The organism is Burkholderia sp. Bp9031, assembly GCF_003857965.1.
Taxonomy (GTDB): domain Bacteria; phylum Pseudomonadota; class Gammaproteobacteria; order Burkholderiales; family Burkholderiaceae; genus Burkholderia; species Burkholderia ambifaria_A.
Genome location: NZ_QTPW01000009.1, coordinates 1 through 56,249, shown reverse-complemented (window position 1 = coordinate 56,249; position 56,249 = coordinate 1). Strand labels below are relative to the sequence as shown.

At 68.1% G+C, this 56,249-nt stretch carries 54 protein-coding genes (1 of these 54 running past the window's edge); 19 read left to right on the top strand and 35 right to left on the bottom strand.

All coding sequences use genetic code 11. The features are described 5' to 3' along the window. The 15 genes from DIE15_RS14365 to DIE15_RS14295 all read right to left on the bottom strand — a co-directional run. Nucleotides 1-430 carry the 5' portion of an acyl-CoA dehydrogenase C-terminal domain-containing protein gene (locus DIE15_RS14365; RefSeq protein WP_057926590.1) on the bottom strand. Its footprint begins 1,358 nt before the window's first position, so the window shows 430 of its 1,788 coding nt (coding positions 1-430); its start codon is at nt 428-430; the stop codon falls past the left edge of the window. Nucleotides 431-488: 58 nt separating this feature from the next. Next, a complete protein-coding gene (locus DIE15_RS14360) occupies nt 489-1,088 on the bottom strand; it encodes a TetR/AcrR family transcriptional regulator (RefSeq protein ID WP_006751498.1) in 600 nt (199 codons plus the stop codon). A 199-nt stretch (nt 1,089-1,287) separates the two neighbouring features. Continuing rightward, the gene (clsB, locus tag DIE15_RS14355; protein ID WP_057926589.1) at nt 1,288-2,562 is read right to left on the bottom strand and encodes a cardiolipin synthase ClsB; all 1,275 of its coding nucleotides are present in this window, start codon (nt 2,560-2,562) and stop codon (nt 1,288-1,290) included. Further along, nucleotides 2,559-3,053, bottom strand: coding sequence for a dihydroneopterin triphosphate diphosphatase (gene nudB / locus DIE15_RS14350; protein WP_057926588.1), 495 nt, complete (start codon nt 3,051-3,053; stop codon nt 2,559-2,561). Before nudB ends, clsB begins: the two co-directional genes overlap by 4 nt. Nucleotides 3,054-3,209: 156 nt before the next feature. Beyond that, a complete protein-coding gene (gene aspS / locus DIE15_RS14345; protein ID WP_057926587.1) occupies nt 3,210-5,012 on the bottom strand; it encodes an aspartate--tRNA ligase in 1,803 nt (600 codons plus the stop codon). 67 nt (nt 5,013-5,079) lie between these two features. Next, a complete protein-coding gene (locus DIE15_RS14340; protein ID WP_175825015.1) occupies nt 5,080-5,730 on the bottom strand; it encodes a DUF502 domain-containing protein in 651 nt (216 codons plus the stop codon). 61 nt (nt 5,731-5,791) lie between these two features. Continuing rightward, entirely contained in the window at nt 5,792-6,133 is a 342-nt protein-coding gene (locus DIE15_RS14335) for an FmdB family zinc ribbon protein (protein WP_057926585.1), read from the bottom strand. A 96-nt stretch (nt 6,134-6,229) separates the two neighbouring features. Next, nucleotides 6,230-6,856, bottom strand: coding sequence for an SAM-dependent methyltransferase (locus DIE15_RS14330; protein WP_057926584.1), 627 nt, complete (start codon nt 6,854-6,856; stop codon nt 6,230-6,232). 17 nt (nt 6,857-6,873) lie between these two features. Then, the gene (gene ubiB, locus DIE15_RS14325) at nt 6,874-8,451 is read right to left on the bottom strand and encodes a ubiquinone biosynthesis regulatory protein kinase UbiB (protein WP_124833625.1); all 1,578 of its coding nucleotides are present in this window, start codon (nt 8,449-8,451) and stop codon (nt 6,874-6,876) included. Nucleotides 8,452-8,463: 12 nt separating this feature from the next. After that, nucleotides 8,464-9,090 (bottom strand): SCP2 domain-containing protein, encoded by a 627-nt coding sequence (locus DIE15_RS14320; RefSeq protein WP_057926582.1) that lies wholly within the window; start codon nt 9,088-9,090, stop codon nt 8,464-8,466. 162 nt (nt 9,091-9,252) lie between these two features. Continuing rightward, on the bottom strand, nt 9,253-10,296 hold the full coding sequence (locus tag DIE15_RS14315; RefSeq protein ID WP_124833623.1) for a Tim44 domain-containing protein: 1,044 nt from the start codon (nt 10,294-10,296) through the stop codon (nt 9,253-9,255). Between the two features lie 41 nt (nt 10,297-10,337). Further along, entirely contained in the window at nt 10,338-11,069 is a 732-nt protein-coding gene (ubiE, locus tag DIE15_RS14310) for a bifunctional demethylmenaquinone methyltransferase/2-methoxy-6-polyprenyl-1,4-benzoquinol methylase UbiE (RefSeq protein ID WP_124833622.1), read from the bottom strand. 52 nt (nt 11,070-11,121) lie between these two features. Further along, nucleotides 11,122-11,535 (bottom strand): gamma-butyrobetaine hydroxylase-like domain-containing protein, encoded by a 414-nt coding sequence (locus tag DIE15_RS14305; protein ID WP_014896073.1) that lies wholly within the window; start codon nt 11,533-11,535, stop codon nt 11,122-11,124. Continuing rightward, nucleotides 11,532-11,975 carry an HIT family protein gene (locus DIE15_RS14300; protein WP_057926678.1) on the bottom strand — a complete coding sequence of 148 codons (444 nt, stop codon included), beginning with the start codon at nt 11,973-11,975 and terminating at the stop codon, nt 11,532-11,534. The genes DIE15_RS14305 and DIE15_RS14300 overlap by 4 nt, the downstream gene beginning before the upstream one ends. 85 nt (nt 11,976-12,060) lie before the next feature. Continuing rightward, nucleotides 12,061-16,089 carry a DUF3683 domain-containing protein gene (locus DIE15_RS14295; protein ID WP_124833621.1) on the bottom strand — a complete coding sequence of 1,343 codons (4,029 nt, stop codon included), beginning with the start codon at nt 16,087-16,089 and terminating at the stop codon, nt 12,061-12,063. Nucleotides 16,090-16,665: 576 nt separating this feature from the next. On the opposite strand from DIE15_RS14295, the gene ilvA reads away from it, so the two are divergent. Both ilvA and queF read left to right on the top strand, forming a co-directional pair. Further along, entirely contained in the window at nt 16,666-18,189 is a 1,524-nt protein-coding gene (ilvA, locus tag DIE15_RS14285) for a threonine ammonia-lyase, biosynthetic (RefSeq protein WP_124833620.1), read from the top strand. 12 nt (nt 18,190-18,201) lie between these two features. Continuing rightward, nucleotides 18,202-19,026, top strand: coding sequence for an NADPH-dependent 7-cyano-7-deazaguanine reductase QueF (queF, locus tag DIE15_RS14280; protein ID WP_124833619.1), 825 nt, complete (start codon nt 18,202-18,204; stop codon nt 19,024-19,026). A gap of 502 nt (nt 19,027-19,528) precedes the next feature. Here queF and DIE15_RS14275 read toward each other — a convergent pair. From DIE15_RS14275 to DIE15_RS14250, 6 genes are all read right to left on the bottom strand, one after another. Beyond that, a complete protein-coding gene (locus DIE15_RS14275) occupies nt 19,529-19,753 on the bottom strand; it encodes a hypothetical protein (RefSeq protein ID WP_124833618.1) in 225 nt (74 codons plus the stop codon). A gap of 18 nt (nt 19,754-19,771) precedes the next feature. Further along, a complete protein-coding gene (locus DIE15_RS14270; protein ID WP_124833617.1) occupies nt 19,772-20,125 on the bottom strand; it encodes a DUF1493 family protein in 354 nt (117 codons plus the stop codon). Further along, the gene (locus DIE15_RS14265; RefSeq protein WP_124833616.1) at nt 20,125-20,559 is read right to left on the bottom strand and encodes an STM2901 family protein; all 435 of its coding nucleotides are present in this window, start codon (nt 20,557-20,559) and stop codon (nt 20,125-20,127) included. Before DIE15_RS14265 ends, DIE15_RS14270 begins: the two co-directional genes overlap by 1 nt. 354 nt (nt 20,560-20,913) lie before the next feature. Then, nucleotides 20,914-21,300: a RidA family protein gene (locus DIE15_RS14260; RefSeq protein ID WP_057926573.1), complete on the bottom strand. Its 387-nt coding sequence runs from the start codon at nt 21,298-21,300 to the stop codon at nt 20,914-20,916. 123 nt (nt 21,301-21,423) lie between these two features. Beyond that, the gene (locus tag DIE15_RS14255) at nt 21,424-22,905 is read right to left on the bottom strand and encodes an amidohydrolase family protein (protein ID WP_057926572.1); all 1,482 of its coding nucleotides are present in this window, start codon (nt 22,903-22,905) and stop codon (nt 21,424-21,426) included. Between the two features lie 2 nt (nt 22,906-22,907). Continuing rightward, nucleotides 22,908-23,843, bottom strand: coding sequence for a MurR/RpiR family transcriptional regulator (locus DIE15_RS14250; RefSeq protein WP_057926571.1), 936 nt, complete (start codon nt 23,841-23,843; stop codon nt 22,908-22,910). A 119-nt stretch (nt 23,844-23,962) separates the two neighbouring features. Here DIE15_RS14250 and DIE15_RS14245 point away from each other — a divergent pair, with 119 nt between their 5' ends. Both DIE15_RS14245 and DIE15_RS14240 read left to right on the top strand, forming a co-directional pair. Continuing rightward, nucleotides 23,963-25,243 (top strand): amino acid deaminase, encoded by a 1,281-nt coding sequence (locus tag DIE15_RS14245; protein WP_124833615.1) that lies wholly within the window; start codon nt 23,963-23,965, stop codon nt 25,241-25,243. Between the two features lie 163 nt (nt 25,244-25,406). Further along, nucleotides 25,407-25,988, top strand: a complete 582-nt coding sequence (locus DIE15_RS14240) for a DJ-1/PfpI family protein (RefSeq protein WP_057926569.1) — start codon at nt 25,407-25,409, stop codon at nt 25,986-25,988. Between the two features lie 112 nt (nt 25,989-26,100). Here the strand turns inward: DIE15_RS14240 and DIE15_RS14235 are convergent, their stop codons facing one another. Both DIE15_RS14235 and DIE15_RS14230 read right to left on the bottom strand, forming a co-directional pair. Further along, complete coding sequence (locus DIE15_RS14235) at nt 26,101-26,547, bottom strand: MarR family winged helix-turn-helix transcriptional regulator (protein ID WP_124833614.1); 447 nt, start codon at nt 26,545-26,547, stop codon at nt 26,101-26,103. A 34-nt stretch (nt 26,548-26,581) separates the two neighbouring features. Continuing rightward, the gene (locus DIE15_RS14230; RefSeq protein WP_057926567.1) at nt 26,582-28,177 is read right to left on the bottom strand and encodes an MDR family MFS transporter; all 1,596 of its coding nucleotides are present in this window, start codon (nt 28,175-28,177) and stop codon (nt 26,582-26,584) included. A gap of 107 nt (nt 28,178-28,284) precedes the next feature. On the opposite strand from DIE15_RS14230, the gene DIE15_RS14225 reads away from it, so the two are divergent. Then, nucleotides 28,285-29,127, top strand: a complete 843-nt coding sequence (locus tag DIE15_RS14225) for an EcsC family protein (protein WP_124833613.1) — start codon at nt 28,285-28,287, stop codon at nt 29,125-29,127. Here DIE15_RS14225 and DIE15_RS14220 read toward each other — a convergent pair. From DIE15_RS14220 to DIE15_RS14200, 5 genes are all read right to left on the bottom strand, one after another. Then, nucleotides 29,097-30,059, bottom strand: coding sequence for an alpha/beta hydrolase (locus DIE15_RS14220; RefSeq protein ID WP_124833612.1), 963 nt, complete (start codon nt 30,057-30,059; stop codon nt 29,097-29,099). The genes DIE15_RS14225 and DIE15_RS14220 overlap by 31 nt on opposite strands. Before the next feature lie 103 nt (nt 30,060-30,162). Next, a complete protein-coding gene (locus DIE15_RS14215) occupies nt 30,163-30,597 on the bottom strand; it encodes a CHRD domain-containing protein (protein ID WP_057926677.1) in 435 nt (144 codons plus the stop codon). A 257-nt stretch (nt 30,598-30,854) separates the two neighbouring features. Next, nucleotides 30,855-31,628, bottom strand: a complete 774-nt coding sequence (locus DIE15_RS14210; RefSeq protein ID WP_124833611.1) for a class II aldolase/adducin family protein — start codon at nt 31,626-31,628, stop codon at nt 30,855-30,857. 265 nt (nt 31,629-31,893) lie between these two features. Then, a complete protein-coding gene (locus tag DIE15_RS14205; RefSeq protein ID WP_124833610.1) occupies nt 31,894-33,516 on the bottom strand; it encodes a phospholipase D family protein in 1,623 nt (540 codons plus the stop codon). Between the two features lie 225 nt (nt 33,517-33,741). Continuing rightward, complete coding sequence (locus DIE15_RS14200; protein WP_057926562.1) at nt 33,742-34,458, bottom strand: FadR/GntR family transcriptional regulator; 717 nt, start codon at nt 34,456-34,458, stop codon at nt 33,742-33,744. 134 nt (nt 34,459-34,592) lie between these two features. On the opposite strand from DIE15_RS14200, the gene DIE15_RS14195 reads away from it, so the two are divergent. The 4 genes from DIE15_RS14195 to DIE15_RS14180 are packed head-to-tail and all read left to right on the top strand — an operon-like array spanning nt 34,593 to nt 39,294. Further along, nucleotides 34,593-35,393 carry a (Fe-S)-binding protein gene (locus tag DIE15_RS14195; protein WP_124833609.1) on the top strand — a complete coding sequence of 267 codons (801 nt, stop codon included), beginning with the start codon at nt 34,593-34,595 and terminating at the stop codon, nt 35,391-35,393. Next, on the top strand, nt 35,390-36,100 hold the full coding sequence (locus DIE15_RS14190) for a lactate utilization protein C (protein ID WP_124833608.1): 711 nt from the start codon (nt 35,390-35,392) through the stop codon (nt 36,098-36,100). The genes DIE15_RS14195 and DIE15_RS14190 overlap by 4 nt, the downstream gene beginning before the upstream one ends. Further along, entirely contained in the window at nt 36,097-37,542 is a 1,446-nt protein-coding gene (locus tag DIE15_RS14185; protein WP_124833607.1) for a LutB/LldF family L-lactate oxidation iron-sulfur protein, read from the top strand. Before DIE15_RS14190 ends, DIE15_RS14185 begins: the two co-directional genes overlap by 4 nt. Nucleotides 37,543-37,593: 51 nt before the next feature. Further along, nucleotides 37,594-39,294, top strand: a complete 1,701-nt coding sequence (locus DIE15_RS14180) for a lactate permease LctP family transporter (protein ID WP_057926558.1) — start codon at nt 37,594-37,596, stop codon at nt 39,292-39,294. Between the two features lie 109 nt (nt 39,295-39,403). Here the strand turns inward: DIE15_RS14180 and DIE15_RS14175 are convergent, their stop codons facing one another. From DIE15_RS14175 to DIE15_RS14155, 5 genes are all read right to left on the bottom strand, one after another. Next, nucleotides 39,404-40,165 carry a M48 family metalloprotease gene (locus DIE15_RS14175; protein WP_057926557.1) on the bottom strand — a complete coding sequence of 254 codons (762 nt, stop codon included), beginning with the start codon at nt 40,163-40,165 and terminating at the stop codon, nt 39,404-39,406. 150 nt (nt 40,166-40,315) lie between these two features. Further along, a complete protein-coding gene (locus DIE15_RS14170; RefSeq protein ID WP_124833606.1) occupies nt 40,316-41,122 on the bottom strand; it encodes a glycosyltransferase family 2 protein in 807 nt (268 codons plus the stop codon). A 125-nt stretch (nt 41,123-41,247) separates the two neighbouring features. Next, entirely contained in the window at nt 41,248-42,537 is a 1,290-nt protein-coding gene (locus DIE15_RS14165) for an endoribonuclease L-PSP (protein ID WP_124833605.1), read from the bottom strand. 97 nt (nt 42,538-42,634) lie between these two features. Then, complete coding sequence (fabG, locus tag DIE15_RS14160; RefSeq protein ID WP_124833604.1) at nt 42,635-43,351, bottom strand: 3-oxoacyl-ACP reductase FabG; 717 nt, start codon at nt 43,349-43,351, stop codon at nt 42,635-42,637. A 115-nt stretch (nt 43,352-43,466) separates the two neighbouring features. Next, a complete protein-coding gene (locus DIE15_RS14155) occupies nt 43,467-43,751 on the bottom strand; it encodes a phosphopantetheine-binding protein (RefSeq protein ID WP_124833603.1) in 285 nt (94 codons plus the stop codon). 566 nt (nt 43,752-44,317) lie between these two features. Here DIE15_RS14155 and DIE15_RS14150 point away from each other — a divergent pair. The 10 genes from DIE15_RS14150 (at nt 44,318) to DIE15_RS14105 (ending at nt 54,728) form a co-directional block, all read left to right on the top strand. Further along, complete coding sequence (locus DIE15_RS14150; RefSeq protein ID WP_124833602.1) at nt 44,318-44,962, top strand: hypothetical protein; 645 nt, start codon at nt 44,318-44,320, stop codon at nt 44,960-44,962. Between the two features lie 65 nt (nt 44,963-45,027). Continuing rightward, nucleotides 45,028-46,788 carry an AMP-binding protein gene (locus tag DIE15_RS14145; RefSeq protein WP_124833601.1) on the top strand — a complete coding sequence of 587 codons (1,761 nt, stop codon included), beginning with the start codon at nt 45,028-45,030 and terminating at the stop codon, nt 46,786-46,788. Further along, nucleotides 46,785-47,759: an acyl-CoA synthetase gene (locus tag DIE15_RS14140; RefSeq protein ID WP_124833600.1), complete on the top strand. Its 975-nt coding sequence runs from the start codon at nt 46,785-46,787 to the stop codon at nt 47,757-47,759. Before DIE15_RS14145 ends, DIE15_RS14140 begins: the two co-directional genes overlap by 4 nt. Beyond that, nucleotides 47,756-48,412 carry an outer membrane lipoprotein carrier protein LolA gene (locus DIE15_RS14135; protein WP_124833599.1) on the top strand — a complete coding sequence of 219 codons (657 nt, stop codon included), beginning with the start codon at nt 47,756-47,758 and terminating at the stop codon, nt 48,410-48,412. The genes DIE15_RS14140 and DIE15_RS14135 overlap by 4 nt, the downstream gene beginning before the upstream one ends. After that, nucleotides 48,412-50,892: an MMPL family transporter gene (locus DIE15_RS14130; protein ID WP_124833598.1), complete on the top strand. Its 2,481-nt coding sequence runs from the start codon at nt 48,412-48,414 to the stop codon at nt 50,890-50,892. Before DIE15_RS14135 ends, DIE15_RS14130 begins: the two co-directional genes overlap by 1 nt. Then, on the top strand, nt 50,889-51,782 hold the full coding sequence (locus DIE15_RS14125; protein WP_057926550.1) for a polysaccharide deacetylase family protein: 894 nt from the start codon (nt 50,889-50,891) through the stop codon (nt 51,780-51,782). The genes DIE15_RS14130 and DIE15_RS14125 overlap by 4 nt, the downstream gene beginning before the upstream one ends. A gap of 63 nt (nt 51,783-51,845) precedes the next feature. Further along, nucleotides 51,846-53,066: a beta-ketoacyl-[acyl-carrier-protein] synthase family protein gene (locus tag DIE15_RS14120; RefSeq protein ID WP_124833597.1), complete on the top strand. Its 1,221-nt coding sequence runs from the start codon at nt 51,846-51,848 to the stop codon at nt 53,064-53,066. Then, nucleotides 53,063-53,881, top strand: coding sequence for a beta-ketoacyl synthase chain length factor (locus DIE15_RS14115; RefSeq protein ID WP_057926548.1), 819 nt, complete (start codon nt 53,063-53,065; stop codon nt 53,879-53,881). Before DIE15_RS14120 ends, DIE15_RS14115 begins: the two co-directional genes overlap by 4 nt. Next, nucleotides 53,878-54,411, top strand: a complete 534-nt coding sequence (locus DIE15_RS14110; protein WP_057926547.1) for a hotdog family protein — start codon at nt 53,878-53,880, stop codon at nt 54,409-54,411. The genes DIE15_RS14115 and DIE15_RS14110 overlap by 4 nt, the downstream gene beginning before the upstream one ends. Next, the gene (locus DIE15_RS14105; RefSeq protein WP_057926546.1) at nt 54,408-54,728 is read left to right on the top strand and encodes a hypothetical protein; all 321 of its coding nucleotides are present in this window, start codon (nt 54,408-54,410) and stop codon (nt 54,726-54,728) included. The genes DIE15_RS14110 and DIE15_RS14105 overlap by 4 nt, the downstream gene beginning before the upstream one ends. 81 nt (nt 54,729-54,809) lie before the next feature. Here the strand turns inward: DIE15_RS14105 and DIE15_RS14100 are convergent, their stop codons facing one another. Beyond that, nucleotides 54,810-55,010 carry a hypothetical protein gene (locus DIE15_RS14100; protein ID WP_124833596.1) on the bottom strand — a complete coding sequence of 67 codons (201 nt, stop codon included), beginning with the start codon at nt 55,008-55,010 and terminating at the stop codon, nt 54,810-54,812. 195 nt (nt 55,011-55,205) lie between these two features. Then, nucleotides 55,206-55,949 carry an acetoacetyl-CoA reductase gene (gene phbB / locus DIE15_RS14095; protein WP_124833595.1) on the bottom strand — a complete coding sequence of 248 codons (744 nt, stop codon included), beginning with the start codon at nt 55,947-55,949 and terminating at the stop codon, nt 55,206-55,208. Between the last annotated feature and the right edge of the window lie 300 nt (nt 55,950-56,249).

Here is a 56,249-nt window from a genome sequence, read left to right as displayed (position 1 = left end):
TGCCGTGCGCGTGCAGGCACTCGTAGGCGCCGTGCGACAGGCCCGGATACATCGTCCATGCCTGGTTCGCCGAGTTCAGCATTTCGAAGAGCGCGTTGTTCACGAACGCGGGCAGGCCCTGGCCGCCGTAGTCCGGATCGCAGCCGAGCGCCGGCCAGCCGGCCTCGACGTACTGCTGATACGCTTCCTTGAAGCCGGTCGGGGTCTTCACGACGCCGTCGCCTTCATACGTGCAGCCTTCGCGGTCGCCGACCTGGTTCAGCGGGAACAGTACCTCGGAGCAGAACTTGCCCGCTTCCTCGAGGACCTGGTTGATCGTGTCGGCGTCGAGGTCCGCATGCTTGGGCATTTGCTTGACTTCGGCTTCGACGTTCAGAAGCTCGTGCAACACGAATTGCATGTCGCGCAGCGGCGCGGCGTACTGTCCCATGACTCTCTCCAAAGGTGGGCAAAACGGCTCGAGCTCCTGGCGGGCGGGTCACGCGCCGCTAACGGCTCTCGCTCTGATACGAAACAATCGTCTTTTCCAGCGCGGCCCACGTGAGGCGCACGGCATCCGGCGAATGCAGGAAGCGTGCGTCGTGATGCAGGCCGAGCGTGAAGCTGTACAACTCGAAGAGCATCAGGTCCGGATCCGTATCCGCACGCAGATGGCCTTCTTCCTTCGCCTGCGAAATGGCACGCAGCATCGCGGCACGCCAGGCCGTCACGCTCGCGATCAACTGCTCGCGCACGGGGCTGTCAGGCCGGTCGTCGTACTCGACGGCACCGCTGATGTAGATGCATCCGGTCGTCACCTCCTGGATGCGCTTCTCCGTCCAGCGGGCCAGCATCGCCCGAAGGCGCGGCAAGCCTCGCGGCTCGCGCAGGCTCGGAAAGAACACCTCGTTTTCGAAACGATGGTGATACTCGCGGACGACCTCGACCTGCAGGTCTTCGCGCGATCCGAAGTGCGCGAACACACCGCTCTTGCTCATCTGCATGCGCTCGGCCAGGAGGCCGATCGTCAGCCCCTCCAGCCCGTCACGGCTGGCGAGGTCCAAAGCAGCTTCAAGTATCGCGGCACGCGTCTGTTCGCCTTTTCGCATAGCTTTTTCTGTAACCGTTCGGGGGTTCGAATAAAATCGAACGGCCGTACTATTATTGAGTGCGGCCGCTCGCGAAACAAGGAAATTATTAGAAACCGGTGTCTAACCGAGCCGCTATTTTGCGCGATTCCGGCGGGACCGGAGCGGCTTTTCCGCACGAACGTGCGGACAGATTTTTGAAGCGGACGCTTAGTCCGTGTCAGTCGTAACCGCCGACCGTCAGCGCCTTCATCACGATGCGGTACGTGTTGTACGCGAGCCAGTTCAGCATACGCTCGATGCGCGGCCGTGCGGCGTACCGGGCGGCGTCGATTTCGCGGCCTTCGGAGAACGCGGCCGCGATCGCGTCGCGCAGCTCGTTGGTGATCGCGTCGTAGCGCACCAGCACGACATTGGCCTCATTGTTCAGCATCAGGCTCAGCGCATCCAGGTTCGACGAACCGACGGTTGCCCAATTGTCGTCGATCACCGCGACCTTGCCGTGCAGGATCGTCTTGTCGTATTCCGCCACGCGCACGCCTGCGCGCAGCAGCGCGTGATACAGGAACGGCACGGCCGTATCGAGCGCCGTGAACTCCTTGCGGCCGATCAGGATCCGCACGTCGACGCCGCGCCGCGCGGCGCCCGTCAACGCACGGCGCAGCTTGCGGCCCGGCATGAAGTACGGGTTCGCGAGCAGGATCCGGTGACGCGCCTGGCCGATCGCGGCGAGATACGCCTTCTCGATCGCGCGGCGGTTCACGACGTTGTCGCGCGCGACGAACGCGACGCTCGGCTCGGTGACGACCCGCAGCGCGCCGGCCTTGATCCACCGGTGGCTGCGCATCCAGCGCCGGAACATGTCGGGAAACGCTTCGCCGCCGTGCAGCCCGGCCGCGTACTGCGCGTACGGCTTGTGGCCGAACTGGATCCGGTGCCACTGCAGCTCCAACGCGGCGCGCACGTCCGACACCGCCGGCCCGGCCATCTCGACCGCGAAATCCCAGCGCGGAAACGGCAGCGTCGCGCTGCCCTGCGTGTAATCGTCGACGATGTTGATGCCGCCGCAGAACGCGACCGCATGATCGATCACCGCGAGCTTGCGGTGCGTGCGCGAGAAGCCGAAACGGCCGAACAGGAAGCGGTTGTAGATGCAGTGCTCGACGCCGGCCTCGGCCCACGTGTCGAACAGCGGCAGGCGCGCGGTGCCGATGCCGTCGGTGATCACGCGCACGCGCACGCCGCGCTGTGCCGCGCGAATCAGCGCATCCGACACCGGCCGGCCGGCCGCGTCGTCGCAAAAGATATAGGTTTCGAGCATCACCTGCTCGCGCGCCGCATCGATCCGCTCGATCAGCGCGTGGAAGAATTCGCTGCCGGTCTCGCACAGGCGCACGGTGTTGCCCGCCGTGAATGCGAGCCGCGACGCGGAGCCGCGCTCCTGCAGGAACATCTGCCGCAATTGCGCGAAGCGCTTGCGGGTTTCCGCATTCATGCGGACGAGCCGTGCGGCGCCCGCGCGAGCGACACGCGCACGGGCAATTGCAGGATCGCTTCGGCGTTCGACGGCGAGAAGCAGCGCTCGGCCGCTTCGCGGAACGGCAGCCACGCGTAGTCGACGTGCTCGCGCGGCGACAGCGTCACGTCGACGCGGTGCGGCACGCACAGGCCGAACCAGTGCTCGACGTTGCGCGTGACGCCCGGCGCATAGCGATGCAGGTATTGCGGATAGATCGTGTATTCGATCCGGTGGTGCCAGTCGATCAGCGCGGTGGCCGGCACGTCGTGCGACCCGACCGCGATGCCGGTTTCCTCGACGACTTCGCGCGCGGCCGTGAGCGCAAGCGGCTCGTCGAGCGTGTCCTTCGATCCGGTCACCGATTGCCAGAAATCGGGCTGATCGGCACGCTTGATCACCAGCACGTCGAGGTCGGGCGTGTAGATCACGACGAGAACGGATTCGGGGATTTTCGGCGGCTTCGTCATCTTTGTTTCATGCGGCACAGGGCCGTGTCTCGGGCTGCACCCGAACGTGCGGCAAGTGCTGCGACTGTACCGCAAAAAACGAAAAAGGCGCACCACGGCGCCTTTTTCGTTGGGTTGTCGTGCGCGCGTCGCCGCGCACACGACCTGCGACAAGCGTTACGCCTTCGGCTGTTCCGGCTGACGCAGACGGATGTGCAGCTCGCGCAGCTGACGCTCGTCGACCGGGCTCGGCGCCTGCGTGAGCAGATCCTGCGCACGCTGCGTCTTCGGGAACGCGATCACGTCGCGGATCGAATCGGCACCGGCCATCATCGTGACGATGCGGTCGAGACCGAATGCGATACCGCCGTGCGGCGGCGCGCCGTACTGCAGCGCATCCAGCAGGAAGCCGAATTTCAGCTGCGCCTCTTCCGCACCGATCTTCAGCGCGCGGAATACCTTGCTCTGCACTTCCTCGCGGTGGATACGCACCGAGCCGCCGCCGATTTCCCAGCCGTTCAGCACCATGTCGTAGGCCTTCGCGAGGCAGCGGCCCGGATCGGTCTCGAGGTACTCGAGGTGCTCGTCCTTCGGGCTCGTGAACGGGTGGTGCGCAGCGACGTAGCGCGCGTCCTCGTCGTCGTATTCGAACATCGGGAAGTCGACGACCCACAGCGGCTTCCAGCCGGCCTGGACGAGGCCGTTCGCCTTGCCGAATTCCGAATGGCCGATCTTCAGGCGCAGCGCGCCGAGGCTGTCGTTGACGACCTTCGCGCGGTCGGCCGCGAAGAAGATGATGTCGCCGTCTTCAGCGCCGGTGCGCTCGAGGATCGCCGCGATCGATGCGTCGTGCAGGTTCTTGACGATCGGGCTTTGCAGGCCGTCGCGGCCCTTCGCCTTCTCGTTGACCTTGATCCATGCGAGGCCCTTCGCGCCGTAGATGCGCACGAATTCGGTGTAGCCGTCGATGTCGCCACGCGACAGCTCGCTGCCCTTCGGCACGCGCAGCGCCGCGACACGGCCGTCCTTCGCGTTGGCCGGCGTGCTGAACACCTTGAAGTCGACGTCCTTCATCGCGTCGGTCAGCTCGGTGAACTCGAGCTGCACGCGCAGGTCCGGCTTGTCCGAACCGAAACGCGCCATCGCTTCCGAGTACGGCATCACCGGGAATTTCGCGTCGAGCTCGACGTCGATCGTCGTCTTGAAGATGTGACGGATCATGTCTTCGAACAGGTCACGAATTTCCTGCTCGCCGAGGAACGACGTCTCGCAATCGATCTGCGTGAATTCCGGCTGGCGGTCGGCGCGCAGGTCTTCGTCGCGGAAGCACTTGGTGATCTGGTAGTAACGGTCGAAGTTCGCGACCATCAGCAGCTGCTTGAACAGCTGCGGCGACTGCGGCAGCGCGAAGAACTGGCCTGCGTTCACGCGCGACGGCACGAGGTAGTCGCGCGCGCCTTCCGGCGTGCTCTTCGTCAGCATCGGCGTTTCGATGTCGATGAAGCCCTGCTCGTCGAGGTACTTGCGCGCTTCGATCGCGACGCGGTAGCGCAGGCGCAGGTTGTGCTGCATCTGCGGACGGCGCAGGTCGAGCACGCGGTGCGTGAGGCGCGTCGTTTCCGACAGGTTGTCGTCGTCGAGCTGGAACGGCGGCGTGATCGACGCGTTCAGCACGATCAGCTCGTGGCACAGCACTTCGATCTTGCCGCTCTTCAGGCCCGCGTTGACCGTGCCTTCCGGACGGTTGCGCACGAGACCCTTGATCTGCACGCAGAACTCGTTGCGCACGCCTTCGGCGGTCGCGAACATTTCCGCGCGGTCCGGGTCGCACACCACCTGCACGAGGCCTTCACGATCGCGCAGGTCGATGAAGATCACACCGCCGTGATCGCGGCGGCGCTGCACCCAGCCGCACAGCGACACGGTTTGGCCCAGCAGGTGTTCGGTCACGAGACCGCAGTATTCAGTACGCATCGACATGATGTTTGCTTTCGTTCGGTTTGATCAACGGGTGCCGCAACGCGCGGCCCGGGCGATGATTCTTTACTTACAGCGGCGGCTCGACGGGACGGCGGGCGGGCGCCGGAGCCGGCGCCGGAGGCGCCACGACGCCCATCGAGACGATGTACTTGAGCGCGGCATCGACCGACATGTCGAGTTCGATGACTTCGCTCTTCGGCAGCATCAGGAAGAAGCCCGACGTCGGGTTCGGCGTCGTGGGCACATACACGCTCACGTACTCTTCCGTCAGATGGTTGACCACGTCGCCGCCGGGCGCGCCGGTCAGAAACGCGATCGTATACGAGCCGCGACGCGGGTATTCGATCAGCAGCGCCTTGCGGAACGCGTTGCCGCTGCTCGACAGCAGCGTGTCCGACACCTGCTTGACGCTCGTGTAGATCGGCCCGACGACCGGGATGTGACGCACGACCGCGTTCCACCACGTGACGAGCTTCTGGCCGATGAAGTTCTGCGTGGCCAGCCCGACGACGAAGATGAACGCGAGCGTCAGCACCGCACCGATCCCCGGCAGGTGGAAGCCGAGCATCCGCTCCGGCTGCCACGATTCGGGCAGCAGCAGCAGCGTCTGGTCCATCGTGCCGATGATGAGGCCGAGCACCCACAGCGTGATCGCGAGCGGGACGAGAACCAGCAGGCCGGTCAGAAACACCGATTTCAGGGTCGTCTTTTTCATCATCTGCCGTCAATGAACCGCGCCGAAAGCGCGGTGTGGACGCAGCCCGGCCGGGCCGCGACTGTCAACTGCCGGCGGCGGGCGCTGCAGCCGGGGCGGGCGCGGCGCTCGTCGTCGTACTTTCGGAACTCGCGGCAGCGGGCGCGGCTGCCGCCGGCGCCGCGGCCGGTGCTGCAGCACCCGTGTCGCCGGACGCCGTCGCCGGCGCGCTGGTGCCGCCCGAGCCACCACGGAAATCGGTGACATACCAACCCGAACCCTTCAGCTGGAAGCCCGCAGCAGTGACCTGCTTGCGAAATGCATCCTTCCCGCATTCCGGGCACTGCGACAGCGGCGCGTCGCTCATCTTCTGGAGCACGTCCTTCGCGAAACCACACGCTTCGCATCGATAGGCGTAGATCGGCATGATATTTTTTCCCGCAGAAACTGGAAACGGCTTGCAAAACCTTGAATTATAGCCGAAACCCCGGCGCGCTCCGGTAACGGTCGCGACGCCCGGGCTTCAGCGACGGCGCCATGTGAGCCAGCGCTCGTGCCCTTCGAACACGGCCAGCGAATCGGTCACGGGCAGATCCTCGATCAATTCGAAGTGCGGCGCGAGCAATGCCTCGAGTTCGGCGCGCTCGATGCCGAACGGCGGTCCTTTCGGTTTCTTCGTCACGAAGAAATAGCCGGCGAGCAACGCGCCGGTGGGCAGCAGTTCGGCCATCCGCGCCGCATAGCGGGCGCGCAGGCTCGGCGGCAACGCGCACAGGAACGCGCGCTCATACACCCACTGCACGTCGAACGGCGGCTGGTACGCGAAGAAATCGGCCTGCTCGACGACGTCCGCATGCGCGCCGAGCTGCGCCTTCGCGGCCGCCACCGCCTGCGCGGCGAAATCGATTGCGCGCACCGGCCAGCCGGCCTGCGCGAGCCAGCCGGCCTCCTGCGCACTGCCGCAGCCGGGAATCAGCACCGCACAAGGCTCGCGCCGCTGCGCAAACGCGCGAAACCCCTCGGGCACGCCGCCGAATTCCCACGGCGTCACGCCGCGCGCGAAACGCTCGTCCCAGAACGATGCGTTGCCGGGGTCGCGCGTCGCGAAATCGGCGGCGCCGGGTGCGACGGGTTGCTTCGGTTCGGACATCGCCCTGCTCCTTTCGGTCACGCGCCGTATGCGAGCGCGAGCAGCACGCGCGCGACGAGCGCACCGACGCCGACGGCAAGACCGAAGATCAGCAATGCCTGCAGCAGCCGGTTGGTACGTTTCTGCTCGACGAGGATCTGACGCATCAAGTCCTCGCTCGCCGCACGCGGCGCATCGTGGCGCGCCGCCATCGCGTGGTGGATCAGGCGCGGCAGTTGCGGCAGCGTCTTGCTCCATTGCGGCGCCTCGACCTTGAAGCGCTCGTACCAGCCGCGCAGGCCGATCTGCTCGGTCATCCAGCGCTCGAGGTACGGCTTCGCGGTCTTCCACAGGTCGAGTTCGGGGTCGAGCGAGCGGCCGAGCCCCTCGACGTTCAGCATCGTCTTCTGCAGCAGCACGAGCTGCGGCTGGATCTCGACGTTGAAGCGGCGCGACGTCGAGAACAGGCGCATCAGCACCTGGCCGAGCGAGATGTCCTTCAGCGCGCGGTCGAAATACGGCTCGCACACCGCGCGGATCGCGCTTTCGAGTTCCTCGACGCGCGTCTCGGGCGGCACCCAGCCCGATTCAAGGTGCAGCGTCGCGACGCGGTGGTAATCGCGCTTGAAGAACGCGAGGAAGTTCTGCGCAAGGTAGTTCTTGTCGAAATCCGACAACGCGCCGACGATCCCGAAATCGAGCGCGATATAGCGGCCGAAGGTCTTCGGGTCGAGGCTCACCTGGATGTTGCCCGGGTGCATGTCCGCATGGAAGAAACCGTCGCGGAACACCTGCGTGAAGAAGATCTCGACACCTTCGCGCGCGAGCTTCTTGATGTCCACGCCCGCGCTGCGCAGCGTCTCGACCTGGCTGATCGGCACGCCGGTCATGCGCTCCATCACGAGCACCTGCGACGTCGAGAAATCCCAGAACATCTCGGGCACGAGCAGCAGGTCGAGACCCGCGAAGTTGCGGCGCAGCTGGCTGCCGTTCGCGGCCTCGCGCATCAGGTCGAGCTCGTCGTGCAGGTACTTGTCGAATTCGGCAACGACTTCGCGCGGCTTCAGACGCCGGCCGTCGGCCCACATGCGCTCGGTCCAGATCGCGATGTCGCGCATCAGCGCGAGGTCGGAGTCGATCACGGACAGCATGTTCGGGCGCAGCACCTTGACGGCGACCGCCTTGCCCGCATGCACGCCCTGCTTGAGTTTCGCGAAATGCACCTGCGCGATCGACGCGCTGGCGACGGGCTCGCGCTCGAATTCGTCGAACAGCTCGTCGACCGGCGCACCGAGCGACTTCTCGATGATCCCGATCGCGACCGCCGAATCGAACGGCGGCACCTGGTCCTGCAGCTTCGCGAGCTCATTCGCGAAATCGACCGACAGCAGGTCTCGGCGCGTCGACAGCACCTGGCCGAACTTCACGAAGATCGGACCGAGACTTTCGAGCGCGTGGCGCAGCCGCACGGCGGGCGGATCGGAGTAGCGACGGCCGATCGTCGTGATCCGCAGCAGCAGCTTCACGCGCCGGTCGTCGATCCGGGACAGCATCACCTCGTCGAGGCCAAAGCGGATGACGGTGTAGACAATCTTGATGAAACGGAAAATGCGCATGCCCTGCGGCCCTCAGTGCGCGCCGCGCGGGCCGGAACCCGTGCGCGCGCCAATTTTTTGTTCGAGTCGCTCGACCCGCTTTTCGACCCGCGCGAGCGCATCGCGCGCACGCGCCAGTTCGGCGTCGAAGCCGCCGAGCGCCGTGCGCCGGACGACTTGCGGGTTCTCGTCGAGCCAGTACTCGGCGACGGAATCGAGCACGTTGCGGCCGGTGCGGCGCGCGCGTGCGCCGGCGTCGCGCACGACCGTCGCGATCCGGTATGCCGCCGCGTCGCCGACCAGCTTCGCGAGATCTTCCTCAGGTTCCCAGCGCAGATGCTCGGCCAGCTTCGCGATCTGCGTCGCGAACTCCGCGTCGCCCTCGATCTTCACGTGCTTCATCACGGCCGCCTGGCCGCCCTGCAGGAATGCCGCAACGGTGTCGCCCGCGAGCGCGATCGACACGTCGACGTGTTGCGCATCGTGCGCTTCCACCGCGGACAGGTAACCGTCCGGCTGCACGAGCAGCGTGAGCGTGACGGGGGGCACGTCGATCCGGGCAGTCTTGCCCACATAGGGAATCAGGCGGTCGCGCGCCCATGATTCGCGCGCGAGCAGGTGATTGACAGCAGCAGCAAAAGGCTTGGCGGCAAAGGTCATCGGGCTGGGAAAGAAAAACCCGCGCAGGCCGGACGCCTACGCGGGTTTCTATTGTAACGTCGGATCGTCGGCAGACCGCGGCCAACCGCACACCCGGGCGGCAAGCGGTCGCAGTGCGGCGGCCGTCGCCCGGGCAGCCGGCAAGCCGGCCGCCGGTCACGCTCAGTGCGTGTTGATCTGCTGAATACCCGCGAGCAGCCAGCCCTGGCTGCCCGACTTCGACAGGTTCCACACCTCGTCGAACGGCGCCGCCGACGCATTCGCCGACTCGCGGATCAGCCCGTGGAAGCGCACGCTCGCCGACTGCTCGATGCCGCGATCCTCGATTGCGACCAGCTCCGCGTCGAGCTGCACAACGTCGGTCTGGTTCGCCTCGTTGCCGCGCGAGTCGAGATCGATCTTGATCTCGGCGAACATTTCCGGCGTCGTGAACTCGCGGATGTCGGCCAGGTTGCCCTGGTCCCATGCCGCCTGCAGGCGCACGAAGTAGACCTTCGCGCTACGCAGGAACGCTTCGGTATCGAAGCCGGCCGGCACCTGAAGCGGTGCGGCCGCCATCGCGCCCGCCGCGCCCGCCGCGCCGGCGGCCGCCGCGCCGCCGCCGAACACGCCCTGCGCTTCGTTCGCATAGCTGCTGCCGCTGCCGGCATAGTTGCTGCCCGTGCCGTTTTGCTGGAACGACGGGCTCTGCGAGTAGCCGCCCGACGACGAGGCCGAGCCGCCCGCCGAGTACGCCGGTTCCTGCGGACGGCGACGGTTCATGAACTTGCGGATCAGCCAGATGCCGACCATCGCCAGCAGCGCGATCACGATGACGTTCGCCATCATGCTCGCGAACGCGCCACCCAGGCCGAAATGCGACAGCAGCGCCGCGATGCCGAGGCCGGCCGCGAGACCGGCGATCGGCCCGAGCCAGCGCGAGCGGTTGGACTGCGCGGCCGGCGCCGGTGCGGCCGGGTTCGCGCGCTGCGCCTGCGCCGGCGCGGCCTGCTGCATCGGCTGCTGCGCGGGCGGCGTGGCCTGGCGCTGCGTGACGGTGGAGCTCTGACGGCCGATGCTGCGCCCACCGCCCATGCGCTTGGCCTCGGCGTCGAGCGATGCGAACGTGCCGGCCGTGAGCAGGCCGACCAGCAGCAGCGTGCCGACCCGTCGAGCCCACGGCTTCGACGGCTTGCTACGGTTGAACAACGAACGCGATTCGGACATCAGCTTCTCCAGATGTAAGACAAATGTATGGAAAGAACCCCTTAGTACTTGGTTCCTAGGTGTAAAGCTACCACGCCACCTGACAAATTGTAATATTTGACGGCATCGAGGCCCGCTTGTTCCATCATCGTCTTCAGCGTGTCTTGATCAGGATGCATCCGGATAGATTCGGCAAGATACCGATAACTTTCAGCATCTTTCGCGAACTTGTCGCCAAGCCACGGTAATACTTTGAAAGAATACAGATCGTACGCTTTTTTCAGCGGATCCCAGACTTTCGAGAATTCCAGCACCATCACGCGGCCGCCGGGCTTCGTCACACGGCGCATCTCGGCGAGCGCGGCGTCCTTGTGCGTCATGTTGCGCAGCCCGAACGCGACCGTGACCACATCGAAGTAGTTGTCCGGAAAGGGAATTTTCTCGGCATCGCACAGCAGCGACGGCGTCACGATGCCCTTGTCGAGCAGCCGGTCGCGGCCGACGCGCAGCATCGATTCGTTGATGTCGGTGTGCCAGACTTCGCCCGTCGGGCCGGCCGCCTTCGCGAACGCCTTGGTCAGGTCGCCCGTGCCGGCCGCGATGTCGAGCACCTTGAAGCCGGGGCGCACGTTCGCCTGCGCGATCGTGAACGCCTTCCACGCGCGGTGCATGCCGGCCGACATCAGGTCGTTCATCAGATCGTAGTTGCTCGCGACCGAATGGAACACGCCCGCCACTTTCTTCGCTTTTTCGTTTTCCTCGACGCTTTCGAAGCCGAAGTGGGTTTTGCTCATCGCGTTGATCCTCAGTAAATGGCAAGACGGCGCCGAGCGGGCGCCGTCGATTTCAGTGGCAGTGGCCGTGCGGCGCGGGGGCCGCCTGCATCGGCGCGTCGCGCTCGACGCCCGCCGCCTTCAGTTTGTCGAAATAGTCGCGCCACAGCGCGTCCTGCTGCGTCGCCAGTTCGTACAGCAGGTCCCACGAGTAGATGCCGGTCGAATGGCCGTCGGAGAACGTCGGCTGCAGCGCGTAGTTGCCCACGCCCTCGAGCGCCGTGATCGTCACCTCGCGCTTGCCCGTCTGCAGCGTCTCCTGGCCGGGCCCGTGGCCGCGCACCTCTGCCGACGGCGAATAGACGCGCATCAGCTCGAACGGAATCCGGAAACTGTCTCCGTTCGGGTACTGCAATTCGAGCACGCGCGACACCGCGTGCACGACGACGCCGGACGGAATCGGCGTCGTGGAAGTCAAACCGCTCATGGCTGCCTCGGATCGGTCGTTCGTTGAATTTCCTCGCGCACCGCATTGTGCAGCAGCGAGGCCTGCGCCGCGCGCGTGCGCAGCAGCGCCTCGGACACGCCGCGCTGGCGCGGCGCCCAGACGGGCTGAGGAAAATGGGCGTCGTTCGAGAAGCGCGGGATCACGTGCCAGTGCACGTGCGGCACCATGTTGCCGAGGCTCGCGAGATTCACCTTGTTCGGCTGCATCACGCGGCGCACGGCCCGCTCCACCGCGTACACCACGCGCATCAGATGTGCCCGCTCAGGCTCGCCGAGATCGGAGAACTCGGCCACGTGCGTGCCCCAGATCACCCGGCAGAAGCCCGGGTACTCGTGCTCGCCCGTCGCGAGGACGACGCGCAGCATGTCGTCCTGCCAGAGCACCTCGCCGCCGTCTTCACGGCAAAACACGCATTCCATCGTCGCTCCCATGTGGACGGGCGCCGTCGCGTGTGCGACGGCGCCCGCTCGTCCCTGGCCCGGCCGGGCGGCCGTCATGCCCGCATTAGACCAGCACGCGCTCGATCCCGCCATTGTTCGCGTGTGCGACATAGTCGGCCATCCAGTTCTCGCCGAGCACCTGGCGCGCGATTTCGACCACGATGTAGTCGGCCTCGATGTTCGCGTCCTCGTTGTAGCGCGACAGGCCCTGCAGGCACGATGGGCAGCTCGTCAGGATCTTGACGTCCGGGCCGTTCGCGGCCGCGGCCGCGGCCGGCGCCGGCGCATCGCCGGCCACGACCGGGATGCTGCGCAGCTTCGCGGCACCCTTGCGGATTTCCTCTTCCTTGCGGAAGCGAACCTGCGTCGACACGTCCGGGCGCGTGACCGCGAGCGTGCCCGATTCGCCGCAGCAACGCTCGTTCTTCTCGATCTTGTAGCCGTCCTTCTCCGCACCCATCAGCTCGTTGACGAGCTTCACCGGGTCCATCGTCTTGATCGGCGTGTGGCACGGGTCGTGATACATGTAGCGCGTGCCCGTCACGCCGTCGAGCTTCATCCCCTTCTCGAGCAGGAACTCGTGGATGTCGATGATCCGGCAGCCCGGGAAGATCTTGTCGAATTCGTAGCCGGCGAGCTGGTCGTAGCACGTGCCGCACGACACGACCACCGTCTTGATGTCGAGGTAGTTCAGCGTGTTCGCGACCCGGTGGAACAGCACGCGGTTGTCCGTGACGATCTTCTCGGCCTTGTCGTACTGGCCCGAGCCGCGCTGCGGATAGCCGCAGCACAGGTAGCCCGGCGGCAGCACCGTCTGCACACCCGCCTCCCACAGCATCGCCTGCGTCGCGAGCCCGACCTGCGAGAACAGGCGCTCGGAGCCGCAGCCCGGGAAGTAGAACACCGCTTCCGAATCGACGGTCGTCGACTTCGGGTTGCGGATGATCGGCACGATCTTGTTGTCCTCGATGTCGAGCAGCGCGCGCGCCGTCTTCTTCGGCAGGTTGCCCGGCATCTTCTTGTTGACGAAGTGGATCACCTGCTCGACCACCGGCGGCTTGCCGACCGTCGCCGGCGGGTGCTGCGTCTGCTTCGTCACGACCTTCTTCAGCATGTCGTTCGCGAAGCGCTGCACCTTGTAGCCGACGCCCATCATCACGCCGCGCGCGATGTTGATCGTCTGCGGGTTGGTCGCGTTCAGGAAGAACATCCCCGCCGCATTGCCGGCGTTGAACTTCTTCTTGCCCATCTTGCGCAACAGGTTGCGCATGTTCATCGTGACGTCGCCGAAGTCGATCTTCACCGGGCACGGCGTCGCGCACTTGTGGCACACCGTGCAGTGGTCGGCCACGTCGTTGAACTCGTCCCAGTGCTTGATCGACACGCCGCGGCGCGTCTGCTCCTCGTACAGGAACGCCTCGACCAGCAGCGACGTCGCGAGGATCTTGTTGCGCGGGCTGTACAGCAGGTTCGCGCGCGGCACGTGGGTCGCGCACACCGGCTTGCACTTGCCGCAGCGCAGGCAGTCCTTCACCGAATCGGCGATCGCGCCGATGTCGGACTGCTTCATGATCAGCGACTCGTACCCCATCAGCCCGAAGCTCGGCGTATACGCGTTGCGCAGATCGGCGCCTTCGAGCAGCTTGCCCTTGTTGAAGCGGCCGTTCGGGTCGACACGCTGCTTGTATGCGCGGAATTCGGCGATCTCGTCGTCGGTCAGGAACTCGAGCTTCGTGATGCCGATGCCATGCTCGCCGGAAATCACGCCGTCGAGCGAACGCGCGAGCGTCATGATGCGTGCGACCGCCGCGTGGGCGTCCTGCAGCATCTCGTAGTTGTCGGAGTTGACCGGCAGGTTGGTGTGGACGTTGCCGTCGCCCGCGTGCATGTGCAGCGCGACGAACACGCGACCGCGCAGCACCTGCTTGTGGATCGCCTGCGCCTCGTCGAGGATCTGCTTGAACGCGCCGCCGTTGAAGATCGCGCGCAGCTCCGCGCGGATCTCCTGCTTCCACGAGATGCGGACCGTGCGGTCCTGCGTGATGTGGAACACGGTCGCGCCCGGCTGCTCGTCCGCGCGGTCGGCGAACTTCTCGGCGAGCGCCTCGTAACCGAGCTGCACGAGATAGTGCTGCGCCTCGCGCAGCGGCTGGTCTAGCCGGTCGCGCACGAATTCCCAGCGCGCGCGCACGCGCTTGAGCAGCTCCAGCGCCTGCTGGACGCGGTCTTCGAGCAGCTCGGCGCTCGGGATCTCGTTCGCGTCGTCGGTCTTGCCGAGCGGCAGGTTGCCGGCGCGGAAAAACGCTTCCAGCGCATCGACCAGCTGCAGCTTGTTCTTCAGCGACAGCTCGATGTTGATCCGCTCGATGCCGTCGGTGTACTCGCCCATCCGGTTCAGCGGGATCACGACGTCTTCGTTGATCTTGAACGCGTTCGTGTGCTTCGCGATCGCGGCCGTGCGGCTGCGGTCGAGCCAGAAGCGCTTGCGCGCCTCGGCGCTCACCGCGACGAAGCCTTCGCCGCTCTTGCCGTTCGCCATCCGGATCACTTCGGACGTCGCGTGCGCGACCGCATCGGCGTCATCGCCGACGATGTCGCCGATCAGCACCATCTTCGGGAATGTGTTGCGCTTGCTCTTGGTCGCGTAGCCGACCGCGCGCAGATAGCGCTCGTCGAGGTGCTCGAGGCCCGCGAGGATCGCGCCGCCCTGCTTCGACGTCTCGAACAGGTAGTCCTTGATCTCGACGATGCTCGGGATCGCCTCGCGCGCCTGGCCGAAGAATTCGAGGCAGACGGTGCGCATGTGCGCGGGCATCTTGTGCAGCACCCAGCGCGCCGACGTGATCAGCCCGTCGCAGCCTTCCTTCTGCACGCCCGGCAGGCCGGCGAGGAACTTGTCGGTCACGTCCTTGCCGAGCCCTTCCTTGCGGAACCGGCGGCCTTCGATCTCGAGCATCTCGCTCTTCAGCAGCTTCTCGCCCGGCGCGTAGGCGCCGTCGAACCACTTCAGCTCGAAGCGCGCGACCGCGATGTCGTGGATCTTGCCCTGGTTGTGCTCGTGGCGCGTGACTTCGAGCCAGTTGCCGTCCGGGTCGACCATCCGCCACCAGGCCAAGTTGTCGAGCGCAGTGCCCCACAGCACGGCCTTCTTGCCGCCCGCGTTCATCGCGACGTTGCCGCCGATGCACGATGCGTCGAGCGAGGTCGGATCGACCGCGAACACGTAGCCGGCCGCTTCGGCCGCCTCCGTCACGCGGCGCGTGACGACGCCCGCGCCGGAGAAGATCGTCGGCACCTTGTGCGCGACGCCCGGCAGCTCGGTCAGCTCGACCGCGCCGAGCTGTTCGAGCTTCTCGGTGTTGATCACCGCGGAGAACGGCGTGAGCGGCACCGCGCCGCCCGTGTAGCCGGTGCCGCCGCCGCGCGGGATTACGGTCAGGCCGAGCTCGAAGCAGGCCTTGATCAGCGCCGCGATCTCGGCCTCGGTATCGGGGGTCAGCACGACGAACGGGTATTCGACGCGCCAGTCGGTCGCGTCCGTCACGTGCGACACGCGCGACAGCCCGTCGAAGCGGATGTTGTCCTTCTGCGTGCAGCGGCCGAGTGCCTTGGTCGCACGGCGGCGCAGGTCGGCCATCTTGTCGAACTCGTCGGCGAACTCGTTGACCGCGCGCTGCGCGGCGGCCTCGAGCATCTCGACGCGTCCGGCGCGTTCGCGGCCCGCGTCGTCGTGGTGCGCGGTCAGGTCGGCACGGCGGCGCTTGCCGATCTCGGTCAGGCGGTGGTTCAGCGCCTCGATCAGCAGCGCGCGACGCTTCGGGTTGTCGAGCAGGTCGTCCTGCAGGTACGGGTTGCGGCGCACGACCCAGATGTCGCCGAGCACTTCATACAGCATCCGTGCCGAGCGGCCCGTGCGGCGTTCGGCGCGCAGCTCGTCGAGTACCGACCACGCCTCCTCGCCGAGCAGGCGGATCACGATCTCGCGGTCGGAGAAGGACGTGTAGTTGTAGGGAATCTCGCGCAGTCGGGGCGCGGGGTCGGCGGCGACGGCGGCGGCCGCGCCATGCGGATCGAAAACTTGTGGTGCGTTCATGTTCGGACGACTCGGAGGGCCGATACACCGTGCACGGGCGTCGGCAAGCGCGTAGGCGCAATCTTGGGGAAATCTGTTCTGGTGCCAGGCGCGCGACTATCTCGCATGGGGCCGGAGCGGGACTGGACTCACCGTTCCTGGCCGGCAGGGCCTGGCGGCACTCGGAGCCATCAGCACGATCGCGCGCGGCGCGCATGCCGCTCCGCCGCGGGGCTGGCTGCACGCGGCGTCGGCTTCAACGGGGCGATCCGAGGGTGCCTCTGCATCTTCCGATCCTTGATTCAAAACGGAATTCTAACCCATGATCGGGTCTTCCGTGGCACGCCGGACAGGTCGTGGGGCTTTCGCCGCAACCCGCGCCGGGCCTGGTTCGGCACGGTTTTGCGCCGACATTCGCCGTCCGTCCGGTCGGTAACTGTGCGGTTAAACCGGTAAAAAAGGACACTCCACCCTTCAAACACGCCCGCCGGCGCGGTTCCGCGCCCGTGCACCCGGCATGCCGCTTGCATGCGGGCGGACCCTTGGCGCTATCATTGATCCTTTACCGTCTGCTTTCCGCACCGCACGCGAGCGCCCATGGCATCCCACGATTACCTGAAGAAAATCCTCACTGCGCGCGTCTACGACGTCGCGCTCGAGACGGAACTCGAACCCGCCCGCAACCTGTCGGCCCGGCTGCGCAACCCCGTTTACCTGAAGCGCGAGGACAACCAGCCGGTGTTCTCGTTCAAGCTGCGCGGCGCGTACAACAAGATGGCGCACATTCCGGCCGCCGCGCTCGCGCGCGGCGTGATTACGGCATCGGCCGGCAATCATGCGCAGGGCGTCGCGTTCTCGGCGGCACGGATGGGCGTGAAGGCCGTGATCGTCGTGCCCGTCACGACGCCGCAGGTGAAGGTCGATGCGGTGCGCGCGCACGGCGGCCCGAGCGTCGAGGTGATCCAGGCGGGCGAGTCGTACAGCGATGCGTACGCGCACGCGGTGAAGGTGCAGGCGGAACGCGATCTCACGTTCGTCCACCCGTTCGACGATCCGTACGTGATCGCCGGCCAGGGCACGATCGCGATGGAAATCCTGCGTCAGCACCAGGGCCCGATTCACGCGATCTTCGTGCCGATCGGCGGCGGCGGCCTCGCGGCCGGCGTGGCCGCGTATGTCAAGGCGGTGCGGCCGGAGATCAAGGTATTCGGCGTGCAGGCCGAGGATTCGTGCGCGATGGCGCAGTCGCTGCAGAAGGGCGAGCGCGTCGAGCTGGCCGAGGTCGGCCTGTTCGCGGACGGCACCGCGGTGAAGCTCGTCGGCGAGGAAACCTTCCGGCTCTGCCGCGAATTCCTCGACGGCGTCGTGACCGTCGACACCGACGCGCTGTGCGCGGCGATCAAGGACGTGTTCCAGGACACGCGCAGCGTGCTCGAGCCGTCCGGCGCGCTCGCGGTCGCCGGCGCGAAACGCTATGCGGAACGCGAAGGGATCGAGAACCAGACGCTCGTCGCGGTCACGTCCGGCGCGAACATGAACTTCGACCGGATGCGCTTCGTTGCCGAACGCGCGGAAGTCGGCGAGGCGCGCGAAGCCGTGTTCGCGGTCACGATCCCCGAGGAGCGCGGCAGCTTCAAGCGCTTCTGCTCGCTCGTCGGCGACCGCAACGTGACCGAGTTCAACTACCGGATCGCCGATGCGCAGTCCGCGCACATCTTCGTCGGCGTGCAGATCAAGCGGCGCGGCGAGTCGGCCGAAATCGCCGCGAACTTCGAATCGCACGGCTTCAAGACCGTCGACCTGACGCACGACGAGCTGTCGAAGGAACACATCCGCTACATGGTGGGCGGCCGCTCGCCGCTCGCGCTCGACGAACGCCTGTTCCGCTTCGAATTCCCGGAACGGCCGGGCGCGCTGATGAAGTTCCTGTCGTCGATGGCGCCGGACTGGAACATCAGCCTGTTCCACTACCGCAACCAGGGCGCGGACTACAGCTCGATCCTCGTCGGGCTGCAAGTGCCGCAGGCCGATCGCGCCGAGTTCGAACGCTTCCTCGCGGCGCTCGGCTATCCGTATGTCGAAGAGAGCGCCAATCCGGCCTACCGCCTCTTCCTGTCGTAAAGGCTTCGTGCAATGAATCCCGAACATTCCCCGCTCGGCAAGGCCACCGTCTACGCTGCCCAGTACGATGCGTCGCTGCTGTTCCCGATCCCGCGCGCCGGGGCGCGCGAGCAGCTCGGCATCACGTCGGCGCTGCCGTTCTTCGGCACCGACATCTGGAACGCGTACGAGCTGTCGTGGCTCAACGCGCGTGGCAAGCCGCAGCTCGCGGTCGCGACGTTCTTCGTGCCGGCCGAATCGCCGAACATCGTCGAATCAAAGTCGTTCAAGCTGTACCTCGGTTCGTTCGCGCAATCGAAGTTCGACTCGATCGATGCGGTGCGCGACGTGCTGAAGCGCGACGTGTCGGCCGCGTGCGGCGCGAGCGTATCGGTGCAGCTCGTGTCGCCGCACGATTTCGGCAAGCTCGAGATGGAAGAGCTCGACGGGCTGTCGCTCGACCGGCTCGACCTCGACACTGATGTGTACGAACCCGATCCGTCGCTGCTGTCGGCCGCCGAAGACGAAGCGCCGGTCGAGGAAACGCTCGTGTCCGACCTGCTGCGCTCGAACTGCCCGGTCACCGGCCAGCCCGACTGGGGCAGCGTGCAGATCCACTACGTCGGGCCGCAGATCGATCATGCGGGGCTGCTGCGCTACATCATCTCGTTCCGCAATCACACGGGCTTTCACGAGCAGTGCGTCGAGCGCATCTTCCTCGACATCCTGCATGCGTGCAAACCGGTGAAGCTCGCGGTGTATGCGCGCTATACGCGCCGCGGCGGGCTCGACATCAATCCGTTTCGCACGAACTACAACCAGCCGATGCCGGATAACGCGCGGACGGCGCGGCAGTAAATGAGTGTGTTGGCGGGGCATCTTGCGGTCCGCCAACCCTGCCTGCTTCCGGAAGGGCGCGTCTCTCTAATTCGGCGCGAACACGGCGGCCCGGCACTTCGGACAATACAGGTAGATTGTTCGACCATCGTGCGTGGAAATGAAGCCTCGCCTTGCCTTGCCTGGTCTATCCTCCATTTCGCCGCGCCACCATCCGCGAAACGTGCTTTGCCTTCGGCATAGCAATTCGCGGCGTCCAGATCATGGCTGTACGCCCGTTCCGTTACGCGGCCCGCATGCTTGAAAAACGCGCTGACATCCGCCTGCCGAAGAACGAACGTACGGCACATATCCGCCGTTTCGTCCCCGCTGATGTCAGCCGACCACGCACCATTCCTGACGATTTCGACCCACTCCGACCCAACAGTGGGGACTGCCCGGCGGGGCGGCACCCCATCGGATAGCGCACCCGCAACCGCACTGTGGGTGAGCAAGAACGCCAACATCAAAACTGCGATCCGAATCACCATTGCGCCCCCGCCGGCTCCGTCCGGTTCTTCCGCGAGCCGCAACGCACACTGTCACTTAGCGTGCGTCGGCAGTCGCCAAAGGTGCGTGCAAAGCCGTTCTTGATATAGGCCCGTGTTCGCGTCAGCGGGCCTTGGTCCTCGTACAGATCGGCAAGCCAATCCGGGGCGACACGCTCGATCTGATCGAGCCGCAAATCGATGGTTTCCATCAGCAACATACGCGGAAACCCAGCCTTTCACGACAACTCTGCCAATCGCTTGGCGTGCCATTTTCTTTCGACGGCCGCACGATGCAACATCGCGAGCGTGATCGATTCCCGTTTGAAGTCGTGCGGCTTTCGAAGCACCCACCGCTGGAATAGCGAATAGAGCAAACCCTCACCTTCCATCAAGAAGTACCGGTGGAAATCAAAATCGCCGGTGTCGACGGCAAACCGCTCAAAATAGCGCCCCATGAAGTCATTGGCTTCATCGCCGGTTTGCCCCAGATCCTCCCAGAGACGAGTGCCGGCGGAGAGCGGCTTCGATGGACCGAGCCCCACCTCTGACCGGACAAAGGCTTCGATCTGGTCCCAACTCACGTTTTCCATCAGAACACCTTATCCTCAGGCTTGACGAGGCTGTTGTATCTGGAGACCGTGCCGTGAACGATCTCGTACACGTCTCGCGCAAGCAGCGTCCAGCCCACGCCCGGAACAGCACGCCCGACGAACACGCTGAGCTTCCGGGTCAGGATGATCCGAAACGACTTGATGCTTTGAAGCGTCACAGTTGGCAGAACCTTCCTGTTGAGCTGGTAACGAAAAATCGAACGGGCCATCACGGATGCGACGGACGTCCCTTTCGTCGCGCCACCGAATTTTTGCCGCGTCGGTAAAACGGGCCATCCGGCCAAAATCAGAATCACGGCTTCGACATCGTCGATCCCGACCCGTGCGCATGCCTCCTCTACGGCAACGAAAAAGAAAAGCTCGGCGGGCGTGAGATCCGAATGAATGCCGTAGCGGTATGTATTGCTCGTCATGATTCGACTTCGTGAAATCGTTGATCGGAATGACGACCATACCCGGCGACGCGCCGAATTTGCTCTATCGAGATTCATCGACGCCACTGACGTCTTGTGCGTCCATCACTGGAGCCGCCCGCCAGACGGACACATCGTGTCACGCTCTCATCGCGGGGATTTCATTCAGAGTGTAAAAATTCGGCACCACTCACATCCATCATGACTGGGTTCCCCCAACGAATTATCGCGATTGCCACGAGATGAGTACCCGCGAGGCCAAGTACCGGCAACACCTCGATTCCGCCATAACGCAACGAGGCCGGCGCATGCTACCGCGCCGGCCTCGTCACACAACAATTCGCCCTTGCCGCCTTACTTCGCCGGCGCCTTGTAAGCGATGCAATCGACCTCGACCTTGCAATCGATGACCATGCTCGACTGCACGCATGCGCGCGCCGGCGGGTTCTCGCCGAAGTACGACACGAACACCTTGTTGAACGACGCGAAATCGCGTGCGTCGTCGAGCCACACGCCGCAGCGCACGACGTGCTCGAGGCCGTAGCCGGCTTCCTTCAGGATCGCGATCACGTTCTCGATCGTCTGCTTCGACTGCGTGACGATCCCGCCTTCGACAACCTCGCCGTTCACCATCGGCGTCTGGCCCGACACGTACAGCCAGCCGTCGGCCTCGACCGCGCGCGCAAACGGCATCACCTGGCCGCCCGTGCCCTTCGCTTCGCCTACGCCATATCGCTTCATCGTTTCACTCCTTGTTGGTCGACCGGCATCGGCGCGCAAGCGCCGGCGCCGGTCCCATGCAACGCACGGTTGCGGATGCGCGCGCCGACATGGCGCACGCGGCAAATCGGATCAAGACCGCGCTCAGAACGCGGCGTCGGCACTCGCCGGCACGCGCTCGCCGCGCGCGACGAAGCCGCCGGCGCGCTCGCCGGTCGGCTGGCCGTTCTCATAGGTCAGCACGCCGTTCACCCACACCGCGTCGATCCCGTGCGCCGGCTGCTGCGGCTTGTCGAAGGTCGCGGCATCGATCACGCTCGTCGGGTCGAACAGCACGAGATCCGCGTGGTAGCCGACATGCACCTCGCCGCGCCGCGCGATCCCGTAGCGGCGCGCGGACAGCGACGTCATCTTGCGGATCGCTTCCTCGAGCGGCAGCAGGTTCGTGTCGCGCACGTAATGGCCGAGCACGCGCGGGAACGCGCCCCACAGCCGCGGGTGCGGCAGCGGATCGTTCGGCAGGCCGTCCGAGCCGACCATCGTCGCCGGATGCGACAGGATCCGGCGCACGTCGTCCTCGGACATGTTGTGGTACACGGCGCCGGCCGGGCGGATACGCTGCGCGGCCTCCTGCTCGGTCACGCCCCAGTCGGCCGCGATCGCCTTCAGCAGCTTGCCGGCGACTTCCGGATGCGGCTCCGACCACGTGATCGTGATGTCGATGTCGCCCGTCACCTGCTTCAGGTCGAGCGTCGACGAGCTGCGGCTGTACGGATAGCAGTCGCAGCCGACCGGCTGGTAGCGGCGCGCGCCTTCGAGCGACGCAAGCACCTCGGTGCTGCGCCCCCAGTTCGACGGGCCCGCGCACTTCAGGTGCGAGATCACGACCGGCACGCGGGCATGACGGCCGACCTGGTATGCCTCTTCCATCGCGTCGAGGATCGCATCGAACTCGGTGCGCATGTGTGTCGTGTACAGCGCGCCCGCATTCGCGAGCGGCTCGGCGAGCGCCATCACTTCCTCGGCCGGCGCCGCGAATGCGGAGCCGTACGCAAGGCCCGACGACAGCCCGAGCGCGCCGTTCGCGAGCGCCTCCTCGAGCTGCGTGCGCATCCCGGCGATTTCGCCGTCGGTCGCCGCGCGGTCGAGACGGTCCATCTGGTTGTTGCGCAGCGCGGTGTGCCCGACGAGCGCCGCGACGTTGACGGCCGGACGCGCATCGTTCACGGCCGCGACATAGGCGGCGAAGGTCGGATAGCGAAACGCGTCGCGATCGCCGAGCAGGTTCATCGGGTCGGGCGGATCGCCCGCGAGCGTCACCGGCGACGCGCTGATCCCGCAGTTGCCGACGATCACGGTCGTCACGCCCTGCGAGATCTTCGGCAGCATCTCCGGCGCGCGGATCACGTGCGTATCGTCGTGCGTGTGCACATCGACGAAGCCCGGCGCGAGCGCGCGGCCGTTCGCATCGACGACGGTTTCGGCGAGCCAGTTCGACAGGTTGCCTATCGCCGCGATCACGCCGTTGCGTATTGCGACGTCGCGCGTGACGGGCGGTGCGCCGGTGCCGTCGTACAGTTGCGCGCCGACGATCAGCGTATCGGCGGCTTCGGGATGCGAATGCATGGTCAGTCTCCTACCGGTTGACGGTCTCCGCCGCCGCGGTGCGCATCCAGCGCATGCTTGATGCGGCGCAGCGATTCTCGGCCCGCATCGCCGAGCCGCAGTGCGACTCCGGTGACGAGCACGTCGATCGCCATCATCATCGCGTAGCGCGATGTCGACGGCTTGTAAATGAAATCGGTTTCGAACGCGACGACCGGGATCAGGTGGTCGGCGAGCTTCGCGAGCGGCGAAGCCGGCGCGGTGATCGCGATCAGCGTCGCGCCGTAGCGCTTCGCGAGGCGGCAGCTCTCGAGCAGCTCGGGCACGCGTCCGCTCACCGACAGCGCGACGACTACGGCGTCGCGCGACAGCGTCGCCGACACCATCCGCTGCAGCAGGCTGTCCTGGTAGCTCGCGACCGGCCGGCCGAAGCGCACGAGGCGGAAGCGCAATTCGTCGGCGAGCGCGGTGGAACCGCCGCCCTGCCCGTACACGTAGATCATCTTCGCGCCGGCGAGCAGGTCGGCCGCCGCGTCGAACGACGTGTTGCGCAGCAGCTGGTGATTGTGCGCAAGCGCCACGCGGATCTCGTCGTAGACGACCGATGCCGGGCTCGCGTCTTCGCCGGGATGCGCGTCGGACGGCACGAGAAAGCGCTGGCCGACCGCCGCCGCCTGGGCGACAAGCACCTTCAGTTCGCGCACGTCGCGGCAGCCGACGGCCTTCGCGAAACGCGTGACCGTCGCGACGCTGACCTGCGCATCGCGCGCGAGTGCGCCGATGCTCGCATGCGCGGCGCGCGCGAGATCGGCGAGGATGAACGCCGCGACCTTGCGTTCGGCTTCGCGCAGCTCGGGTGCGCATTCGGCGATCCGCGCGACGATGTCGAGGACCGGCTGGGCGACCGGAGCCGGTTGCTCGGCGGCGAACGGAACGGACGGGGTGGCGGGCGAATTCATCTGTAGAAAAGGGGGTGGCGCTTTATGTTACTAAATAACATCACCGCGCCGATGCTACTTTCTGTACCATCTGCATGTCAACTTCAGTGCAATGCATAGTGATGATGGAGCGGGATGACATGAAAGTTACAAACTATCAGGAACCGACAATCAATCCGTTGGGCAAGGGCCTCGGCAACCTGCCGAGCGCGAGCGTGCCGCTCGACGACGCAGGCCGCCTCGAGTGGAGCCTGCTCGCGGAAGACGTCAGCCTGCCGGCAGCCGTGCTGTACGCGGATCGCATCGAACACAATCTGAACTGGATGCAGGCGTTCGTCCAGCAATACGGCGTGAAGTTCGCGCCGCACGGCAAGACGACGATGGCGCCGCAACTGTTCCGCCGCCAGCTCGCCGCCGGCGCATGGGGCATCACGCTCGCGACCGCGCACCAGACGCAGGCCGCCTATCACGGCGGCGTGCGGCGCGTGCTGCTCGCGAACCAGCTGGTCGGCCGCCAGAACATGACGATCATCGCGGCGCTGCTGTCCGACCCCGAGTTCGAATTCTTCTGCCTCGTCGATTCGGCCGACAGCGTCGACCAGCTCGGCCGCTTCTTCGGCGACGCGAAGAAAACGCTGAATGTGCTGCTCGAGCTCGGCGTGCCGGGCGGCCGCGCGGGCGTGCGCGATGCCGCGCAGCGCAAGGCCGTGCTCGACGCGATCGCGCGCTATCCGGACACGCTGAAGCTGGCCGGCATCGAACTCTACGAAGGCGTGCTGAAGGAGGAAGGCGAGATCCGCACGTTCCTGCAGGACGCGGTCGCGCTCACGCGCGAGCTGGCCGAAGCCGGCCGTTTCGCACGCACGCCGGCGATCCTGTCGGGCGCCGGCTCGGCGTGGTACGACGTGGTCGCGGAGGAGTTCTCGAAGGCGTCCGACGCCGGTTTCGCGGAAGTCGTGCTGCGTCCGGGCTGCTACCTGACGCACGACGTCGGCATCTACAAGAAGGCGCAGACCGACGTGTTCGCGCGCAACCTGATCGCCCGCAAGATGGGCGAAGGGCTGCTGCCGGCGCTGCAGCTGTGGGCGTACGTGCAGTCGATACCGGAACCCGATCGCGCGATCATCGCGCTCGGCAAGCGCGACGCGGCGTTCGACGCGGGCCTGCCCGAGCCGGCGCGCCATTTCCGCCCGGGCCGCGACAGCGCGCCGCGCGAGGTCGCCGCAAGCGAAGGCTGGGCCGTCACCGGGATGATGGACCAGCACGCATACCTGCAGATCCCGCCGGGCGCGGACGTGAAGGTCGGCGACATGGTCGCGTTCGACATCTCGCATCCGTGCCTGACGTTCGACAAGTGGCGCCAGCTGCTCGTCCTCGATCCGCAGTTCCGCGTGACGGAAGTCGTCGAAACCTTCTTCTGACGCCAGCACGCGCCGCCTCGCCGCCGCGCGGGGCGGCCGTCACGCGCGCTTCAATCTGCCGGAGTACACTGCGCTTTCGTCCTCGGGGCCGCTTCCCCGCCGTAGCACCCGTCTGCCGCTCACGGCGCGAACGGCCCCTCAACGCTGTTCAATGGAGAAAGCCATGGCCGCGAAGAAGATCCTGTTCCTGACCGGCGATTTCGCCGAAGACTACGAAACGATGGTGCCGTTCCAGGCGCTGCAGGCCGTCGGCCATCACGTCGATGCAGTCTGCCCGGGCAAGCGCGCGGGCGACAAGGTCAAGACCGCGATCCACGATTTCGAAGGCGACCAGACCTACACCGAGAAGCCCGGCCACAACTTCACGCTGAACGCGACGTTCGACGACGTCGATGCGTCGGGCTACGACGCGCTCGCGATCGCGGGCGGCCGCGCGCCCGAATACCTGCGTCTCGATGCGAAGGTGATCGCGCTGGTGCGCGCGTTCGCGGAAGCCGGCAAGCCGATCGCCGCGATCTGCCATGCGGCGCAGCTGCTCGCGGCCGCCGACGTGATCCGTGGCAAGCGCATCTCGGCCTACCCGGCCTGCGCGCCCGAAGTGAAGCTCGCGGGCGGCGAATATGCGGACATTCCGGTCGATGCGGCCGTGACCGACGCGCCGTTCGTCACCGCGCCAGCGTGGCCCGCGCATCCCGCGTGGCTTGCGCAGTTCCTCGCGCTGCTGGGCACGCGCATCGAGCTGTGAACGAAGTTGAAATGAAATGAAGCGCCGGCCGGCGGCGGGTTCGTGCGACCCGTGTGCCGCGCCGGTCGCAACCGGCCGGCGGGGTGCGCCCCGCCGCGCCGCTTCCTGCCCTTCAGTGCGGTGCCGGCGTCGAGCCGACCTCCGCAATCCGCGACTCCAGCATCGCCAGCGCACCCGACAGTGCGGTCAGCACGTCATCCGGCAGTTGCGCCATCGTCTGTTCAAGGAACGCCTTGCGGCGCGGCAGGCACGCGTCGAATGCGGCACGGCCGGCGGCGGTCAGCGTGACGTTGGTCACGCGGTTGTCGCGTGCATCGGACGCGCGCTCGATCCAGCCGAGCGCGTCGAGCGATTTCAGCTGGCGAGTGAGCGCGCCCGGATCGATGCGCAGCACCTCGACAAGCTTCTTCTGCGACGAATGCCCGCCCATCGTGTGCAGCGCAACCATGATCCGCCAGCGCGGCATCGGCTGCCCGACGTGCGTTTCGAACGCGGTCATGAACGCGCGATACGTGCGTCCGAATTGCTGCAAGATCGCGACGCGGTCCTGTTCTTCCATGCGCTGATTTCTACTCGTTCAATCGGTGAATCGTTCAATCGGCCGCGACATGCGGCTCGATCTTGTGCCGCAGCGCGATCGGCGGCACACGGCGGCACTGCCACACCGACACCACGGCAACGACGGCCGCCATCGCGACACCCAGGTGGATCGCGCCGACCAGCGATTCGCGGGCGGCTTCCAGCAGCAGCGCGCCATTATGCCCGGCGCGGGTCAACTCCGCGACGAGTCCGCCTTGCGCCGCGCGGTCGATCAGGATCTGCGGATCGGCGAGCTGCGCATGCCACTGCAGCGCGTGGTCGCCCGCCAGCGCATCGCGCACGCCGCTCGAATACATCTGGTTGACGAGCGTGCCCGTCAGCGCAGTGCCAATCATCCCGCCGACCATCCGCAGCGACTGCAGCAGCGCGGTCGCGATACCGAGGTGCTCGCGGCCGGCCGTCTGCTGCGCGAACACGGTGAGGTTCGGCAGCACGAAACCGAGGCCGATGCCACCCGCGACCATCAGCGCCATCAGCACCCAGGTCGGCGTCGTGTGCGTCGCCACGACGATGCCTGCGCATGCGATCGCAAACAGTACGAAGCCGACGTGCAGCATCGCGTTCGGATTGCGGATGCGCGTGACGACGCGACCGTTCATGATGCTGCCGATCGTGATGAACACGACGAGCGGCGTGATCACGAGCCCCGCCTCCTTCGGCGACATCCCGAAGCCGCCCTGGAACAGCAGCGGCGCGTAGAACAGCAGCGAGAACATCGAGAAGCCGGCGAGGATCGCGAGCACGAACAGCGCCGACAGCGCGCGGTTGCCGAACATGTCGAACGGCAGAATCGGCTGCGCGCAGCGCTTTTCCCAATGCCACAAGCCGACGCCCGCGCCGACCGCGACAACCAGCAGCAGCGACGCCCAGCTCGCGACGCCGTACTTCGGCAGCCATTCGACGAACAGCTGCAGCGCGCCGAGCGACAGCGCGATCAGCAGCGCGCCGGGCCAGTCGAGCCGCATCTTGCGGTCGTGCTCGACATGCCGCAGGTGCGGCAGGTAGCGCCACACGAAGAACAACGACAGCAGGCCGACCGGCAGGTTCACGTAGAACACCGAACGCCAGCCGAACGACTGGGTCAGGAATCCGCCGAGCGACGGCCCGACCGCGTTCGCGATGCCGAATGCGGAACTCATCAGCACCTGCCAGCGCAGCCGCACGACGGAATCGGGAAACAGGTCGGGAATGCACGCGAACGCGGTGCCGACCAGCATCCCGCCGCCGATCCCCTGCAGGCCGCGCGCGAGCACCAGGTACAGCATGTCGTTCGCCATCCCGCACAGCACCGATGCGCCGGTGAACACGACGATCGACACGATCACGAACGGCTTGCGGCCGTAGTAGTCGCCGAGGCGGCCGAAAATCGGCACGGTAATCACGGAACTGAGCAGGTACGAGGTCGCGACCCACGCGTACAGGTCGAAGCCCCTCAGCTCGGCGACGATGGTCGGCAGCGCGGTGCCGACGACCGTCTGGTCGAGCGCGACGAGCATGGTGACGAACGAGATCCCGATCATCGCCAGCAGCGATTCGCGGAATGGCAGGACTTGCCCGCTCGAATGATGGGCGGCAGTATGGACGGCCATTTTTTGTTGATGCAACTTTTGACGAGTCAAGCAATCTCAAAATTCTAGCATGCCGGAGTAATCTAGGCTGGCGACGCTTCAACCCGGCCCGGCTGCCAAGGAGAACGATGGAACCGATTTCAATCACGCCTGCCGCGACGCTGTCGCCGGAAGACCAGGACGCACTGCGGCGCGCGAAGCAGGTGCTGGAAAGCCCGTCGCTGACGATGAAGCTGACGGGCGTGCTGGGTGCGCCGGTCGAGAAGATGATCGCGCGGCTGCCCGACTTCGCGACCGGCAAGATCAACGATGCGACGCAGCTCGCGCTGCGCAAGTGCCTGAACATCGCGCTGCGCACGCTCGGCAAGCCGCAGACGCCCGACGCGGAGCCGGACAAGCCGAGCAACCTGCTGCACAAGCTCGCGGTCGCGACGACCGGCGCGGCGGGTGGCGCGTTCGGCTTCCTCGCGCTGCCGGTCGAGCTGCCGGTGACGACCACGCTGATCTTCCGCTCGGTGTGCGACATCGCGCGCAGCGAGGGCGAGGACCTCGGCTCGGTGGATACGCAGTTGCAGTGTCTGGCCGTGCTCGGCATGGGCGGCAACCCGGACAAGCGGGAAGAGGACGCCGATCTCGGCTATTTCGTGCTGCGCGGCGCGCTCGCGCAGGCGATTTCGAAGGCGTCGTCGGACATCACGACGAAAGGGATCGCCGCGCACAGCTCGGCGGCGGTATTCAAGCTCGTGCAGACGGTGGCATCGCGCTTCTCGGTGCAGGTCACCGAACAGATGGCCGCGAAGTCGATCCCGGCGATCGGCGCGGTGCTCGGCGCGACCGTCAACACGCTGTTCATCGACCACTTTCAGCAGATGGCGCACGGCCACTTCACCGTGCGCCGGCTCGAGCGCAAGTACGGCTCGGTGGCCGTGAAGGCCGCGTATCAGGCGACCGACGGCTCGCCGGCGCGCTGAACCGCCCGCTCGACCGCGACGCGGCGCACGAACGCGGCCGCCCGGTCGAGCGCGTCGCGCGACTCCGGCACCATCGGCGTGTAGAGCTGCCACACGTGCGGCATGTCGGGCCACACCTCGATCTCCACCGGCACGCCGGCCGCCTTCGCGTTGTCGGCGGCGCGGCGCGAATCGTCGAGCAGCACCTCGGTGCTGCCAGCCTGGATGAACAGCGGCGGCAGCCCGGTGAAATCCGCATAGAGCGGCGACGCATACGGATGCGTCGCCGACTCGTCCCCCAGATACAGCTTCGCCGCCTTCGGCAGTGCCGCGGCCTCGAACATCGGGTCGCGGCCGTCGTTGCTGCGCATCGTGCCGCCGGTGCCGGCCAGGTCGGTCCACGGCGAGAATAGGATCGCACCGGCCGGCAACGGTTCGCCGCGATCGCGCAGCGCGACGAGCGTCGCGAGCGCGAGGCCGCCGCCCGCCGAATCGCCGCCGAACACGATCGACTCGGGCGGCGTGCCGAGTGCGAGCAGTTGCCGGTAGGCGGCCAGCGCATCGTCGAGCGCGGCCGGAAAGCGGTGCTCGGGCGCGAGCCGGTAGTCGAGCGAGAACGAGCGCACGCCCGCGCGCTTCGTGAGGCCGAACACGAGCGGCCGATGGGTTTTCGTCGAACAGAAGTAGTAACCGCCGCCGTGGAAATACAGCAGCGTGCGGCCGGGCCCGCGGGACGCGACCGCGTCGGTGCGCTCGAGCCATTCGCCGCGCAGCGGTGCGTCGCCGGGGCCGTAGCATTCGCGCAGCCGGTAGCCCGACGGCACGCGACGCGGCACGACCATTCTCAGGTCGGTGAAGCGCCGCGCACGGGCGGGATCGAGTACCGGGCGCGTGGTCTCGGGACGAAACTGCCAGCGCAGCAGCCAGCACGCGAACCTGCTTTGCCAACTCATCGAACACACTCCGTCATCGCAGTATGACGATGGTACGTGCGATCGCTGCCGCGCCGCTCGACGGGAGCCTCTACATCAAACGCCGGCGCCCGGTTCGCCGGCGTCAGTTCGCTGGCATCACCTGGCCGCGGATCTCGCCGGACGGATGGTCCTTCGTGTGCACGTTGAAGTACCACTTGCCGCCCATCAGGTCGGTCACCTGCGCGTCGGTGAGCTCCTTCGAGCCCTTGATCGGGCTCGCGAGCTCGTCCTTCGGGATCGGCACCTGCACGCCGGCGTTCTGGCCGACCGGCGCGGGCCCGTGGAAGTGCGCGGCGGTCACCGGCCCCGTGAGGTGTTCGTAAGTCACCGTCCACTGCAGCATGCGGGTGGCCGTGTCGTAGGTGGCGTTGACGGCGCCGGCGCCCTTCGTCGCGGTGGGCGGCACCTCGCTCGACGGCTGCAGGTTGGCGGACAGGCGCACCGTTTCGGCAGCGGCGCTGCCGGCGGCCAGCACGCCCGCGAGCAACGCCACCTGGAGCAAACGCAGCTTCGGCATGAATCCTCCTTGTACGACGTGGAGCGCCACCCGGACGGGGACGCTCCATGATGGTAGTCGATCGCCGCCGCTCCGGCAGCCTGCCGTAACCTGGAAGAGACCTTTGCAGCGAGCGCCCTGAATCCGCGCGCGGCCTTTCGCTACACTTCGTCTCACAGTTGCTTGTTTCCTTCGTCCGAAGGAGTCTGCGAGTATTCACGCGGCCATCCGGCCGCGTTTTTTTTGCCCGCACCGCACGGCACGCGGGTGATCGCGCATCACGCGCGATAACCGGGATCGATGCGATCGACGATCCGCTGCAACGCGTCGAACGCGTCCTGCCCCGCGCCGTGCTTCGGGTCGAAATTCAGCGAATCGCGCACGCAGCCCTCGAGCACGGGCGGCGCGATCGGCAATGCGTCGCCGATCGTGTGGGTCGCGACCTGTACCTCGCACGCGCGATTGAGCAGCCACATCAGCGAGAAGGTCTGCGCGAGCGTCGCGCCGATCGTCACGGGCCCGTGGTTGCGCAGCAGCAGCACGGGTCGCCCGCCGGCGCTCTCGACGATGCGCCGCCCTTCGTCGAGATGCACGGTGATGCCCTCGAAATCGTGATACGCGATCTTCCCGTATAGCTGCGCCGAATAGAAGTTCGAGAACGACAGTCCGTCGCGCGAGCAGCACACGGCCATCGTCGGCGTCGTATGCACGTGCATCACGCAGTGCGCGTCGGGCAGCGCCGCATGGATCGCGCTGTGGAACGTGAAGCCCGCCGGATTGATCGGCCAGTCGGAATGGCCGATCACGTTGCCGTCGATGTCGATCTTCACGAGGTTCGACGCACAAACCTCGCGGTAATGGAGCCCGAACGGGTTGATCAGGAAATGGCCGTCCTCACCCGGCACGCGCAGCGAGATATGGTTGTAGATCAGCTCGGTCCAGCCGAGATGGTCGAAGATCCGGTAGGCGGCCGCGAGCTGCACGCGCGCCTGCCATTCGGCTTCGGAGAAACGGGCGGGACGCGTAAACGGCTGGTTCGATACACGTTGCATGGGGCACTCCGGTTGCGGGCGAGCGCGACCGCGCGGGCGGCTGCGCGCATCGTCCATCGTCTCCTGGCGTCGCACGCGGCGCGCACGCGCATCCGGCGCGTACGGCGTGTGCAACTCGTGCGGCGCATCGTTCGGCACCGCCGCGACCCGCATTGCGCGAGCCGTCCGGCGACACCCTTCACGATACGAATATCGTTGCGCGCACAACCATATCACCTTTCCCCGCGCACCGGTATCGCGGGTTTGACCGGGGCCGTTCCGGCCCTTACAACTGGTCGTCGACCGGCAGCAGCATGAAGATGCCGGTCATCAGGTTGCGCATCAGCCCGGCATGCGGGTCGACGTGATAGGTGGTCGGCACGCCGTTGTCCGTGCCGGTCCACTGCAGCTCGGGCGTGCCGCCCGCCGGCGTCGCGAGGCTCACGCGATAGCTTTCGTCGGGCTGCGTCGCGCGCGCGAAGATCGCTGCCGCCTGCTGCGCGATCGTCGGACTGTGGATCACGAGCGCGAGCTCGGTGTTCAGGTGCGCGGAACGCGGATCGAGGTTCAGCGAGCCGATCACGAGGATCTTCCGGTCGATCACGTACGCCTTCGCATGCAGGCTCGCCCGTGAGCGCGAGCCGAACAGCCGCGGAGCCGGCTGCTCCGGCTGCGCCTTGAATTCGTACAGCTCGACGCCGTGCTGCAGCAGCGGCACGCGGTACGGCGCGTAGCCGGCCTGCACGGCAACCGCGTCGGTCGCGGCAAGCGAATTGGTCAGGATCGCCACGCGCACGCCGCGCGCGGTCGTGTCGCCGAGGATCTTCACACCCGCGTCGTGCGGCACGAAGTACGGCGAGAACGCGAGGAATTCCTGCTGTGCGCCGCGCGTCAGCTCGACGAGGCGCCGCATCGGCGGGCTCACGTACGCATCGGTCGGCCGCGCGACCTTGTCCGGCGCGTCGACCTTGAATTCGGCCGGCGCCCACACGAGCCCGAGTTCGTCGCGTGCGATCTGCCGCGCGAGCGGCGTCGCGTTCAGCGGCTTCGCGTTGTACGGGTCGGCGTTCTTGCGCCAGTGGTCGCGCAGTTCGTCGCGCATCGCGTCGAGATCCTTCGGATCGAACGTCTGATGATTCAGCACCCGCAGCGGATAGCTGCTCGCGCTCGCCCAGTAGTCGTCGAAGCTCTTCGAGACGTCGTTCGTCACAGGGCCGGCCGCGAGCACGTCGAGATCGCGGAACTGCAGCGTCGGGCTCGCGCTGAAGTATTCGTCGCCGAGGTTGCGGCCGCCGACGATCGCAAGCTGGTTGTCCGCGATCATCGCCTTGTTGTGCATCCGGCGCGTGAAGCTGTCGATCCGCGTGAAGAAGTTGGCCGTGCGCTCGACCATCCCGTACTGCGACGCGCCGAACGGGTTGAACACGCGGATCTCGATGTTCGGGTGCGTATTCAGCGCGGCCATTACGCGGTCGATATCATCGAAGTTCAGATCGTCGACCAGCATCCGCACGCGCACGCCGCGATCGGCCGCGTACAGCGCCGCGGCGAGCAGCAGCTTGCCGGTCGTGTCCTCGGTCGCGATGTAGTACTGCATGTCGAGCGTCTTCGTCGCCGCGCGCGCAAGCGCGATGCGCATCTGCAGCGCGGTCGCGCCGTCGGGCAGCAACCGGAAGCCCGACTGGCCCGGATGCGCGGCTTCAGGCGCGGCAAGCGCGTCGCGCAGCGGCGTCGCGGTATCGGCCGGCAACGCGTGCGAGACGGGACGATCGAGCGTGGTGGCAGGCGGATGCGTCGCGCAGGCGGCGACCAGCGACAGCAGCGCGCACACGGCGAACGCGCGGGCCGGGCGGCCGGCGGCGCGCCACGACAGCGCGACCGGCGCGCGCCGGATCAAGGACGTGAGCACGGCAAGCCTCCTCGTCAGACGGATCAATGGGTCGCAATCGCCGCGGCGCGCGGCTGACGGGCGGTTCCGGCCGATTCTAGTGGGCGCCCGATGAACCGGTCAAATCGCGCGGCCCGCGCATCCGGCGCAGCGCACGGCCACGCGCGCCGCCCGCGAAGCGCCGCTGGCCTGGCGGCCCGCGGTGGGCCGCCGCGCGGTCCTGCAGCGGCCATGGTCCAACCAATCTCACGATGCATCGCCGCTTTGCTCGAAGTGGCTGCGCACATAGTCGATATGGGTCTGCATCGCGGTACGCGCCTCCTCGGGCCGGTGCGCGCAGATCGCGTCGCAAACCACCCGGTGCTGCAGCAATAGCAACTCGGATGCCTGCTCGTCGTGCGTCGTCATCCCCGCGACATTGATCGTGATGTGCTCGCGCAGCATCCCGATCACGCTCGTGTGCAGGTGCAGGAACATCGTGTTGTGCGATGCGAGCGCGATCGCCTCGTGCAGCTTCGCATCGGTCGACGCCTCGACGGCCGCGTCGTCGTTCGCGTGCGCGGTTTCGAGTTCGCGCAGCAGCGCGCGGATCCGGCGCCGGTCGTTCGCGTCGGCGCGCAGCGCGGCGAAATACGCGGTCGCGCCTTCGAGCACGCGGCGGAATTCGAGGATGTCGTCGCGCAGCGCCGGATGGTCGGCGACGAGCTGACCCCAGGGTGACGCGATGCCCGCGCGCAACTGATCCGTCACGTACACGCCCGCGCCGCGCCGGCTCTGCAGCAGCCCGCGCGCGACGAGCCGCTGGGTCGCCTCGCGCACCGTATTGCGCGCGACGCCGTACTGCTGCGCGAGCACGCGCTCGGCCGGCAGCCGCGCGCCGGCCGGCCACGTGCCGTCGAGCAGCGCCGTCTCGATCTTGCGCATCACCACTTCGGTCCGGCCCCGTGCCGTCATCGCCGCCATCTTCGTGCCTCCATCCGGAATACCCGTCGCACCGATTGGCCCAACCAATTTGAGCTGCGGCGCCGTCGCGGGAATTATGCAGCGAAATCGTCGTCCCGCATGCGCATGCCGGGCCGTCGCACCTGGAGCGAGACATGAACGAAAGGCACTACCCCACCGCCGCCCCCGCACACGTCTATCTGTTCGCGACCTGCCTGGTCGACCTGTTCGTGCCCGAAGCCGGGCTCGATGCGGTCCGCCTGCTGGAACGCGAAGGCCTGACCGTCCACTATCCGCGCGGCCAGAGCTGCTGCGGACAGCCGGCCTACAGCAGCGGCAATCCCGACGAAGCACGCAACGTCGCGGCCGCGCAGCTCGACCTGTTCGCGCAGGCGTGGCCCGTGATCGTGCCGTCCGGCTCGTGCGCGGGCATGATCCGGCACCATTGGCCGGCCCTGTTCGCCGACGATCCCGTGCACGGCCCGAAAGCCCGCGCGATCGCGGAGCGCACCTACGAACTCGCCGAATTCCTCGTCCATGTGCTCGACGTGCGGCTCGACGGCATCACCGCGAACGCCGGCCCGGATGAGCGCGTAGTACTGCACACATCGTGCGCGGCGCGCCGCGAGATGGGCACGCGCGTGCACGGCGTCGCACTGGTCGACGCACTGCCGGGCGTCACGCGCATCGAGCACGAACGCGAATCGGAATGCTGCGGCTTCGGCGGCACGTTCTCGCTGAAGCATCCCGACATCTCCGGCGCGATGGTGCGCGACAAGGTCGCGTCTGCCTGTGCGACGGGCTGCGACCGGCTCGTATCGGCAGACTGCGGCTGCCTGCTCAACATCGGTCACGCGGCGACCAAGGCCGGCGCGGCGCTCCCCGTCGAGCATCTCGCGAGCTTCCTGTGGCGCCGCACGGCCGGTGCCGCGTCGCTGCGCGGAGACACGCAATGAGCGCGCGCGACGCAATCCTCGCACGCCTGCGCGCTGCCGCGCCCGGCGTCGCCACGAACGCCGCACCGGCGCTCGATGCACGCATCGACACGCATTACGCGGCGCGGCATGCGCCGGCCGTCCCCGACCCGCTGGTGCTCGCGCGGACGATGCAGGCCGCGCTCGCCGCGTCGCACGCCGAAGTCTGGTGCGCCACCGCCGATGCGTGGCCCGCGCAGCTTGCCGCGCGCCTGGCCAACGCCGGCGTACGCCGGCTGCTGCTCGACCCGGCCCGCCCCGAAGCCGCGGCGCTCGCGCGTGCGCTGCCCGACGCGGTCGCGCAGGTGCCGTTCGAACGGCCGATCGACGCGTGGAAGGCCGAACTGTTCGACACGATCGACGCGGGCTTCACCGTCGCGCGCTCGGGCATCGCGGCAACCGGCACCATCGTGCTCGCGCCCGATGCCGGCACGCCGCGCACGGTGTCGCTGGTGCCGCCGCTGCACGTCGCGCTCGTTCATGCGAACACGCTGCACGCGGACCTTCACGCAGCCGTGCACGCGGAGCGCTGGCACGCCGGCATGCCGACCAACGTCGTGCTGGTATCGGGCCCGTCGAAGACATCCGACATCCAGCAGACCCTCGCGTACGGCGCCCACGGCCCGCGCAACCTCTGGGTCGTGATCGTCACCGAACCGACCGCAACCGCCTGGGACCAACCGCAATGAGCGACCAACCGCTGCAATTCGTCGCCCCCGGCGACTTCAAGGCACGCGCGCGCGCCGCGCTCGACGATCCCGCGCTGCGCCGGAGCTTTCGCGGCGCGATGGACTTCCTGCAGGGCAAGCGCGCGACCCAGTTCCCCGACGACACCGAGCTGCAGCAGCTGCGCGATCTCGGCGAAGCCGTGCGGCAGCACGCGCTCGCGCAGCTGCCCACGCTGCTCGAGCGGCTGGAGGCGAAGCTCACCGCGGCCGGCGTGCACGTGCACTGGGCCGAGACGGCCGCCGACGCGAACGCGATCGTGCTCGGCATCGCGCAGGCGAACAAGGCGCGCCGCGTGATCAAGGGCAAGTCGATGGCGAGCGAGGAAATCGAGCTGAATCATTACCTCGCGGATCACGGCGTCGACTGCATCGAGTCCGACATGGGCGAGTTCATCGTGCAGCTCGCGGGCGAGAAGCCGTCGCACATCGTGATGCCGGCGATCCACAAGACGCGCGGCGACATCGCCGCACTCTTCGAGGAACACATCCCCGGCACGCGCTACACGGAGGACGTCGACGAGCTGATCCAGACCGGCCGGCGCGCGCTGCGCCGCGCGTTCGCGCAAGCCGACATCGGCCTGTCCGGCGTGAACTTCGCGGCGGCCGACACGGGCACGCTGTGGCTCGTCGAGAACGAGGGCAACGGCCGGCTGTCGACCACCGTACCCGACACGCATGTCGCGATCATGGGTATCGAGAAGGTCGTCGAGAAGCTCGAGCACATCGTGCCGCTGTCGAGCCTCCTGACGCGCTCGGCCACCGGCCAGGCGATCACGACCTACTTCAACCTGATCTCCGGCCCGCGGCGAGACGGCGAGCGCGACGGCCCGCGCGAACTGCATCTGGTGCTGCTCGACAACGGCCGCACGCAGGCCTACGCCGACGAACAGCTGCGCGCGACGCTGCAATGCATCCGCTGCGGCGCGTGCATGAACCACTGCCCCGTCTATACGCGCATCGGCGGCCACGCATACGGCACCACCTACCCGGGCCCGATCGGCAAGATCATCTCGCCGCACCTGCTCGGCCTCGACGCGACGGCCGACCTGCCGACCGCGTCGACACTGTGCGGCGCATGCGGCGAGGTGTGCCCCGTCAGGATTCCGATCCCGCAACTGCTCGTGCGGCTGCGCACCGAGGCGAACCGCAAGCCCGACGAAGCCGTCGCGCATCCGCTGCGCGGCCAGGGCGCGAACTACAACCGCGCGGAAGACCTCGTATGGCGCTTCTGGTCGGGCGCGTTCGCCCACCCGCGCGCCTATCGCGCGTTCCGCTGGACCGCGACCCGGCTGCGCGCGCTCACACCGGCAAGGCAAATGGGCTGGACGCAGCACCGCACGCCGCTCGAACCGGCGCCGCGCAGCCTGTCCGACCTGCTGCGCGCGCGCGGCCAGCCCGAATAGACCACCCCCGCTTTCAACCCGCACCGATAGAAATTCATGGAGGAGACAACCATGCAGGTTTGGCATCAGATCTACACGCCGCTCGGCAGCCTCGGGCTGTCGGCATTCGTCGCCGCAATTCCGATCATCTTCTTTTTCGTCGCGCTCGCCGCACTGCGGATGAAGGGGCACGTCGCCGCCGCGATCACGCTGCTGCTAGCGCTCGGCGTCGCGATCCTCGCGTACGGGATGCCCGTGCCGCAGGCGCTCGCGGCAGCCGGCTTCGGCTTCGCATATGGCCTGTGGCCGATCGCATGGATCATCGTCGCGGCCGTGTTCCTGTACAAGATCGTCGTGAAAACCGGCCAGTTCGACATCATCCGCGCGTCCGTGTTGTCGATCACCGACGACCAGCGCCTGCAGATGCTGCTGATCGGCTTCTCGTTCGGCGCGTTCCTCGAAGGTGCCGCCGGCTTCGGCGCGCCCGTCGCGATCACGGCCGCGCTGCTCGTCGGCCTCGGCTTCAGGCCGCTGCACGCGGCAGGATTGTGTCTGATTGCAAACACCGCACCGGTCGCATTCGGCGCGATGGGCATTCCGATCATCGTCGCCGGACAGGTGACGGGCATCGACGCGTTCCACATCGGCGCGATGGCCGGCCGCCAGTTGCCGCTGCTGTCGCTCGCGGTGCCGTTCTGGCTCGTATTCATGATGGACGGGCTGCGCGGCGTGCGGCAGACGTGGCCGGCCGCGCTCGTCGCGGGCGGCAGCTTCGCGATCACGCAGTACTTCACGTCGAACCATATCGGGCCCGAGCTGCCGGACATCACGTCGTCGCTCGTCAGCCTCGTGTCGCTTGCCGCGTTCCTGAAGGTCTGGCAGCCGAGCAGCGCGAAACAGGCGGCAGGCGGCCTTGTCGCGTCCGGCAGCGGCGCGGCGCTCGCGGGATTCGGCGCGGGTGGCAACGGGTCGGGTACGAGCCGCCAGGCGTCGCCGTACACGCTCGCGCAGACCGTGCGCGCGTGGTCGCCGTTCCTGATCCTGACGGCCGTCGTCACCGTGTGGAGCATCGCGCCGTTCAAGGCGCTGTTCGCCGCGCACGGCGCGCTCGCGTCGACCATCCTGAAGTTCCATGTGGCCGGCCTCGACCAGCTCGTCGTGAAGACCGCGCCGATCGCCGCGACGCCGAAGGCGCTCGAAGCGGTGCTGAAGATCGATCTCGTGTCGGCGGTGGGCAGCGCGATCCTCGTGACCGCGCTGATCTCGATGGCGCTGCTGCGGATGAAGCCGCGCGACGCGCTCGTCACGTTCGGCGAAACGCTGAAGGAACTCACGCGCCCGATCCTGTCGATCGGCCTCGTGCTCGCGTTCGCCTTCGTCGCGAACTATTCGGGGATGTCGTCGACGCTCGCGCTGATGCTGGCCGCGACCGGCGCCGCGTTCCCGTTCTTCTCGCCGTTCCTCGGCTGGCTCGGCGTGTTCCTGACCGGCTCGGACACGTCGTCGAACGCGCTGTTCTGTTCGCTGCAGCAAGCGACCGCGCACCAGCTCGGCGTGCCCGAGACGCTCGTGGTCGCCGCGAACACGACGGGCGGCGTGACCGCGAAGATGATCTCGCCGCAGTCGATCGCCGTGGCATGCGCGGCGACCGGCCTCGTCGGCAAGGAGTCCGAGCTGTTCCGCTTCACGGTGCGCCATAGCCTGCTGTTCGCGGTGATCGTCGGCCTGATCACGCTCGTGCAGGCCTACGTGCTGCCGGGGATGGTGCCGTAAGCGGCGCGGCCGTTTTCCGGTTCCCCGAAAAACGAAAACCCCACGCCCGAAAGAGCGTGGGGTTTCGTTCATCCCGGACGCCGGACGAAGCCGGCGCCTCGATCGGCGATCAGCTGCCCTTCGCGATGCGATCCTGGATGTGCTGCGCACGGCTCGCCGACGACGGGTGCGAGCTCATCATCGAGCTCTTGCCGCCATCGAGCTGCGCGAGTTTCTGGAACGCGGTGACGAGGCCCTTCTGGTTCATGCTCTTCTGCTTCATCAGGTCGAACGAGTAGTCGTCGGCCGCGCTCTCCTGCGTCTGCGAGAACTGCGCATTGATGAACTTTTCGGTGATGTCGCCGAGCTGCGAGCTCGTCAGGGCCGCGACGCCCGGCGATGCCGCGCCGGCCGCGCTGCGCGCCGCGCTGACCGCGTAGGCGGTCTGCATCGCCTTCTTCGAGTGGCCCAGCGCGACGTGGCCCATTTCATGGCCGATCACGCCGCGCAGTTCGTCGTCGCTCATCATGTCCATCAGGCCGCTGTACACGCGCACGCAGCCGTTGCCCATCGCCCACGCGTTGACGTCCTTGGTCATGTAGACCTTGTAGTTGATCTTCTGGCCGTTCAGCGTCATGTCGCCGAAGCCCTTCATCACCTTCGTCAGGCGCTTCGCATACGCGCTGTTCGGCGCGGCGATCTTCGATTCGGCGTCGCTCGACTTGCACGAGTCGTTCGACAGTGCCGCGATGTCGCCGTCCGACAGCGTCGCCGCCTTGAACAGGTTGGTCCCCGCCGACGTCAGGCTGTTCGCGTCGAGACTCTGCACGCCGCCGCATGCGCTCAACAGGAACGCCATGCCACACGCTGCCGCCGCTTTCTTGATATGCATCCCGGATCCCTCGGTAGTTGTATTTGGGAGCGGCGATTTTGCATAATCCGGCAGAAAATTACCAGATGTTTACATCAAATGACATTTTCATTACCGACCGAACCGGAATGAACGGCGAGATTGTTCAGCGAATTGATGACAACCGGACGATCAATCGCCGTGACCGTGCGACCGGCTGAACGCCGAACGCGACCGGCGCGTCAGCCGCCGCGCGACCAGCATCGGCAACCGCACCACGAAGCCGGCGAAGAGCCGCAGGTGCATCCACGCGAGCAGCGCGTTGTCGCGGCCATAGTGGAAATGCGACACCCCGCCCTCGTGCGCGCCGAAGTAGCGCACCGGCGCTTCGATGCGGATCGGCCGCACGCCGGCCCAGCACAGCCGCACGGCCGCTTCCGGATCGAAGTCGAAGCCGCGCATCCACGGCTGCCGATGCATGATCGCGGCGAGCGGCGCGACCGGATACACGCGAAAACCGTACAGCGAATCGCCGATCCCGGCCCACAGCGTCTCGAGGTCGGCCCATCCGTTCGACAGCCGCCGGCCCTGCACGCGCAACTGCGGCGCGCTCGCGTCGAACTTCGGCAGGCCCAGCACCATCGCGTCCGGGCTCGCCTGCGACGCTGCCATGAATTCGGGAATCAGGTCGGCCGGATGCTGGCCGTCGGAATCCATCGTCAGCACGTGCGTGAAGCCATTCGCGGCCGCCGCGTCGAGGCCGGCCAGCACCGCGGCGCCCTTGCCGCGGTTCTCCGGCAGCACGATCACGCGCAGCCCCGGGTCGCGCTCGGCCATCGCCTGCAGCCGCTCGGCGCTGCCGTCGGTGCTGCCGTCGACGACGACCCATACCGGATTCCACTGCGCGCGCGCGTTGCGCACGGTCGTGTCGACCTTGGCGCCCGGGTTGTAGCTCGGAATCAGCACGAGATGGGTGGATGAGGCGTGCATCTTGGACATGGGAACGGCCGATTGCGAAGACGATGATCCTGACAAAAGTTTATGACCTGCGGGCGACCGCCGACAGGCTTCGTCGACACCGCCCGCATGCGGCGACGATTCGCGCAGCGACAGGCCCGCGCGCTTCACGACAGTTGCTCCAGCGGATGGCCGGCGCTCGCCTCGATCTCGACCAGCAGATCGTCGCGGCACACGTCCGCGTGGACGAACAGCGCCTGCACGCCGGAGCCGGCCGCCGCGCGCAGCGCGCGTTCGATCGCGGCGAGCGCCGCGGCATCGCCGGCGTCGCGCACGTAGACGCGATAGCTCAGGTCGGCGAGCGTGAACGGGCCGTGCCCCTGCCGCGCGGCCTGCTCGAGGACCGCCGCCAGGTTCGCGATCGTCTCGCGCGTTTGTGCGACGACGTCGCCGCGATGCACGGTACGGTGCCCGACGATGCTGGCGGTACCCGACACGAACAGCAGCGGTGCCGCATCGCCGCCCGTCCATGCAGCCGCGCGCGCGAACGTCGGCGCACGCGGGCCGTACTCGGCCGGGTAGTGATACGCACTGACCTGGCGCGGGTTCTCGACCGGATCGGCCGGCGTGCGGCTCGCGATGAAATGGATCGCGAGCGGCGCGGCCGGCGGCCTATCGCCCGCAGCCGGCTCGACCGAACCGAGCGCGCAGGCGGCCGGCACGCCGCCCGTCAACGCGCGGCGGCACGCATCGAACGCGCGCTGCCGGCCGATATTGAACTGACGATAGCGCTCGATCCCGAACGCCTGCGCGTTGATCGCCGGTACGGTGTTCCAGATCCGCAGCGGATGCGGAAGCCCGAGCGTATCGAGCACGTCGAACAGCGCGCGGTAGGCCGCGTAGGTCGCCCGTTCGAGCGGCGTGCCGCCGTCGCGATCCACGTCGGCCGCTTCTTGCGTTTCCTGCACGACGATGCTGCCGAACACGAGCCCCGCCGCTTCGCTGTAGCGATACTGCAGCGCGCCGCGTCGCGCGCTGCGCAGGTCGTGCGCGCCGCACTGCCAGATTTCGCATACCGCACCGGCGCGTGCGTGGCCGCCGGCGTCGAGGAGTGCCATCGGCACCGGTGCGATCGGCAGGTCGGGCGCGGCCACGGCGAGCATGCGTGCCATCGCATCGGCCGGCGAGTCTGACGCGCCGATGCACACCGCACCCAGCGCGCCGGGAAACAGGTCGCCGAATGCGTCGCCTCGCTGCTGCGCATCGTGCAGCAGCGCAACGAGCCGCGCATGATCGATCCGGACGAGTCGCAGCGCACGGTTGCCGCAGTCTGCTGCGTGCGAGAGGCCCGCATGCGATGCGGCGGGCGCGGCGGCCATGTGTCCATGCGCGACCGCGGTCGTGGCGGACGACAGGGAACACGTTCGCCGTTCGGCGTCGACTGGATGCACTGACACTTCGATTTCCTCACTATGCGGCGCAGGCTCGCGGCACCGCGGCCGCGCGCCGCGTTGCGCGCCGTTGCTTCGGCTCAAGCCGACGCTGCGCGCGTCGTCATGCAAGCCCGCCGTTGACGGACAGCACCTGCCCCGTCACATACGCGGCCGCATCGGATACCAGATACGCGACCATCGCCGCGACTTCGTCGGGCCGGCCCGCGCGCTGCGCGGGCACGAGCTGCTTGATCCGTTCGGCCGGAAACGCGTGTTCGGCCATCGGCGATTCGATGATGCCGGGCGCGACCGCGTTCACCGTGATGCCGCGCGACGCGAGCTCCAGCGACAGCGACTTCGTCGCGCCGATCAGCCCCGCCTTCGCGGCAGCGTAATTGACCTGTCCGCGATTGCCGGTCACGCCGGCGACCGACGCGATGTTGACGATCCGACCGCGTCGCGTGCGGATCATCGGCAGCAAGAGCGGCTGCGTGACGTTGAAAAAACCGTTGAGCGTCACGTCGATCACGCTCTGCCATTGCCGGCGCGACATGCCGGCCATCGGCGCGTCGTCGTGAATACCCGCGTTGTTGACGAGGATCTGCACCGGCGCGTCGTCGATGAACGGCGCGAGCGCGGCGAGCGTCGCATCGGCATCGGTCACGTCGAACGCGATCGCATGCGCGGTGCCGCCGGCCGCGACGATCTGCTGCGCGACAGCTTGCGCCTGCGCGAGACTCCGGTTCGCGTGCACCCAGACTTCGTGGCCGGCCTGCGCGAGCGTCGTGCAGATCGCCTGCCCGAGTGCGCCGCTGCCGCCCGTTACGAGCGCCCGCATCGAATGGCTCCGTTCATCGCGTTTCACCTCGATCGACGCGGCGGCGTATCGTCCAGCGACCGCCGCCGCATGCCGTAATCCTCCGCGTGCCGCGTCGCGCCCGTGCGCGCCGCCGTCACTTCGTGCGATGCGCGGCGACGTATTCGGCAAGCGCGCCGAGCGTCGCGAAGATCTTCTGGTTGTCCGGATTGTCCGAGCGCAGCTCGAAGCCATACTTCTTCGAGATCAGCAGCGCGATTTCCAGGATGTCGATGGAGTCGAGCCCGAAGCCCTCGCCGTACAGCGGGGTCCCGGCCGTCACCGTGTCGAGCGGGACGTCTTCGAGATTCAGTTCGCCGATGATCAGCGAGGCGAGCTCTTGTTCCAGTTCGTTCATCATGCTTGCGGGCAGGCGGCCCATGGCAGCGGGAGGCGCCCGGAAACGGCAACCGCGGTGCACGCCCGGCGCGTGCGAAACGCGCGCGAATCTCCGTCCCTCCGGCGTCTGCCGGCTTCCCCGCCTGCGTTATTGGGGATCATTTGTAAAAGTTACGCGGATTCTAGACGATGGGTATCGGCGCGTATACCGCGAATGGTTACAGACTGAAGGGCCCCGGCCGCGGCCGGTTTCGGGACCCGATCGCAGCAGACGCTTGAGCCGCTTCGGATGGAAATGGATCGCCGCCGCGAAAGCTTCAGTGCGCTGCCATACATTCGGTTACAAAACCCGGCTGCACCCACCTCGAACCGCCGCGCCGGGGCCCTAAAATGAGCGTGCACGACAGCCGGCCGGAACACGTGTCCCGGCCGCCATTCATCTGATGTTTGACAGCCCGACCAACGCGTCCGGCCCCCGATCCGCCCGATGTTTCCAGCAGCCATGCCGCGCCCGTTCGATTGCCTCGCCCCGGTTTGCCCGCCCGATCGCCGCCGTGCCGCGGCGGCCGGCGGCAACGCGCGCCCATGTCGCGCGCCCGGAGCGCCGCGATGAGCGCGCCGCTCGGCATCGCGCGCGGCGTCGGCGCGCTTGCCGCGGTGGCGGCGTACCAGATCGGCGCGCATTACGCGGCCGCGACGCCCGGCGCGCACGGCTTCGGCCTCGCGATGGCGCTCGTGCCACCGCTGCTGCTCGCGCTCGGCGCGGCGCTGCGCTCGCCGCGGCGTGCATGGCTCGTGCCGGCGTGGCTGCTGGCCGCCGTCGCGCTGTGGGCCGCGCGCATCCCGCTCGCGCGCCATTTCGAATGGGGCCTGTATCTGGAACATGCGAGCTTCAACCTCGCGATGGCGCTGCTGTTCGGCCGCACGCTCGCGGCCGGCCAGGTGCCGCTCTGCACGCGTTTCGCAACGATGATCCACGGCTCGATCACGCCGGCCGTCGCGCGCTACACGCGGCGCATCACGCTCGCGTGGACGCTGTTCTTCGTCGCGATCGCCGCCGTGTCGACGCTGATGTTCGCGACCGCGCCGATCGTCGCGTGGTCGACGTTCGCAAACTACCTGTCGCTGCCGCTCGTCGCCGTGATGTTCGCCGCCGAGCATGCGTACCGGCGCTTCGCGCTGCCGCACGATGCAAGCCCGCGGATGGTCGATGCGGTGCGCGCGTACCGCGCGTCGACGCAGCCGTCACGATGAATTCACAGCTGGCGCGGCGCCGCATCGCGGCCGCGCCGGCAACCGCTTCCCGCTTTAGCCGATTTATGCCGACTCACCCGCTGGTATTCCATTCCTCGCCGGACCAGACGATCGCCTGGCGCGACGGCACGCCCGTCACCGTGCGTGCGTTCGTCGCCGACGTCGCGCGCGTGGCCGCCGCGCTGCCCGCCGGCGGCCACGTGTTCAACGTGTGTCGCGACCGCTACCGCTTCGCGGTCAGCCTGTGCGCGGCACTCGTCGCCGGCAGGATCAGCCTGCTGCCGTCGACGCATACCCCGGAGATGGTGCGCCAGCTCGCGTCGTTCGCACCGGACGCGTTCTGCCTGCACGACGCGCCGGACTGCACGATCGACCTGCCGCGCTTCGCGTATCCGGACGCCGCCGCGGGCGACCTCCCCGACGACGCACCGTGCGTGGTGCCGCAGATCGACGCGGCGCGGATCATGGCGTACGTGTTCACGTCGGGCTCGACCGGCGCGCCGGTGCCGCACCGCAAGACCTGGGGCTTCCTGGTCGGCTGCGTGCGTGCGGCGGCCGACCGCCTCGGCCTGCTCGACGGCCGCGCGGCGACGCTGATCGGCACCGTGCCCGCGCAGCACATGTACGGCTTCGAATCGACGGTGCTGCTCGCGCTGATCGGCGGCCTCGCGTTCAGCAACCGCCAGCCGTTCTACCCGGTCGACATTCGCGACGAACTCGACGCGATCCCGCAGCCGCGCGTGCTCGTCACGTCGCCGATCCACCTGCGCGCACTGCTGTCGGCCGGCCACGCGCTGCCGCCGGCCGCGCTCGTGCTGTCGGCCACCGCGCCGCTGTCGGAAAAACTCGCGTGCGAAGCCGAGGCCGCGCTCGACGCGCCGCTCGTCGAGATCTACGGCAGCACCGAGACCGGCCAGATCGCAACGCGCCGCACGTCGCAGGGCGCGACGTGGCAGCTGTTTCCGGACATCCGGCTCGATGCACGCGATGCGCATGACGCGCCGGACCGCGACGCCGCGGGCGACGACGGCGGCCCGACCGTGTGGGCGTCGGGCGGACACGTCGAGACGCCCGTGCCGATGGGCGACGCGCTCGAGCTGCTCGGCGACGGCCGGTTCCTGCTGCACGGCCGCAAGGCGGACCTCGTCAACATCGCCGGCAAGCGCACGTCGCTCGCCTATCTGAATCATCAGCTGAACGCGATCGCCGGCGTCGTCGACGGCGTGTTCTTCATGCCGGACGAAGCCGCACCGGCCGACGCCGATGCGGCCCGCGAACCGGTCACGCGCCTCGTCGCGCTCGTGGTCACACCGACGCTCGCCGCGGCCGATCTGCAGCGCGCGCTGCGCGAACGGATCGATCCCGCGTTCATGCCGCGTCCGCTCGTGTTCGTCGACGCACTGCCGCGCAACGAAACGGGCAAGCTGCCGCGTGACGTGCTCGCCGCGCTCGTCGCACGGCACACGCGCGTCGCCGCGGCCGACTTGCCCGATCGCGGCGAAACGGATGCGCCGCTCGCGTTCACGATTCCCGCCGATCACCCGGCGCTGCCCGGTCATTTCCCCGGTCATCCGATCGTGCCGGGTGTCGTGCTGCTCGATCACGCGATCGCCGCACTTGGCGCGTCGCTGAATCGCCCGCTCGATACCTGGCGCCTGGCTTCCGCGAAATTCCTGAGCCCGGTCGCGCCCGGCGAACCGCTCGATCTCGCGTTCGATGCGGCGGCCGGCGGTTCGATTCGCTTCACGCTGCGCGCCGGCGCACGCGAGGTCGCGACCGGCGTGCTGTCCGCGCCGCCGGCCGCACCGGACGGCGCGCAGCCATGAAGCGCACCGCGTGGGCCGAGCGCCAGGAACGCAGCAACGCGGCGTTGCTGCGTGCGATGACCTGGATCTCGCTGCGTTTCGGCCGGCGGCCGTCGCGCGTCGTGCTGCACGCCATCGCGATCTACTTCGTGCTGTTCTCGCCGGTCGCCTGCGCGGCGTCGCGCGACTACCTGCGCCGCGTGCTCGGCCGTCCCGCGCGCTGGCGCGACGTGTACCGGCACGTGTTCACGTTCGCGGCGACGATCCACGACCGCATCTACCTGATGAACGGCCGCTTCGACCTGTTCGACATCCGGCTGCACGGCGAAACGCGCGTCGACGACGCGCTCGCCGGCGGACGTGGCGCATTCCTGATGGGCGCACACCTCGGCAGCTTCGAAGTCGTGCGTGCGATCGGCCGCACGCGTCCGGACCTGCGCGTCGTCGTCACGATGTTCGAAGAGAACGCGCGCAAGATCAACGCGACGCTCGCCGCCGTGAATCCGGCCGCGAAGCCGGAAGTGATTCCGCTCGGGCAGGTCGACTCGATGCTGAAGGTGCGCGAGCGTCTCGACGCGAACTGCATGGTCGGGATGCTCGCCGACCGCACGCTGCTCGACGACGCGGCCGCGTCGCTGCGGCGGCTGCCGCTGCTCGGCACGCCGGCCGCGTTCCCGCTCGGGCCGCTGTACATGGCCGCGATGCTGCGGCGCCCGGTGCTGTTCATGACGGGCCTCTATCGCGACGGCAACCGCTACGATGTGCACTTCGAGACGCTCGCCGATTTCTCCGGCGTGAGTCGCGACACGCGCGCGGCGGCCGTCGACGCGGCGCTCGCGCGCTACGTCGCGCTGCTCGAGCGGTACTGTCGCGCGGCACCGTACAACTGGTTCAACTATTTCGATTTCTGGCAAACCAGCGAGGCTGCCGCGCGCCGCGACGATGCGCGTGCGTGCACCGACCTGTCCGCCACGAGGGATTCCGACGCATGACCGCCGTTCGCCGCTTTTTGCCGATGTTCTTGCCGATGCTCCCGCTGTCGTCCCCGCTCGCGCTGCGCCGCGCCGCGCGCATGTTCGCCGTCACGACCGCCGTCGCGCTCGCCCTGCCCGCGCAGGCGGCAGACACCGGTTCGGCGTGGACCCTCGACCGGCTGATGTCGGCGCTCGCGCAGCACAAGTCCGGACGCGCGACGTTCACCGAAACGAAGACGCTGTCGATCGCCACGCAACCGGTCGAATCGTCGGGCGAGCTGGTGTTCGTCGCGCCCGACCATCTCGAGAAGCACACGCTGAACCCGAAGCCCGAACATCTCGTCGTCGACGGTGACATGCTCACGGTCGAGCGCAACAACCGCAAATACACGCTCGCGCTCGCCCGATATCCGGAGCTCGGCGCGTTCATCGACAGCATTCGCGCGACGCTCGCCGGCAACCGCTACGCGCTCGAGCAGGTCTACAAGGTCGCGCTCGCCGGTCGCGGCGACGACTGGACGCTGACGCTCACGCCGCTCGACTCGCGAATGCTGAAGGTCGTCAGCACGATCACGCTCGAAGGCTCGCGCGACGTGTTGCGCAGTGTCGCGATCCGGCAGGCCGACGGCGACCATTCGATGATGCGCCTGCAACCCGTCCCGGCGAACTGATGGACGAACGCACCCGGCCGCCCGCATCCGTCACGCAGCGCCTGCCCGCATTGCGGCAGCGCGCCGTGCTCGTGTGGCTGCTCGCGCTCGTCGCATGCGGGATCGCGATCGCCCGCGCGAATTTCATGGCCGACCTGTCCGCGTTCCTGCCGCGCGCGCCGAGCGCCGGGCAGCGCGTGCTCGTCGATCAACTGCGCGACGGCATCGTGTCGCGGCTGATCCTCGTCGCGATCGACGGCGGCGATGCGGCCACGCGTGCCGCGCTGTCGCGGCGCGTCGCCGGCACGCTGCGCGCCGACCGGCAATTCTCGGCGATCAACAACGGCGAGGCCGTGAACGACGCGCGCGACCAACAATTTGTGTTCGACCATCGCTACCTGCTGAGCCCGGCCGTCACGCCGCAGCGCTTCAGCGCGGACGGCCTGCACCAGGCGCTCGGCGACAGCCTCGACCTGCTGAGCTCGTCGGCGGGCCTCGTCGCGAAGGCGATGCTGCCGCGCGACCCGACCGGCGAAGTGGCCGCGCTCGTCGATCGGCTCGACAGCGGCGCGCAGCCCGCGATGCGCGACGGCGTGTGGGCGTCGCGCGACGGCACGCGCGCGGTGCTCGTCGTGCAGACGGCCGCTGCCGGCGCCGATACCGACGCGCAGGCCCGCGCGATCGACGCGGTGCGCCGCGCGTTCTCCGCCGCGGCGCAGACGCTGCCGAACCCGGCCGCGTACACGCTCGCGATGACGGGCCCCGGCGTGTTCTCGGTCGACACGCGCGACACGATCCGGCACGACGTCGAGCGGCTGTCGACGGCAAGCGTCGTGCTGATCATCGCACTGCTGCTGACGCTGTACCGCTCGCCGCGCACGCTCGCGCTGGGGCTGCTGCCGGTGCTGACCGGCATCGCGGCCGGGATCGCGGCGGTCAGCGTCGCGTTCGGCACGGTGCACGGGCTGACGCTCGGCTTCGGTACGACGCTGATCGGAGAAGCCGTCGACTATTCGATCTACCTGTTCGTGCAATCGGCGCAGGCCAGCTCGCGCGGCGCCACGCGGCCCGCCGACGCGACGCGCGCGTGGCTCGCCGCGTACTGGCCGACGATCCGGCTCGGCGTGCTGACGTCCGTGTGCGGTTTCGCGTCGATGCTGTTCTCCGGCTTTCCGGGCCTCGTGCAGCTCGGGTTGTATTCGATCGTCGGGCTGACGGCCGCCGCGCTCGTCACGCGCTTCGTGCTGCCGCACCTGCGCGGCGAGGACGTCGCGATTCGCGACGTGTCGCGCGTCGGCGCGGTGCTCGCGCGGGCGGCCGCTGCGGCGCCGCGGCTGCGCTGGCCGCTCGCCGTGCTCGTACTCGCCGCATGCGCGACGCTCGTGCTGCATCGCGACGGTCTGTGGAGCCGCGAGCTCGCCGCGCTCAGCCCCGTTCCCGCCCGCGCGCAGGCACTCGACGCGCGCCTTCGCGCCGATGTCGGCGCACCGGACGTGCGCTACCTCGTCGTGATTTCGGCGCCGACCGAACAGGCTGCGCTCGAGCGCGCCGAGCAGGTCGCCGCGCAATTGCAGCCGCTCGTCGATCGCGGTGCGCTCGCGGGCTTCGAAAGTCCCGCGCGCTACCTGCCGAGCGACGCCGCGCAGCGCGCGCGCCAGGCGAGCCTGCCGGATGCGGACGTGCTTGCCGCGCGCATGCGCGCGGCCGTCGCGAACCAGCCGATCTCGGTCAGGCCCGAGCTGTTCGCACCGTTCATCGCCGATGTCGAGGCCGCGCGCCACGCGCCGCTGCTCACGCGTGCGGACCTGCGCGGCACGTCGATGGCGCTCGCCGTCGACGCGCTGCTGACCGAGCGCGCGGGCCGCTGGAGCGCCATGCTGCCGCTGCGCGCGCCGGATGCCGCACGCAGCGCGTCGGCGGCAGCGCCTGCGCTCGACGCCGCACCGATCCGCGCGGCCGTCGCGCGCGCCGGCGTACCCGACGCGCTGTTCGTCGACATGAAGGCCGAGGCCGACCGCCTGTACGTGAACTACGTGCACGAGGACATCCGGCTGTCGCTAGCAGGTTTCGCGGCGATCGCCGTGCTGCTGCTGATCGCGCTGCGCTCGCCGCGCCGCGTCGTGCGCGCGCTCGCGCCGCTCATCGCGGCCGTGCTCGTGGTGACGGCCGGCTTCGCGCTCGCCGGCGTGCAGCTGACGATCCTGCACCTCGTCGGGATGCTGCTGATCGTCGCGGTCGGCTCGAACTACGCGCTGTTCTTCTGCAAGCGCGACGCCGCGCAACCGGTCACACCGTACACGCTCGTGTCGCTGCTGATCGCGAACCTCGCGACAGTCGCCGGCTTCGGCCTGCTCGCGTTGTCGCGCGTGCCGCTGCTCGAAACCTTCGGGCTGACGGTCGGCCCCGGCGCGATGCTCGCGCTCGCGTTCGCGGCGATCCTCGCGCCGCGCGCCGCGGCCGCGAGCCGCCCGCATCGTGATCCGACGGGAGGTCGCGCATGAACGCGCCATCGTCCGCCCCGCCACGGCAGCCCGGCGATCCGCGCCGCTGGAAGCCAACGCCGCTGATCGCGGGCACGGCCGCGCTGCACGCGCTCGCGCTCGCGGCCGTCGTCGCGCGGCCGGCCGCCTGGCCGTGGGCCGCCGGCGGCGTGGTCGCGTCGCATCTCGCGCTGACGGCCGCCGGCCTGTGGCCGCGCAGCGCGCTGCTCGGACCGAACTGGACGCGCCTGCCGACAGGTGCCGGCCGCCGGATCGCGCTGACGATCGACGATGGCCCGGACCCCGACGTCACGCCGCGCGTGCTCGACCTGCTCGATCGTTACGATGCGCGCGCCACGTTCTTCTGCATCGGCGATCTCGCGCGCCGCCACCCTCAGTGGATCGAAGCGATCGTCGCGCGCGGTCACGCGGTCGAGAATCACAGTCAGCGGCACCGGCATACGTTCTCGCTGTCGGGCCCCGCCGCGCTGCGGCGCGAAATCACGGCCGCGCAGCAGACGCTGACCGAGATCGCCGGCACGCGCCCGCGCTTCTTCCGCGCGCCGGCCGGCCTGCGCAATCCGTTTCTCGAGCCGGTGCTCTGCGAGCTCGGCCTGCAGCTCGCGAGCTGGACGCGCCGCGGCTTCGACACGCGCGCACACGATGCGGACACGGTCACGCGCCGCCTGCTGAACGGCCTGGCGCCGCGCGACATCCTGCTGGTGCACGACGGCCACGCGGCGCGCGATGCGCGCGGCGAACCGGTCGTGCTCGACGTGCTCCCGGCGCTGCTGCGCGCGGCCGCCGATGCGCAGTTGCAGTGGACCACACTGCGCGCCGCGCTCGCGCCGGAGCCACCCGCACCGCCCGGCCGGTCGGGCATGCCGGTCACCCCGTTTGATAAAATCTGACCATGCCCGACGCGCCCGCCAGCCCCGCTGCGGCGCCCGTTCCGGCCACCGGATGCGACCCTCGTGAAACCTCTCCTGCTCTCGCACTTCACCGCCACCAGCTGCATCGGCCGCGGCCTCGACGCGACCCTCGGCGCGCTGCGCCACGCGCGTGGCGGGCTCACGCCGTGCGACTTCGAGCGCGCCGAGCTCGACACCTGGATCGGCTCGGTGGACGGGGTCGATGCACAGTCCGTGCGCGCGGATCTCGCCGACTTCGACTGCCGCAACAACCGCCTCGCGCAACTCGCCCTCGTCCAGGACGGTTTCGACGCGCGCGTCGCGACGGCCGTGTCGCGCTACGGCGCTGCGCGCATCGGCGTGTTCGTCGGCACGAGCACGTCCGGCATCCTCGAGACCGAACGCGCATACGAGCAGCGCGATCCGGCGAGCGGCGCGCTGCCTGCCGGGTTTCGCTATGCGCACACGCACAATCCGTATTCGCCGGCCGCGTTCGTGCGCGCGTATTTCGCGCTGCGCGGGCCCGCGATGGCGATCTCGTCCGCGTGCTCGTCCGGCGCGAAGGTATTCGGCTCCGCGCGCCGGATGATCGAAGCGGGGCTGATCGATGCGGCCGTGGTCGGCGGCGTCGATTCGCTGTGCCTGACGACGCTGTACGGCTTCAATTCGCTCGAACTGCTGTCGCGCCGGCCGTGCCGTCCGTTCGACGTCGCGCGCGACGGCATCTCGATCGGCGAAGCCGCGGCGTTCGCGCTGCTCGAACGCGTGCCGGATGCGCCCGCCGTGCTCGACGACGACGCGATCCTGCTGCTCGGCATCGGCGAGTCGAGCGATGCGCACCACATGTCGTCGCCGCATCCGGAAGGGCTCGGCGCGCGCATCGCGATCGAACAGGCGCTTGCATCGGCCGGCCTCGATGCAAGCGACATCGACTACGTGAACCTGCACGGCACCGCGACGCCCAGCAACGATGCCGCCGAAAGCCGCGCCGTGGGCGCGCTGCTCGCGCGCACGCCGTGCAGTTCGACGAAGGGCGCGACCGGCCACACGCTCGGCGCCGCCGGTGCGCTCGAAGCGGTCGTCGCCGCGCTCGCGCTGCGCGAGCAGTTCGTGCCGGCCGGCGTCAATACCACGCAGCCCGACCCCGCGCTTGCCGCCGACTACGTGCTCGCGAGCCGCGACGCGCGCGTGCGAGCGGTCCTGTCCAATTCGTTCGGCTTCGGCGGCACGAATTGCAGCCTGATCCTCGGCCGCGCCGAGCACGCCCGCCGGGAGCCGACATGACACTCACCGCCTTCATCGAAAGCGTCGGCCTCGTCGGGCCGGGACTGAACGACTGGCCGCATGCGGCCGACGTGCTCACGGGCCGCGCGGCCTATGCGAGCGCGCGCACCGTGCTGCCGCCGCCAGCCGGCCTGCCGCCGGCCGAGCGCCGCCGCACGGGCCCCGTCGTGCGCGTCGCGCTCGCGGTCGGGCTCGAAGCGGCGGCCGCGAGCGGGCGCGATGCCGCCACGCTCGCGACCGTGTTCAGCGCGTCCGGCGGCGACGGCCAGAACTGCCACGCGATCTGCGAAACCCTCGCCGGCGAGGATCGCCACCTGTCGCCCACGCGCTTTCACAACTCCGTGCACAACGCACCGGCCGGCTACTGGAGCATCGCGACCCGCGCGATGGCGACGTCGAACGTGCTATGCGCGCACGACGGCAGCTTTGCCGCGGGCCTGCTCGAGAGCCTGTGCCAGGTGGCGGTCGATCGCGTGCCGAGCCTGCTGATCGCCTACGACACCGACTATCCGGAGCCGCTGCGCGCGGTGCGGCCGATCGTCGACGCATTCGGCGTCGCGCTCGTGCTCGTTCCCGACGCCAGCGAACGCACGCTCGCGCGCATCGACGTGCAGCTCACCGACGCGCCGGCGACGACGCTCGCGAACCGCGAACTCGACGCGCTGCGCACCGGTAATCCGGCCGCGCGCGCGCTGCCGCTGCTCGACGCGCTCGCCGCGCGGCGTGCGACGCGCGTCGTGCTCGACTATCTGGACGATGCGCGCGTGCAGGTCGATATCGCGCTGCCGGATGCCGCCGCGGAGCACACGCGATGAGCGCGCCCGTCTCGACGCCGATGCCGCCGCCGACAGCGACGCTCGATCGCGCATGGATCGCTGCGCACATTCCGCACGACGGCACGATGTGCGTGCTCGATCGAGTCGAAGCATGGGATGCCGCGCACATCCGCTGCAGCGCGACGAGCCACCGCGATCCGCACAATCCGCTGCGTTCGCGCGGCCGGCTCGCGTCGGTCTGCGGGATCGAATATGCGGCGCAGGCGATGGCCGTGCACGGCGCGCTGCTCGGTGCGCAACAGGCGCAGACGGAACAGGTGCGGCCGCGCGCCGGCTATCTCGCGAGCGTGCGCAACGTGGAGGCGTTCGTCGATCGGCTCGACACGTTCTCGCTACCGCTGATCGTCGACGCCGAGCGTATCAGCGGCGACGATCGCTCCGTGCTGTACGGCTTCGCGCTGCGCTGCGGCGAGCGCGTGCTGCTCAGCGGCCGCGCCGCGGTGATGCTCGATGCATCGGCGGCCGGCGCACTCGTTCCGCCGCCTGCGGGCCGCGCGGATTCCCGATGAATGAGCCCCAAGGAAACCACGTCGTGAAAGCACGTCAGTTCATTTGCACCGCGTTCGTTCTCGCGCTGATCAGCCCGATCGCGCACGCGGACATGTCGGAAGTGAAGCAGGACATCAAGCGCGATTCGAAGGAAGCCGCGCACAAGACCGGCGAGGCAGCGCGCAGCTTCGGTCATGCGACCGCGAGCGCCGCGAAGACGGTCGGCCACGGCATCGCGCATGCGTCGCGCGAGGGCTGGGATGCCACCAAGCGCACGACGAAGCGGATCTTCCACAAGAACGATTCGGGCGGCGGCTCGGAGAAGAGCGGCGATTGAGCGTGAGCGGCCCGCGCACCGCAGACGGAATGCCGGGGATGCGGCACGACGCGTGAGCGCGCCGATGCCGCACCGCCACCGTCAGCGCGCGCGGCCGCGCGAGCGACGCGCCGGCCCCCGCGTGAAACACCTGCCGTACGCGACCAGCCAGCAATCGCGATGATCGAAGTTTCGCAGCAGCCGTGCGCGGCGCCGCTCGAGCCAGTGAAGCACGATCGCCATCGTCAGCGCGACAGCCAGCGCCGAGCCGCCGATCACGAGTCCCATCCAGGTTTCACCCATGCCTCCTCCGGAATGCGAGGCCGGTGCGGCGCGCCTGCCGCGACACGGTGGCCGGACCGCGGGCGCACACGGCCCGCCGCCTGTGCGGCGAACCTGCGTCCGTAACCCGTCACCGCGCCCGCGCGCCGCTCCGGCGCTGGATACAGCGGGGAGCACGGCCCGGACGCGCGCGAACGCCGCCCGGGCCGCCGCGCGTCAGTGCATGTGCTGGCCGCCGTTGATCGCGATGTTGGAGCCCGTCACGAAGCCGGCCTCCTCCGAGCACAGATACGCGACCAGCGCCGCGACTTCCTCGGGTTGACCGAGCCGTCCCGCCGGAATCTGCGGAAGGATCTTCGTATCGAGGATGTCCTGCGGGATTGCCGTCACCATCTTCGTCGCGAGATAGCCCGGCGACACCGTGTTCACCGTCACGCCCTTGCGTGCGATCTCGAGCGCGAGCGATTTCGTGAAGCCGTGCATGCCGGCCTTCGCGGCCGCGTAGTTGGTCTGGCCGACCGAACCCTTCGAGCCGTTGACCGATGCGATGTTGACGATGCGTCCCCAGCCACGCTCGACCATGCCGTCGCAGACCGGCTTCGTCATGTTGAATACGGAATCGAGGTTGGTGCGGATCACCGCATCCCAGTTGACCTTGTCGAGCTTGCGCAGCGTCATGTCGCGCGTGATGCCGGCGTTGTTCACCAGGATGTCGACCGGACCGACTTCCCGGACGATCTTCTCGATGCACTGCTGGCACGAATCGTGATCGGCCACGTCCACCGGATATGCGTGGAATTCGCGGCCGGCCGCATGCATCTCGGTCAGCCAGCGATCCGCGCCGGTGTTGCTCGGCGAATACGTGACGACGACCCGGTAGCCCGCATCGTTCAACCGGATGCTGATCGCTTCACCGAGGCCGCCCATCCCACCTGTCACAACTGCAATTCGCTTAGTCATCCTATGAGTTACCGACAAAGAAAGTAGTCAATAATGCGGGGCGACGGCATCGCACATGCTGCCGCCCCACCGCTGCGGTGCACTGACGCCCTCGAGGCGGACGCCAGCGCACCGGAACATCACGCTTGTTGTTGGTTGCTTGTTGCGCGCGAAGGTTGCTTCGCGCGTGTGCGACGCGGGCCCGCGCCGCACACGCGCAATATCGTCAGGCCCTGCTCAACCGCGTTCGACCGCGAGTGCGACACCCATCCCGCCGCCAATGCACAGCGACGCCAGCCCGCGCTTCGCGTCGCGCTTGAC

Coding starts and splice junctions, on each gene's coding strand:
- DIE15_RS14140 (WP_124833600.1), top strand. CDS start 46,785: ATGAAGCGCACCGCGTGGGCCGAGCGCCAGGAACGCAGCAACGCGGCG.
- DIE15_RS14340 (WP_175825015.1), bottom strand. CDS start 5,730: ATGATGAAAAAGACGACCCTGAAATCGGTGTTTCTGACCGGCCTGCTG.
- DIE15_RS14155 (WP_124833603.1), bottom strand. CDS start 43,751: ATGGGCCGCCTGCCCGCAAGCATGATGAACGAACTGGAACAAGAGCTC.
- ubiB (WP_124833625.1), bottom strand. CDS start 8,451: ATGCGCATTTTCCGTTTCATCAAGATTGTCTACACCGTCATCCGCTTT.
- aspS (WP_057926587.1), bottom strand. CDS start 5,012: ATGTCGATGCGTACTGAATACTGCGGTCTCGTGACCGAACACCTGCTG.
- phbB (WP_124833595.1), bottom strand. CDS start 55,949: ATGACTAAGCGAATTGCAGTTGTGACAGGTGGGATGGGCGGCCTCGGT.
- DIE15_RS14225 (WP_124833613.1), top strand. CDS start 28,285: ATGGAACCGATTTCAATCACGCCTGCCGCGACGCTGTCGCCGGAAGAC.
- DIE15_RS14265 (WP_124833616.1), bottom strand. CDS start 20,559: ATGACGAGCAATACATACCGCTACGGCATTCATTCGGATCTCACGCCC.
- DIE15_RS14170 (WP_124833606.1), bottom strand. CDS start 41,122: ATGTCCAAGATGCACGCCTCATCCACCCATCTCGTGCTGATTCCGAGC.
- DIE15_RS14275 (WP_124833618.1), bottom strand. CDS start 19,753: ATGTTGCTGATGGAAACCATCGATTTGCGGCTCGATCAGATCGAGCGT.
- DIE15_RS14245 (WP_124833615.1), top strand. CDS start 23,963: ATGAAAGTTACAAACTATCAGGAACCGACAATCAATCCGTTGGGCAAG.
- nudB (WP_057926588.1), bottom strand. CDS start 3,053: ATGACGAAGCCGCCGAAAATCCCCGAATCCGTTCTCGTCGTGATCTAC.
- DIE15_RS14255 (WP_057926572.1), bottom strand. CDS start 22,905: ATGCATTCGCATCCCGAAGCCGCCGATACGCTGATCGTCGGCGCGCAA.
- clsB (WP_057926589.1), bottom strand. CDS start 2,562: ATGAATGCGGAAACCCGCAAGCGCTTCGCGCAATTGCGGCAGATGTTC.
- DIE15_RS14115 (WP_057926548.1), top strand. CDS start 53,063: ATGACACTCACCGCCTTCATCGAAAGCGTCGGCCTCGTCGGGCCGGGA.
- DIE15_RS14260 (WP_057926573.1), bottom strand. CDS start 21,300: ATGAAGCGATATGGCGTAGGCGAAGCGAAGGGCACGGGCGGCCAGGTG.
- DIE15_RS14315 (WP_124833623.1), bottom strand. CDS start 10,296: ATGTCCGAATCGCGTTCGTTGTTCAACCGTAGCAAGCCGTCGAAGCCG.
- DIE15_RS14210 (WP_124833611.1), bottom strand. CDS start 31,628: ATGCAACGTGTATCGAACCAGCCGTTTACGCGTCCCGCCCGTTTCTCC.
- DIE15_RS14300 (WP_057926678.1), bottom strand. CDS start 11,975: ATGGAATGCGTGTTTTGCCGTGAAGACGGCGGCGAGGTGCTCTGGCAG.
- DIE15_RS14185 (WP_124833607.1), top strand. CDS start 36,097: ATGAGCGACCAACCGCTGCAATTCGTCGCCCCCGGCGACTTCAAGGCA.
- DIE15_RS14110 (WP_057926547.1), top strand. CDS start 53,878: ATGAGCGCGCCCGTCTCGACGCCGATGCCGCCGCCGACAGCGACGCTC.
- DIE15_RS14195 (WP_124833609.1), top strand. CDS start 34,593: ATGAACGAAAGGCACTACCCCACCGCCGCCCCCGCACACGTCTATCTG.
- DIE15_RS14135 (WP_124833599.1), top strand. CDS start 47,756: ATGACCGCCGTTCGCCGCTTTTTGCCGATGTTCTTGCCGATGCTCCCG.
- DIE15_RS14180 (WP_057926558.1), top strand. CDS start 37,594: ATGCAGGTTTGGCATCAGATCTACACGCCGCTCGGCAGCCTCGGGCTG.
- DIE15_RS14360 (WP_006751498.1), bottom strand. CDS start 1,088: ATGCGAAAAGGCGAACAGACGCGTGCCGCGATACTTGAAGCTGCTTTG.
- DIE15_RS14330 (WP_057926584.1), bottom strand. CDS start 6,856: ATGTCCGAACCGAAGCAACCCGTCGCACCCGGCGCCGCCGATTTCGCG.
- DIE15_RS14150 (WP_124833602.1), top strand. CDS start 44,318: ATGAGCGCGCCGCTCGGCATCGCGCGCGGCGTCGGCGCGCTTGCCGCG.
- DIE15_RS14235 (WP_124833614.1), bottom strand. CDS start 26,547: ATGGAAGAACAGGACCGCGTCGCGATCTTGCAGCAATTCGGACGCACG.
- DIE15_RS14130 (WP_124833598.1), top strand. CDS start 48,412: ATGGACGAACGCACCCGGCCGCCCGCATCCGTCACGCAGCGCCTGCCC.
- DIE15_RS14125 (WP_057926550.1), top strand. CDS start 50,889: ATGAACGCGCCATCGTCCGCCCCGCCACGGCAGCCCGGCGATCCGCGC.
- DIE15_RS14335 (WP_057926585.1), bottom strand. CDS start 6,133: ATGCCGATCTACGCCTATCGATGCGAAGCGTGTGGTTTCGCGAAGGAC.
- DIE15_RS14105 (WP_057926546.1), top strand. CDS start 54,408: ATGAATGAGCCCCAAGGAAACCACGTCGTGAAAGCACGTCAGTTCATT.
- DIE15_RS14320 (WP_057926582.1), bottom strand. CDS start 9,090: ATGACCTTTGCCGCCAAGCCTTTTGCTGCTGCTGTCAATCACCTGCTC.
- DIE15_RS14190 (WP_124833608.1), top strand. CDS start 35,390: ATGAGCGCGCGCGACGCAATCCTCGCACGCCTGCGCGCTGCCGCGCCC.
- DIE15_RS14175 (WP_057926557.1), bottom strand. CDS start 40,165: ATGCATATCAAGAAAGCGGCGGCAGCGTGTGGCATGGCGTTCCTGTTG.
- DIE15_RS14200 (WP_057926562.1), bottom strand. CDS start 34,458: ATGGCGGCGATGACGGCACGGGGCCGGACCGAAGTGGTGATGCGCAAG.
- ubiE (WP_124833622.1), bottom strand. CDS start 11,069: ATGAGCAAAACCCACTTCGGCTTCGAAAGCGTCGAGGAAAACGAAAAA.
- DIE15_RS14215 (WP_057926677.1), bottom strand. CDS start 30,597: ATGCCGAAGCTGCGTTTGCTCCAGGTGGCGTTGCTCGCGGGCGTGCTG.
- DIE15_RS14220 (WP_124833612.1), bottom strand. CDS start 30,059: ATGAGTTGGCAAAGCAGGTTCGCGTGCTGGCTGCTGCGCTGGCAGTTT.
- DIE15_RS14250 (WP_057926571.1), bottom strand. CDS start 23,843: ATGAATTCGCCCGCCACCCCGTCCGTTCCGTTCGCCGCCGAGCAACCG.
- DIE15_RS14295 (WP_124833621.1), bottom strand. CDS start 16,089: ATGAACGCACCACAAGTTTTCGATCCGCATGGCGCGGCCGCCGCCGTC.
- queF (WP_124833619.1), top strand. CDS start 18,202: ATGAATCCCGAACATTCCCCGCTCGGCAAGGCCACCGTCTACGCTGCC.
- DIE15_RS14270 (WP_124833617.1), bottom strand. CDS start 20,125: ATGGAAAACGTGAGTTGGGACCAGATCGAAGCCTTTGTCCGGTCAGAG.
- DIE15_RS14230 (WP_057926567.1), bottom strand. CDS start 28,177: ATGGCCGTCCATACTGCCGCCCATCATTCGAGCGGGCAAGTCCTGCCA.
- ilvA (WP_124833620.1), top strand. CDS start 16,666: ATGGCATCCCACGATTACCTGAAGAAAATCCTCACTGCGCGCGTCTAC.
- DIE15_RS14145 (WP_124833601.1), top strand. CDS start 45,028: ATGCCGACTCACCCGCTGGTATTCCATTCCTCGCCGGACCAGACGATC.
- fabG (WP_124833604.1), bottom strand. CDS start 43,351: ATGCGGGCGCTCGTAACGGGCGGCAGCGGCGCACTCGGGCAGGCGATC.
- DIE15_RS14240 (WP_057926569.1), top strand. CDS start 25,407: ATGGCCGCGAAGAAGATCCTGTTCCTGACCGGCGATTTCGCCGAAGAC.
- DIE15_RS14100 (WP_124833596.1), bottom strand. CDS start 55,010: ATGGGTGAAACCTGGATGGGACTCGTGATCGGCGGCTCGGCGCTGGCT.
- DIE15_RS14305 (WP_014896073.1), bottom strand. CDS start 11,535: ATGAGCGGTTTGACTTCCACGACGCCGATTCCGTCCGGCGTCGTCGTG.